General features: G+C 71.6%; 49 protein-coding genes (2 of these 49 only partly in view). 35 read left to right on the forward strand and 14 right to left on the reverse strand.

All coding sequences use genetic code 11. The features are described from left to right. Window positions 1-5,861, forward strand: partial view of a hybrid non-ribosomal peptide synthetase/type I polyketide synthase gene (locus MED15_RS15515; protein WP_167457655.1) — the 3' portion only. Its footprint begins 1,309 nt before the window's first position; only the last 5,861 of its 7,170 coding nucleotides appear in the window; the start codon falls outside the window, past its left edge; it ends in the stop codon at window positions 5,859-5,861. A 12-nt stretch (window positions 5,862-5,873) separates the two neighbouring features. Further along, on the forward strand, window positions 5,874-6,650 hold the full coding sequence (locus MED15_RS15520; protein WP_112735978.1) for a thioesterase II family protein: 777 nt from the start codon (window positions 5,874-5,876) through the stop codon (window positions 6,648-6,650). A 37-nt stretch (window positions 6,651-6,687) separates the two neighbouring features. On the opposite strand, the gene MED15_RS15525 is transcribed toward MED15_RS15520, so the two are convergent. Then, a complete protein-coding gene (locus MED15_RS15525; RefSeq protein ID WP_112725702.1) occupies window positions 6,688-7,359 on the reverse strand; it encodes a hypothetical protein in 672 nt (223 codons plus the stop codon). A gap of 23 nt (window positions 7,360-7,382) precedes the next feature. Between MED15_RS15525 and MED15_RS15530 the strand changes: the two genes are divergently transcribed. Further along, window positions 7,383-7,901 (forward strand): acyl-CoA thioesterase, encoded by a 519-nt coding sequence (locus MED15_RS15530; protein ID WP_091394150.1) that lies wholly within the window; start codon window positions 7,383-7,385, stop codon window positions 7,899-7,901. Window positions 7,902-8,044: 143 nt separating this feature from the next. After that, window positions 8,045-10,042, forward strand: a complete 1,998-nt coding sequence (locus tag MED15_RS15535; protein ID WP_112735980.1) for an acetoacetate--CoA ligase — start codon at window positions 8,045-8,047, stop codon at window positions 10,040-10,042. 113 nt (window positions 10,043-10,155) lie between these two features. On the opposite strand, the gene MED15_RS15540 is transcribed toward MED15_RS15535, so the two are convergent. Beyond that, a complete protein-coding gene (locus tag MED15_RS15540) occupies window positions 10,156-10,845 on the reverse strand; it encodes a TIGR03089 family protein (protein ID WP_112698492.1) in 690 nt (229 codons plus the stop codon). A 153-nt stretch (window positions 10,846-10,998) separates the two neighbouring features. Between MED15_RS15540 and MED15_RS15545 the strand changes: the two genes are divergently transcribed. Both MED15_RS15545 and MED15_RS15550 read left to right on the forward strand, forming a co-directional pair. Continuing rightward, window positions 10,999-12,144 carry a glycosyltransferase family 4 protein gene (locus MED15_RS15545; RefSeq protein ID WP_112582435.1) on the forward strand — a complete coding sequence of 382 codons (1,146 nt, stop codon included), beginning with the start codon at window positions 10,999-11,001 and terminating at the stop codon, window positions 12,142-12,144. A gap of 62 nt (window positions 12,145-12,206) precedes the next feature. Then, window positions 12,207-13,298, forward strand: coding sequence for a mannose-1-phosphate guanylyltransferase (locus MED15_RS15550; RefSeq protein WP_112582507.1), 1,092 nt, complete (start codon window positions 12,207-12,209; stop codon window positions 13,296-13,298). Here MED15_RS15550 and MED15_RS15555 read toward each other — a convergent pair. After that, window positions 13,267-13,884, reverse strand: a complete 618-nt coding sequence (locus MED15_RS15555; RefSeq protein ID WP_181518483.1) for an NUDIX hydrolase — start codon at window positions 13,882-13,884, stop codon at window positions 13,267-13,269. The two genes, MED15_RS15550 and MED15_RS15555, sit on opposite strands and share 32 nt — an antisense overlap. Window positions 13,885-13,923: 39 nt before the next feature. On the opposite strand from MED15_RS15555, the gene MED15_RS15560 reads away from it, so the two are divergent. Continuing rightward, window positions 13,924-14,970 (forward strand): hypothetical protein, encoded by a 1,047-nt coding sequence (locus tag MED15_RS15560; protein WP_112735982.1) that lies wholly within the window; start codon window positions 13,924-13,926, stop codon window positions 14,968-14,970. Window positions 14,971-15,248: 278 nt separating this feature from the next. Further along, a complete protein-coding gene (locus tag MED15_RS15565) occupies window positions 15,249-16,241 on the forward strand; it encodes a winged helix-turn-helix domain-containing protein (protein WP_112582433.1) in 993 nt (330 codons plus the stop codon). 37 nt (window positions 16,242-16,278) lie between these two features. On the opposite strand, the gene MED15_RS15570 is transcribed toward MED15_RS15565, so the two are convergent. Both MED15_RS15570 and cofD read right to left on the reverse strand, forming a co-directional pair. Continuing rightward, entirely contained in the window at window positions 16,279-17,364 is a 1,086-nt protein-coding gene (locus tag MED15_RS15570) for a coenzyme F420-0:L-glutamate ligase (protein ID WP_112735984.1), read from the reverse strand. Continuing rightward, complete coding sequence (gene cofD / locus MED15_RS15575) at window positions 17,361-18,308, reverse strand: 2-phospho-L-lactate transferase (RefSeq protein WP_112582431.1); 948 nt, start codon at window positions 18,306-18,308, stop codon at window positions 17,361-17,363. Before cofD ends, MED15_RS15570 begins: the two co-directional genes overlap by 4 nt. Window positions 18,309-18,406: 98 nt before the next feature. Here cofD and MED15_RS15580 point away from each other — a divergent pair, with 98 nt between their 5' ends. The 6 genes from MED15_RS15580 to MED15_RS15605 all read left to right on the forward strand — a co-directional run bounded on the left by MED15_RS15580 (window position 18,407) and on the right by MED15_RS15605 (window position 25,255). Then, window positions 18,407-19,429: a hypothetical protein gene (locus tag MED15_RS15580; RefSeq protein WP_112735986.1), complete on the forward strand. Its 1,023-nt coding sequence runs from the start codon at window positions 18,407-18,409 to the stop codon at window positions 19,427-19,429. Window positions 19,430-19,757: 328 nt separating this feature from the next. Further along, window positions 19,758-22,301 carry a bifunctional FO biosynthesis protein CofGH gene (locus tag MED15_RS15585; RefSeq protein WP_112725699.1) on the forward strand — a complete coding sequence of 848 codons (2,544 nt, stop codon included), beginning with the start codon at window positions 19,758-19,760 and terminating at the stop codon, window positions 22,299-22,301. A 162-nt stretch (window positions 22,302-22,463) separates the two neighbouring features. Then, window positions 22,464-22,742, forward strand: coding sequence for a hypothetical protein (locus MED15_RS15590; protein WP_030486799.1), 279 nt, complete (start codon window positions 22,464-22,466; stop codon window positions 22,740-22,742). Window positions 22,743-22,793: 51 nt separating this feature from the next. Continuing rightward, complete coding sequence (locus MED15_RS15595; RefSeq protein ID WP_112582428.1) at window positions 22,794-24,188, forward strand: DUF4331 domain-containing protein; 1,395 nt, start codon at window positions 22,794-22,796, stop codon at window positions 24,186-24,188. An 18-nt stretch (window positions 24,189-24,206) separates the two neighbouring features. Continuing rightward, on the forward strand, window positions 24,207-24,539 hold the full coding sequence (locus MED15_RS15600; RefSeq protein WP_112725698.1) for a phospholipase: 333 nt from the start codon (window positions 24,207-24,209) through the stop codon (window positions 24,537-24,539). Between the two features lie 458 nt (window positions 24,540-24,997). Further along, window positions 24,998-25,255, forward strand: a complete 258-nt coding sequence (locus MED15_RS15605) for a WhiB family transcriptional regulator (RefSeq protein WP_007455784.1) — start codon at window positions 24,998-25,000, stop codon at window positions 25,253-25,255. A 142-nt stretch (window positions 25,256-25,397) separates the two neighbouring features. On the opposite strand, the gene MED15_RS15610 is transcribed toward MED15_RS15605, so the two are convergent. Continuing rightward, window positions 25,398-25,847: a metallopeptidase family protein gene (locus tag MED15_RS15610; protein WP_074316962.1), complete on the reverse strand. Its 450-nt coding sequence runs from the start codon at window positions 25,845-25,847 to the stop codon at window positions 25,398-25,400. 153 nt (window positions 25,848-26,000) lie between these two features. On the opposite strand from MED15_RS15610, the gene MED15_RS15615 reads away from it, so the two are divergent. Next, window positions 26,001-26,369, forward strand: a complete 369-nt coding sequence (locus tag MED15_RS15615) for a DUF3499 domain-containing protein (RefSeq protein WP_091394110.1) — start codon at window positions 26,001-26,003, stop codon at window positions 26,367-26,369. 144 nt (window positions 26,370-26,513) lie between these two features. On the opposite strand, the gene MED15_RS15620 is transcribed toward MED15_RS15615, so the two are convergent. Continuing rightward, window positions 26,514-27,860 carry an aspartate aminotransferase family protein gene (locus MED15_RS15620; protein WP_112601888.1) on the reverse strand — a complete coding sequence of 449 codons (1,347 nt, stop codon included), beginning with the start codon at window positions 27,858-27,860 and terminating at the stop codon, window positions 26,514-26,516. Window positions 27,861-28,665: 805 nt separating this feature from the next. Here MED15_RS15620 and MED15_RS15625 point away from each other — a divergent pair. Next, window positions 28,666-29,436, forward strand: coding sequence for a helix-turn-helix domain-containing protein (locus MED15_RS15625; RefSeq protein ID WP_112601887.1), 771 nt, complete (start codon window positions 28,666-28,668; stop codon window positions 29,434-29,436). Further along, window positions 29,427-29,645, forward strand: a complete 219-nt coding sequence (locus tag MED15_RS15630) for a DUF397 domain-containing protein (protein ID WP_112582424.1) — start codon at window positions 29,427-29,429, stop codon at window positions 29,643-29,645. The genes MED15_RS15625 and MED15_RS15630 overlap by 10 nt, the downstream gene beginning before the upstream one ends. On the opposite strand, the gene MED15_RS15635 is transcribed toward MED15_RS15630, so the two are convergent. Continuing rightward, window positions 29,624-30,136, reverse strand: coding sequence for an Lrp/AsnC family transcriptional regulator (locus tag MED15_RS15635; RefSeq protein ID WP_091394101.1), 513 nt, complete (start codon window positions 30,134-30,136; stop codon window positions 29,624-29,626). The genes MED15_RS15630 and MED15_RS15635 overlap by 22 nt on opposite strands. Before the next feature lie 214 nt (window positions 30,137-30,350). Between MED15_RS15635 and MED15_RS15640 the strand changes: the two genes are divergently transcribed. The 7 genes from MED15_RS15640 to MED15_RS15670 all read left to right on the forward strand — a co-directional run bounded on the left by MED15_RS15640 (window position 30,351) and on the right by MED15_RS15670 (window position 38,199). Further along, the gene (locus tag MED15_RS15640) at window positions 30,351-31,535 is read left to right on the forward strand and encodes a polyamine ABC transporter substrate-binding protein (RefSeq protein WP_112735988.1); all 1,185 of its coding nucleotides are present in this window, start codon (window positions 30,351-30,353) and stop codon (window positions 31,533-31,535) included. 5 nt (window positions 31,536-31,540) lie between these two features. After that, window positions 31,541-32,692, forward strand: a complete 1,152-nt coding sequence (locus MED15_RS15645; RefSeq protein ID WP_112698499.1) for an ABC transporter ATP-binding protein — start codon at window positions 31,541-31,543, stop codon at window positions 32,690-32,692. Then, window positions 32,689-33,597: an ABC transporter permease gene (locus MED15_RS15650; RefSeq protein ID WP_112582421.1), complete on the forward strand. Its 909-nt coding sequence runs from the start codon at window positions 32,689-32,691 to the stop codon at window positions 33,595-33,597. Before MED15_RS15645 ends, MED15_RS15650 begins: the two co-directional genes overlap by 4 nt. Window positions 33,598-33,652: 55 nt before the next feature. Then, entirely contained in the window at window positions 33,653-34,489 is an 837-nt protein-coding gene (locus MED15_RS15655) for an ABC transporter permease (RefSeq protein WP_167457656.1), read from the forward strand. Between the two features lie 37 nt (window positions 34,490-34,526). Then, window positions 34,527-35,993: an NAD(P)/FAD-dependent oxidoreductase gene (locus tag MED15_RS15660; RefSeq protein WP_112735999.1), complete on the forward strand. Its 1,467-nt coding sequence runs from the start codon at window positions 34,527-34,529 to the stop codon at window positions 35,991-35,993. Next, window positions 35,993-37,174 carry a saccharopine dehydrogenase family protein gene (locus MED15_RS15665; protein ID WP_112601881.1) on the forward strand — a complete coding sequence of 394 codons (1,182 nt, stop codon included), beginning with the start codon at window positions 35,993-35,995 and terminating at the stop codon, window positions 37,172-37,174. The genes MED15_RS15660 and MED15_RS15665 overlap by 1 nt, the downstream gene beginning before the upstream one ends. Window positions 37,175-37,443: 269 nt before the next feature. Continuing rightward, window positions 37,444-38,199, forward strand: a complete 756-nt coding sequence (locus MED15_RS15670; RefSeq protein WP_244220489.1) for a G5 domain-containing protein — start codon at window positions 37,444-37,446, stop codon at window positions 38,197-38,199. Between the two features lie 163 nt (window positions 38,200-38,362). Here MED15_RS15670 and MED15_RS15675 read toward each other — a convergent pair whose 3' ends face one another. Genes MED15_RS15675 through MED15_RS15685 form a run of 3 tightly spaced genes read right to left on the reverse strand, consistent with a single transcriptional unit; the run spans window position 38,363 to window position 41,538 of the window. After that, on the reverse strand, window positions 38,363-38,707 hold the full coding sequence (locus tag MED15_RS15675; RefSeq protein WP_373861031.1) for a DUF779 domain-containing protein: 345 nt from the start codon (window positions 38,705-38,707) through the stop codon (window positions 38,363-38,365). After that, a complete protein-coding gene (gene adh, locus MED15_RS15680; protein ID WP_112736003.1) occupies window positions 38,707-40,212 on the reverse strand; it encodes an aldehyde dehydrogenase in 1,506 nt (501 codons plus the stop codon). The genes MED15_RS15675 and adh overlap by 1 nt, the downstream gene beginning before the upstream one ends. Window positions 40,213-40,260: 48 nt before the next feature. Further along, window positions 40,261-41,538, reverse strand: a complete 1,278-nt coding sequence (locus tag MED15_RS15685) for a GAF domain-containing protein (RefSeq protein WP_091394078.1) — start codon at window positions 41,536-41,538, stop codon at window positions 40,261-40,263. 239 nt (window positions 41,539-41,777) lie between these two features. Here MED15_RS15685 and MED15_RS15690 point away from each other — a divergent pair, with 239 nt between their 5' ends. The 6 genes from MED15_RS15690 (at window position 41,778) to MED15_RS15715 (ending at window position 47,121) form a co-directional block, all read left to right on the forward strand. After that, window positions 41,778-42,443, forward strand: coding sequence for a response regulator transcription factor (locus tag MED15_RS15690; RefSeq protein ID WP_091394074.1), 666 nt, complete (start codon window positions 41,778-41,780; stop codon window positions 42,441-42,443). Then, window positions 42,440-43,504 carry a sensor histidine kinase gene (locus MED15_RS15695; RefSeq protein WP_244220468.1) on the forward strand — a complete coding sequence of 355 codons (1,065 nt, stop codon included), beginning with the start codon at window positions 42,440-42,442 and terminating at the stop codon, window positions 43,502-43,504. Before MED15_RS15690 ends, MED15_RS15695 begins: the two co-directional genes overlap by 4 nt. Window positions 43,505-43,577: 73 nt before the next feature. Next, window positions 43,578-44,588, forward strand: coding sequence for a threonine ammonia-lyase (locus MED15_RS15700; protein WP_112582414.1), 1,011 nt, complete (start codon window positions 43,578-43,580; stop codon window positions 44,586-44,588). Further along, window positions 44,585-45,715, forward strand: coding sequence for a D-alanine--D-alanine ligase family protein (locus MED15_RS15705; protein WP_112698505.1), 1,131 nt, complete (start codon window positions 44,585-44,587; stop codon window positions 45,713-45,715). The genes MED15_RS15700 and MED15_RS15705 overlap by 4 nt, the downstream gene beginning before the upstream one ends. Beyond that, window positions 45,712-46,389: a M15 family metallopeptidase gene (locus tag MED15_RS15710; protein WP_112736004.1), complete on the forward strand. Its 678-nt coding sequence runs from the start codon at window positions 45,712-45,714 to the stop codon at window positions 46,387-46,389. Before MED15_RS15705 ends, MED15_RS15710 begins: the two co-directional genes overlap by 4 nt. Window positions 46,390-46,446: 57 nt before the next feature. Then, the gene (locus MED15_RS15715) at window positions 46,447-47,121 is read left to right on the forward strand and encodes an RlpA-like double-psi beta-barrel domain-containing protein (protein ID WP_112622053.1); all 675 of its coding nucleotides are present in this window, start codon (window positions 46,447-46,449) and stop codon (window positions 47,119-47,121) included. Window positions 47,122-47,169: 48 nt separating this feature from the next. Here the strand turns inward: MED15_RS15715 and gabT are convergent, their stop codons facing one another. Both gabT and MED15_RS15725 read right to left on the reverse strand, forming a co-directional pair. Beyond that, a complete protein-coding gene (gabT, locus tag MED15_RS15720; protein WP_112736005.1) occupies window positions 47,170-48,441 on the reverse strand; it encodes a 4-aminobutyrate--2-oxoglutarate transaminase in 1,272 nt (423 codons plus the stop codon). A 3-nt stretch (window positions 48,442-48,444) separates the two neighbouring features. Beyond that, window positions 48,445-49,881, reverse strand: a complete 1,437-nt coding sequence (locus MED15_RS15725; RefSeq protein WP_112601875.1) for a gamma-aminobutyraldehyde dehydrogenase — start codon at window positions 49,879-49,881, stop codon at window positions 48,445-48,447. A gap of 142 nt (window positions 49,882-50,023) precedes the next feature. Here MED15_RS15725 and MED15_RS15730 point away from each other — a divergent pair, with 142 nt between their 5' ends. Beyond that, a complete protein-coding gene (locus MED15_RS15730) occupies window positions 50,024-51,463 on the forward strand; it encodes an aldehyde dehydrogenase family protein (protein ID WP_112601874.1) in 1,440 nt (479 codons plus the stop codon). 18 nt (window positions 51,464-51,481) lie between these two features. Here MED15_RS15730 and MED15_RS15735 read toward each other — a convergent pair whose 3' ends face one another. Next, entirely contained in the window at window positions 51,482-52,723 is a 1,242-nt protein-coding gene (locus MED15_RS15735) for an SUKH-3 domain-containing protein (RefSeq protein ID WP_112700218.1), read from the reverse strand. Window positions 52,724-52,801: 78 nt separating this feature from the next. Here MED15_RS15735 and MED15_RS15740 point away from each other — a divergent pair, with 78 nt between their 5' ends. The 4 genes in view from MED15_RS15740 to MED15_RS15755 are tightly spaced (at most 58 nt apart) and all read left to right on the forward strand, a layout consistent with a single transcriptional unit that may run on beyond the window. Further along, window positions 52,802-53,224: a YbaB/EbfC family nucleoid-associated protein gene (locus tag MED15_RS15740; RefSeq protein ID WP_112582406.1), complete on the forward strand. Its 423-nt coding sequence runs from the start codon at window positions 52,802-52,804 to the stop codon at window positions 53,222-53,224. Beyond that, window positions 53,221-53,553, forward strand: coding sequence for a hypothetical protein (locus MED15_RS15745; protein ID WP_112601872.1), 333 nt, complete (start codon window positions 53,221-53,223; stop codon window positions 53,551-53,553). Before MED15_RS15740 ends, MED15_RS15745 begins: the two co-directional genes overlap by 4 nt. A 15-nt stretch (window positions 53,554-53,568) precedes the next feature. Continuing rightward, entirely contained in the window at window positions 53,569-57,555 is a 3,987-nt protein-coding gene (locus MED15_RS15750; protein ID WP_112736006.1) for a toxin glutamine deamidase domain-containing protein, read from the forward strand. 58 nt (window positions 57,556-57,613) lie between these two features. Then, window positions 57,614-57,671 carry the beginning of a hypothetical protein gene (locus MED15_RS15755; protein WP_112736007.1) on the forward strand. The gene runs 194 nt beyond the window's last position, so only the first 58 of its 252 coding nucleotides appear in the window; the start codon lies at window positions 57,614-57,616; its stop codon lies beyond the right edge, outside the window.

The following is a 57,671-nucleotide window of genomic DNA, read 5'->3' on the forward strand; positions in this document are numbered from 1 at the left end:
CAGGCCAGGAGAGCCGCCGGCGGCACCTGCTGCCCCTGTCCGCCGCCACACCCACCGCCCTCGACACGGCTGCCGACCGACTCGCCGCGCACCTGAGCGCCCACCCGGACACGCCGCTGGCCGAGGTGGCGTACACCCTGCAACGCGGCCGGCGGACCCTGCCGTACCGCCGGACGGTCGTCGGCGGCAGCCCCACCGAGGTGGTCGAGGCGTTGCGGCGACCGGCGGCCCGGTCGGCCGAGACCGCCACCGACCGCGCGGTGCTGTTCACCTTCCCCGGTCAGGGCGCGCAGCGCACCGGCATGGCGCACGCCCTCTACGTCGCTGAGCCGGTGTTCCGCTCCGAGGTGGACCGGGCCGCGGACCTCCTGACGCCGTTGCTCGACACGGACATCCGGGACCTGCTGTTCCCCGCCGACGACCAGCGGGAGACCGCTGCGGAACAGCTCCGGCAGACCCGGTACGCGCAGCCGGCGCTGTTCGTCGTCGAGTACGCGCTGGCGAAGCTCTGGGCGCACTGGGGCGTACGACCGGCGGGGCTGCTCGGGCACAGTGTGGGTGAGCTGGTGGCCGCCTGCCTGGCCGGGGTGTTCGCGCTGCCCGACGCGGTGCGCCTGGTCGCGGCACGCGGTCGGCTCATGCAGGCGGCGGAGCCGGGCGTGATGCTCGCGGTGCCGCTGGCCGAGGCCGAGCTGCTGCCGCTGCTCGACGATGTGCTGGACCTCGCCGCCGTCAACGGCCCCCGGCAGTGCACCGTCTCCGGGCCGCCCGAGGCCGTGGCGGCTCTCGAGGCCCGGCTGCGCGAGCGGGGGGTGGCCTCGACCCGGCTGGCCACCTCGCACGCGTTCCACTCCCGGGCCATGGCCGCCGCCGGGTCGGCGTTCGAGGCGGAGGTGACCCAGGTGCCGCGCTCGGCGCCGGAGATCCCCTTCGTGTCGAACGTGACAGGTGCCTGGATCACCGCCGAGTCGGCCACCAGCCCCGCGTACTGGTCCCGGCAACTGCGGTCGACCGTCCGCTTCGGCGACGGCCTGGCGGCGCTGCGCGACGCTGACGCCGACGCCGTGGTGCTGGAGATCGGCCCCGGGCGGGTGTTGACCCGCCTCGCCGGTGGGTCGGCCGCCCGCGCGGTGGCGTCGCTGCCGTCGGCCGGTCGGGACGCCGACGCCGAGACGGAGCTCCTCGCCGCCGCCGGTGCGCTGTGGCGGATGGGCGTCGCGATCGGGTGGGAGGCGCTGCACGGTGACGTGCCGCCCCGGCGGACCGTCCTGCCGGCCTACCCGTTCGAGCGGGAACGCTGCTGGGTCGATCCTCCCCGCGACGCGGTGACGAGCCGGGCGGGTGCCGACGGGCTCGTCGTGCGCGGCTACCGCCGGGCCGGCGGTGCCGGGCCGGCGACCACCGGGACCGGTGCCTGGCTGGCCTTCGACGCCGGTCTGCCGGACGGCGTCGTCGACGAGCTACGCGCGGCGGGGAGCCGGATGGTCGCCGCTGACCTCGATCCGGCGACCGGCGCGCTCCGCACGTCGCTGTCGCCGCAGGAGCGGATCAGCGGGGTGCTGCTGGCGGTTCCACAGGGCGACCCGGCACCTACGCTCGCGGCCCTTGGTGACGCGCTCACCAGGCGCGGCGACGAGTACGCCCGGGTGGTCGTCGTCACCGACGGCGCGCTCGACGTGACCGGCACCGAGACGCTGGTGCCGCCGCGCGGCGTGCTCGCCGGTTGGGCGACCGGCGGCGCGCCCGGCACCCGGACGCTGCTCGACGTGCTCCCGGCCACGACGCCGGTTGCCGCCCGCCGCCTCGCCGCCTCGGTGGTGCGGGAGGTCAGGTGCGCGCACCCCGAGCCGGTGGTGGCCCTGCGTGGCGGGCACCGCTTTCTGCCGCACGTCACCGCAGCTCCGGCTGCCGCCCCCGAGCGGCACACCGGCGCCCGATACCAGCTCGCCGGCGACACGGTGGTCGGTGCCGCGTTCCGGCGGGCCCTCACCACAGCCGGTGCGAGCGTCGACGACCCGGGGGTTGCCGGTCAGCCCGGTCCGGTGACCGTGCTGGTGCCGGTGGACGTCCGCACGTCCGCCGACGAGGCCCTGGCCACGCTGGCCGCCGTGGGCGTCGGCGCGCGGGAGCCGGTCACCGCCGTCGAGGTGCACCTGCTCGGCGGTACGCCGGACAACCCGCTCGCCGGCCGCCTCGTCGCGCAGGCGGCGGCGCTGGGCCGGGAGTCCGACGCGGAGTGGGTGACCTACGGGTGGCCGGTGGCGGACCTGTCGGCCGTCGAACGGACAGCCGCCCGGGTGGTGGGCGCGGCGGCCTCCACCGGGCACGTGTTGGTCACCGTGCTCGACGAGACCGAGGGCGGCGCGGCGGAGGACCCAGCCGAGGTCCACGCGGTCGAGGACCCCACCGAGCGCGAGGTGGCGGCGATCTTCGCCGACCTGCTCGGCGAACGGGACGTCGCGCCCACCGTCGGCTTCTTCGAGCTGGGTGGGCACTCCCTGCTCGCCGCTCAGCTCGTCGCCCAGGTCGGCCGGGTGTGCGAGGCGGACGTCCCGCTGCGCGCCTTCGTCGCCGACCCGACGGTCCGTGGTCTCGCCGCGGCGGTACGCGCGGCCCGCGCCGAGGCCGGTGTCAGCGGCCCCGAGCCGTTGCCGGCAGTCGTGCCGGACCCGGCGTCGGCGCACCTGCCGTTCCCGCTGACCGATGTGCAGCAGGCGTACTGGATCGGCCGCACCGGCGTGTTCGAGCTGGGCAACGTCGGCATGCACGGCTACGAGGAGTTCGACGTCCCCGAGCTGGACGTGGCGCGGTTGCAGCGGGCGCTGCGCCGGCTGATCCGGCGGCACGGGTCGCTGCGTACCGTCGTGCTGCCGCACGGCGAGCAGCAGGTCCTCGACGAGGTACCGGACTACGTCGTCGTCACCGAGGACGTGCGGGGTCGCCCGGCCGCCGAGGTGAACGCGAGCTTCGAGCGGACCCGCGCCGCCATGTCGCACCAGGTGTTCGTGCCGGACCGGTGGCCGCTGTTCGAACTGCGCGCCACACTGCTCGACGAGGGTCGGGGGCGGGTGCACTACAGCATCGACGGCCTGATCACCGACGCCTGGGCGTCGAGCATCGTGATGCGTGAGTTGACCCTGCTCTACCACGAGCCGGACGCGACCCTGCCCGAGCTGGAGTTGAGCTTCCGCGACTACGTGCTCGCCGCGCGGGCCGCGGAGTCGACCGAGCGGTACCAGCGCGCCGCCGCGTACTGGCAGGAGCGGGTGCCGACGCTGGCCCTCGCCCCGGAGTTGCCGCTGGCGGCCGACCCGCACACCATCGCCGCGCCCCGCTTCGCCCGGCTCACCGGGCAGGTGCCGGCGGACGAGTGGGACACCGTCAAGGCCGCCGCGTCCCGGCGCGGCCTCACTCCGACCGCGCTGCTGCTGGCCGCCTACGGCGAGGTGGTCGCCACCTGGTCGAAGAACCAGCGGTTCAGCCTCAACCTGCCCATGGCGCACCGGTTGCCGCTGCACCCGCAGGTCGACGCGATCCTGGGTGACTTCACCTCGGTGACGCTGTTGGAGATCGACGCGGGCGGTGCGGCGTCGTTCGAGAACCGCGCCCGGACGATCCGGGACCAACTCCTCGCCGACCTCGACCACGGACTGTTCAGCGGTGTGCGGGTCGCGCGGGAGCTGAAGCGGGTACGCGGTGACGCCGCCGCCGTCATGCCCGTCGTGTTCACCAGCCTGTTTGAGGGCATCGGCGGGCACCCGCAGATCGGCGAGGTGGTCTACTCCATCTCCCAGACACCGCAGATCTGGATCGACACCCAGGTGTACGAGATGAACGGTGCCCTGGTGCTGGACATCGACGCCGTCGAGGGTCTCTTCCCCGAGGGCATGGTCGCTGCCATGCACGCGGCGACGCTGTCGGTGCTGCACTGGCTCGCCGCCGACGAGGCGCACTGGGCCGACCCGGTGCCGTCGCTGGTGCCCCGCGCGGAGCTCGCCGCCCAGGCGGCGTACAACCGCACGGAGGCGCCGTTGCCGGTGGGCATGCTGCACGAGCCGTTCTTCGCCACCGCCGCCCGGGTGCCCGAGCGCCCGGCCGTGATCACGCCGACCCGGACGCTCACCTACGGCGAGCTGGCGGACCGCGCCCGCACGATCGCCGCCCACCTCGTCGGTTTGCGGGTACGCCCCGACGAGCTCGTCGCGGTGGTGATGGACAAGGGCTGGGAGCAGTGCGCCGCCGTCCTCGGTGTGCTCGCCGCCGGGGCCGCGTACCTGCCGATCGACCCGGACCTGCCGGACGAGCGGGTGCGTTTCCTGCTGACGCACGGCCGGGTGCGTGTGGTGCTGACCCAGGGGCGTCTGGCCGGTCCCGGGGCGCACCGGTTCGGCGACGTCGAGGTGTTGCGGGTGGACGAGCTGCGGGTCCTCCCGGCGGGCGCGCTGCCGGCGATCGACACCACGCCCCACAACCTCGCGTACGTCATCTTCACCTCCGGGTCCACCGGCCTGCCCAAGGGCGTGATGATCGAACACGAGGGTGCGTTGAACACCGTCGTCGACATCAACGAGCGCTTCCGGGTGGGCGAGGACGACCGGGTCCTGGCGCTGTCGTCGCTGAGCTTCGACCTGTCCGTGTACGACGTCTTCGGTCCGCTCGCCGTCGGCGGCGCGGTGGTGCTCCCGGAGGCGGCGGCACACCGTGATCCGGCCGCCTGGCTCGACCTGCTCACCAAGGCCAACGTGACGATCTGGAACTCGGTGCCGGCCCTCATGGAGCTGTTCGTCGAGCACCTCACCGTCCGGGAGGCCACCGGCGGCCTGCGACTGGTCATGCTCAGCGGTGACTGGATCCCGGTCGCCCTGCCGGACCGGATCCGGCAGACGCTCGACGGGCCCGAGGTGGTCAGCCTCGGTGGCGCGACGGAGGCGTCGATCTGGTCCATCCTCTACCCGATCGGGGCGGTCCCGGCGGAGTGGACGAGCATCCCGTACGGGCGGCCCATGGTGAACCAGACCTTTCACGTCCTCGACGACGCGTTGCGACCCCGACCCACCGGGGTTCCCGGGCACCTGCACATCGGTGGTGTCGGCCTGGCCCGCGGCTACCTGCACGACGAGGCGCGGACGACGGCGAGCTTCGTTGCGGACCCGGCCACCGGAACCCGTCTGTACCGCACCGGTGACCTCGGCCGGTTCCTGCCGAGCGGGGAGATCGAGTTCCTGGGCCGGGAGGACTTCCAGGTCAAGGTGCAGGGTTACCGCATCGAGCTGGGCGAGATCGAGACCGCCCTCGCCCAGCACCCCGAGGTGCGCGGCGCGGTGGTGGTGGCGCAGGGCGAGCCGCGTGGCGCGAAGCGTCTCGTCGCCTTCGTCGTCCCCCGGGTCGCCGGTTCCGTGCCGACGGACGTGCGCGAGTTCCTCGCGGGCAAGCTGCCGGGGTACATGGTGCCGGCGGCGTTCCACGAGATCGACGAGCTGCCGCTGACCGCCAACGGGAAGGTCGACAGGCGACCACTGGTGGAGTTGGCCGACGCGGTCGAGGCGGACGACGTGCCGTACGTGGCACCCCGCTCCACCCTGGAGGAGACCATCGCCGAGGTCTGGGCCGGCATCCTGCGGGTCGACCGGATCGGCGTGCACGACAACTTCTTCGCCCTCGGCGGAGACTCGTTGCTGGCGATGCGGGCGGTGGTGCACCTGCGCAAGGCGTTCGACGTGCAGGTGCCGATCCGGGTGCTGTTCGACAGCCCCACCCTGGAGGCCGCCGCGTTCGCCATCGAGGACCACCTGCTCAGTGAGCTGGAGGAGATGTCCGACGAGGAGGCCAGCGCCCTGCTGGCCGACGAGCCGACGTACTAGGAGAGCCGTTCCGTGAACCGCCTCACCACCCACCCGCCCGGCCGCGCCCAGGGCTGGCTGGCCGCCGGGCCGCGCCGCCGCGTCACCCCCGCCGTCCGACTGATCTGCCTGCCGTACGCCGGCGGTGGGTCCTCGGCGTACCACGGGTGGCAGGAGCTGCTCGGCGACGACGTCGAGGTCTGCCCCGTCGAGCTGCCCGGTCGGCAGTCCCGCTGGCGTGAGCCGGCGTACACCGGGGTGCGGCAGCTGGTGGAGGCCCTCGCCCCGGCGCTGGCACCCGAGCTGGGGGTGCCCTACGCCCTGTTCGGGCACAGTATGGGGGCGCTGGTCTCCTTTGAGCTGGCCCGCGAACTGCGCCGCCGCGCGGTGCCGCCGCCCCGGGTTCTCTTCGCCGCCGGTGGCCTCGCGCCGACGCTGCGGCGTACGTCGCCGAACATTCACGACCAACCGGACGCGGTGGTCGTCGAACGGCTGCGTGAGCTGGGCGGTCTGGACGAGGAGATCCTGACCGAACCCGAACTGCTCGACCTGCTCCTGCCCGCCATCCGCGCCGACTTCGCGGTCTGCGAGACCTACGAGTACCGGCCGGAGCCGCCGCTGAGCTGCCCGATCGTCGCCTTCGCGGGTGACCGGGACCGGGAGGTGCCGCCGGATCGGGTCGCGCCGTGGCGGGAGCAGACGTCGGCCGGGTCCACCCTGCACGTGCTGCCGGGCGGGCATTTCTTCCCGATGACGGCCCGGGACGCCCTGCTGGGCACCGTCCGGGCCACCCTGGCGGCGGGGAGTTAGACGGAGGGCGGGCCGGTCACCCGGCCCGCCCCGGCGATCAGCGGATCTCGGTGGTGTCCTCGGGGCGCGGTTGGCCGCGCGGTGGGGCGGACCAGGGTGATTCGCCACCCACCCGGCGGGGCAGCGGCTCGGTCGGTGTCGGTTCCGCCGGGTAACCCAGAGTGAGGGGCGCGGCTTCGCGCTCCGCGGGCGCGGGGGCCGGCCAGTCGGTCAGCGTGAAGTCGTCGTTGCGGGGGCCTCCGTCCGACGCGGGGGTGGGTGCCGCGGCCGGTTCGGTCGCCGGGCTCGGCCACTGCCGCCAACGCTGTTGGCTGAAGGTCGCCATCAGCAGCAGCAGGCCGAGCAGGAAGAGCGTGCCGTTCTCCACGGGCAGTCGCAGCGGCAGAGGATCGCCGAACACCTTCCACTCGTGCGGGATCGCGTCCCGCACCGAGAAGGGCGCCACGAACATCCCGATGTACGGGGTGACCAGCAGCGCACCGGCCACCAACGGGCCCAGTGGTGAGAAGCGCAGCGTGCCGAGCAGGCCCAGCAGGACACCGCCGACACCGAGGTACACGGCCGGCTCGATCAGGTTGGCGGTGTTGAACGTGCCGATCTCCACCCAGCGGTCGACCGTCCGGCTCGACCCGTCCTGCCCCAGTGTCACCAGCACCCAGGTGATGGGCGCCACCACCAGCCCGGCGAGGAAGCTCCAGAGATGTCGCATCCGCGCACCGTACCGTTTTCGACATGACTGAGCACCTCTCCGCCGCTCCAACCGGCAAGCCGACGTCGTACTCGCGCGTCACTCTCAGCAAGATCATGACCGCGGTGGACGTCAACCTCTACGGCACCGTGCACGGCGGGGTTCTGATGAAGTTCGTCGACGACGTGGCCGGGGCCGCTGCCGCCCGACACAGCGGCGGGACCGCGGTGACCGCGGCGATCGACGAGATCGTCTTCTCCGAGGCGGTCCGGGTCGGCGATCTGGTGCACGCGCACGCCCAGGTGAACTGGACCGGCCAGACCTCCATGGAGGTGGGCGTGCGGGTGGTCGCCGAACGGTGGGACTCGGCCGAGGACGCACCGGTCCGGGTGGCCACCGCGTACCTGGTGTTCGTCGGCGTGGACGTGGGTGGGGCGCCGCGGGCGGTCCGCCCGGTGCTGCCGGAGACGGCGGAGGACGAGCGCCGGTACAAGGAGGCGGAGATCCGCCGTGCGCACCGATTGGCCCGCCGCCGCGCCATCCAGGCCCACCGCGCCGGCTGACCCACATGAGGTGGCGGGTTGGAGTGTGGGACGGGCACGCGTCGGTTGGCCTACCCGGTGCGCAGAATGGCGCTTCGAGGTAGGGCAAGATGGCGCCACGGCCCAGTCACAGTGTCGTGTCGGGCCAGGGGGAGGGTGGAGCAGTGGGTGACATGCTGTGGACGCCGCCGGCGGACGTACGTGAGCGGTCCCGGATCGGCGCCTACCTGCGCTGGCTGCGGGAGCACCGCGGGTTGGACTTCGCCGACTACGACGCGCTGTGGCGCTGGTCCACCACCGATCTGGACGGGTTCTGGCGCTCGATCTGGGACCACTTCGAGGTGATCGCGCACACCCCGCCGACCGCCACCCTGGCCGAGCGGGGGATGCCCGGCGCCCGTTGGTTCCCCGACGCCACGCTCAACTACGCGGAGAACGTGCTGCGGATGCCGGGGCGGGCCGACGACGACCCGGTGGTGATCTCCCACGGGCAGACCCGCCCGCCTGTCACGTTGACCGCCGGTGAGCTGCGCGAGCAGGTCCGCCGGGTGTCGGCCGGGCTGCGCCGGCTCGGCGTCACCGCCGGTGACCGGGTGGCGGCGTACGCCCCGAACATCGCCGAGACGTACGTCCTGCTGCTGGCCACCGCCAGCCTGGGGGCGATCTTCTCGTCCTGCGCGCCCGAGTTCGGCACCCGCAGCGTCACCGACCGTTGGCAGCAGATCGAACCGACGGTGCTGGTCGCCGTGGACGGCTACCGGTACGGCGACAAGCCGGTGGACCGGCGTGCCGAGGTCGCGGCGATCCGGGCCGCCCTGCCGTCGCTGCGCCACACCGTCAGCATCGGCTACCTCGACCCGACGGGACCCGCCCCCGAGGGCGCGCTGGGCTGGGCCGAGCTGGCCGCACCCACCGACGAGCCGTTGACGTTCACGCCGGTGCCGTTCGACCACCCGCTCTACGTGCTGTACTCCTCGGGCACCACCGGGCTGCCGAAGCCGATCGTGCACGGCCACGGCGGCATCCTGCTGGAGCACCTGAAGATGCTCGCCCTGCACCACGATCTGGGCCCGGCCGACCGGTTCTTCTGGTTCACCACCACCGGCTGGATGATGTGGAACTTCCTGGTCTCCGGCCCGGCGGTGGGGGCGGCCATCGTCCTCTTCGACGGCAACCCCGGGGTCCGGGCGGAGCCCGGCCGGCCGGCTGAGCCTGACCTCGGCGGGCTGTGGCGGCTGGCGGCGGAGACCGGTACGACGTACTTCGGTACCTCCGCGCCGTATCTGCTGGCCTGCCGTAAGGCCGGGTTGGTCCCCCGGGAGGTCGCCGACCTGTCGGCGCTGCGCGGAGTGGGTTCCACCGGTGCGCCACTGCCCGCCGAGGGCTTCCGCTGGGTGTACGAGACCGTCGGCGACCACGTCCAGCTCCAGTCGCTCTCCGGTGGCACCGACGTGTGCACCGGTTTCGTCGGCGGGGTGCCGCTGCTGCCGGTGTACGCCGGTGAGATCGCCTGCCGGGCGTTGGGCGCCAAGGTGGAGGCCCGTTCCGCGGACGGCACGCCGGTCATCGGCGAGCTCGGCGAGCTGGTGATCACCGAACCGATGCCGAGCATGCCGGTGGGCTTCTGGAACGATCCGGACGGCACCCGTTACGCGGAGGCGTACTTCGACGTCTACCCGGGCGTCTGGCGGCACGGTGACTGGATCACCATCAACGAGCGGGGTGGCTGTGTGATCACCGGCCGCTCCGACGCCACCCTCAACCGCGGTGGGGTGCGCCTCGGCACCGCCGAGTTCTACTCGGTAGTGGAAGGGCTCGACGAGGTGCTCGACTCGGTCGTCGTGCACCTGGAGGACGACGAGGGCGGCGCAGGTGAGCTGCTGCTCTTCGTGGTGCTGGCCGAGGGCCTGGAGCTGAACGACCCGATGCGCGCGAAGATCTGCCGTGAACTGCGCACGGCGCTCTCACCCCGGCACGTGCCCGACGAGATCCACCAGGTGCGTTCGGTGCCCCGCACCCTCTCGGCGAAGAAGCTGGAGGTGCCGGTCAAGAAGATCCTCACCGGCACCCCGGTCGACCAGGCGGCGGCCAAGGGTGCCCTGGTCAACCCCGAGTCCCTCACCGCCTTCGCCGCCCTGGCCCAGTCCCGTACGACGTCCTGACCCCTTTCCCCGGCGATCTTGCACTTTCTGTCCCGACTTGAGGGGCATCCCACCCATTTCGACAACCGAAACTGCAAGATCGCCGGGGTGGGGCGGGGTGGAACGGCGGGTGGTTAGGGGAGGGAGTGCGTGACTCTCTCGGTGGCCAGCCTGTCGGCCAGGCGGGCGGGGTCCTGATTGGCGCAGAGGACCACGGTGGCGGCCCGGGTCAGCGGGGCCAGCAGCCAGTCGACCGGGTCGGGGTGCCGGGCGGCGTCGATGAGGACCCGAGCGCCGGGAAGGATGCCCAACTCGGTGGCGCGGGCCTCGGCGCGACCCAGCAGGTGCGCGTCGGTGGGGCCAGGGCCGGATTGCGGCGTGAAGTGGTCACCGTGTGCGCGTACCTCGACGACGTAGTCGGCGAACCCGGGCGGCACCTGCCGAAGCGGGGCGGCGAGCGGGGCCAGCCCGAGGGCGTACCGCTCGTCGGCGGACCAGGACTGCGCCTCGTCGAACTGGTCGACGGCGGCGAAGAGCACCCCCACGTCGCCCGGCGTGTCGACGACGCTCAGCTTGGCCGACCAGCAGGCCAGCAGCACCGCAGCGGTCTGCCAGTGTGGCGGCAGCAGCACGCCGGCCGGGGTGCCCGGCGCGAGGCCGACCTCGTCGACCAGGAGGTTGGCGGTCTTCGCCACCCAGTTCGCCAAGGTGACGCCGGAAAGTTCGGTGCGGTCGCCGGTGGCGTCGTCGTACCAGGTGAGCAGCGGTCGGGTCGGGTCGGTCGCGATCGCGTCGGCGAACACCCGGGCAATGTTGTCGGCCATCGGCGCGAACGATACGCCAGTGCGGGCCGTACTCGATGACGATGACAAGTCGGCGTACCGTCGGGTCGCAGTCAGCGTCGGCCCCGCGCCCCGGCGTAGGCTTTACCCCCGGAGTGTTGTTCCCCACAGCCCGCCAGTACAAGGAGTCGCCCCGTGACCGCCGGTCGCCCGCCCCGCGTGCTCATCGACGCCACGAGTGTCCCCACCGACCGTGGTGGTGTCGGTCGATACGTCGACGGTCTGCTCGGTGCCCTCGGCAAGGTGTGCGGGTCGGGGGTGGAACTGGCGGTGGTCAGTCTCCGCACCGATCTGGAGCGTTACACCCGCATGCTGCCCGGCGCGGAGATCATCCCGGCCCCGGCCGCCGTGGCGCACCGCCCGGCCCGGCTCGCCTGGGAGCAGACCGGCCTGCCGCTGCTCGCCCAGCAGGTGGGCGCAGAGGTGCTGCACTCGCCCTTCTACACCTGCCCGCTGCGGGCCGGGTGTCCGGTCACGGTCACCGTGCACGATGCGACGTTCTTCACCGAGCCGGAGCATTACGACAAGTCGCGCCGCACGTTCTTCCGCAGCGCCATCAAGACCTCGTTGCGCCGCGCCGACCGGGTGATCGTGCCGAGCAAGGCCACCCGGGACGAGCTGATCCGGCTGCTCGACGCCGACCCGACGCGGATCGACGTGGCCTACCACGGCGTCGACCAGGCTGCCTTCCACGCTCCCACCGAGGAGGAGAAGGCCCGGGTACGCGCCCGTCTGGGGCTGGGCAACAGCAGCTACGTCGCCTTCCTCGGCGCCAAGGAGCCCCGCAAGAACGTGCCCAACCTGATCCGTGGGTGGGCGCGGGCCGTGGCTGACCGGGTCGATCCGCCGGCCCTGGTGATCGCCGGTGGGCAGGGGCACGACGAAGACATCGACCGGGCGGTGGCCGAGGTGCCGTCGCACCTGCGTCTGCTGCGCCCCGGCTACCTGCGCTACGCCGACCTGCCGGGTTTCCTCGGCGGTGCCCTGGTCGCCGCGTACCCGTCCTACGGCGAGGGGTTCGGTCTGCCGATCCTGGAGGCGATGGCGTGCGCCGCCCCGGTGCTGACCACGCCCCGGCTCTCGCTGCCCGAGGTGGGCGGCGACGCGGTCGCGTACACCTCCGAGGACCCGGAGCAGATCGGCACCGACCTGGCCGCCCTGCTCGACGACGAGCAGCGGCGGCTCTCGCTGGCGAAGGCGGGGTTCGACCGGGCCAAGGAGTTCACCTGGGAGTCCAGCGCCGAGGTGCACATCGCGGCGTGGAGCCGCGCCCGTTCCTGATCCTCCACGCACTGCGGGTGACCCGTGCCACTTTGGGCAGGTACGTCGGGCATGATGTGCGGATGCTCTATGCGGTCATTCCGGCCGGTGGCAGTGGCACGAGGTTGTGGCCGTTGTCCCGCGCTGGCCATCCCAAGTTCCTCCACCCGCTGACCGGCACCAGCGCCTCGCTGCTGCAGGCGACCGTGGAACGGCTCGCGCCGCTGACCACACCGGATCGGACCCTTGTGGTCACCGGTGCCGCGCACGTCGCGGCGGTGGCACGGCAGCTGACCGTGCTGCCGGAGGAGAACATCCTGGTCGAGCCCTCCCCCCGGGATTCCTGCGCGGCGATCGCGTTGGCCGCCGCGGTGATCGCGACGCGTGACCCGAACGCGGTGATGGGCAGCTTCGCGGCCGACCACCTGATCCGCGACACGGACAGCTGGGTCTGCACGGTCCAGGAGGCGGTCCGCGGGGCCGAGCAGGGCCTGCTGATGACCGTCGGGATCACTCCGACCCGTGCGGAGACCGGCTACGGCTACCTGGAGACCGGCGATCCGACCGAGGGTGTGCCGTGGCGGCAGGTGGCCGAGTTCAAGGAGAAGCCGGCCGCCGAGGTCGCCGAGGCGTACGTCCGTTCGGGCCGGCACCTGTGGAACGCGAGCATGTTCGTGTGGCGGGTGGACGTCTTCCTCGCCGAGCTGGCCCGCCAGCAGCCGGCGCTGCACGCCGGCGTCGCCGCGATCGCCGCCGCCTGGGGCACCCCGGAGCAGGACGACGTCCTGGGCGCGATCTGGCCGACCCTGCCGAAGATCTCCGTCGACTACGCGGTGATGGAGGGCGCGGCCACGGCGGGTCGGGTCGCGACGGTGCCGGGCGACTTCGGCTGGAACGACGTCGGTGACTTCCACACCCTGGGCGATGTGCTGCCGACCGACGACGCCGGCAACGTGGTGCTCGGCACGGAGGCCAAGCCGGGCGTGCTGCTGCGGGACAGCAGCAATCTCGTGGTCGTGCCGCAGTCGGGTCGGTTGGTGGCCGTCCTCGGCCTGCGCGACCTGATCGTGGTGGACACCCCGGACGCGGTGCTGGTCTGCCCGCGCGACCGGGCGCAGGACGTCAAGACCCTGGTCGACGAGCTCAAGGAGCGAGGCGAAGAGGGCTACGTCTGAGGGCGGCCAGGGCCGGTGCGACCAGTTGGACGGTCCCGCCGGCCAGCGGCTCGGGCAGCTGGTCCGGTGGGAACCAGCCCAGCTCCTCGGCCTCGTCGCTGACCTGCTCCACCGCCGAGGGCGGGGCGATCACCGCGAACCGGACATCGTGGTGCGCCGAGCCGCCCTGACACTGCACCTGGTGCACGTCCACGTCGATCGGCACCGGGTCGATGCGCAGGCCGGCGATCCCGGACTCCTCGGTGGCCTCGCGCAGCGCGGCGGCGACCAGGGTCTGGTCGACCGGCTCGCAGTGCCCGCCGAGCTGCACCCAACGCCCGAACTTGACGTGCAGGCAGAGCAGCACCCGGGAGCCGGTGGAGTCCAGCACCAACGCGCTGGCCGTGACGTGCCCGGGCCGGTGCTGCCGGCTCATCGCGACCGGGCCGGCGGCGAGCAGCGCGAGTGTCCGGTCACGCGCGCTGGCCGCGTCCGGGCTGGTGGGCTGCCAGCCCTCCAGCAACGCGGTGGCGTCGGCGTGCAGCGCCTTGTACGTTTCGGGGTCGGTCGTCTGGGCGGTCGGGCCGGTAATCACGGTGTCGGGCACCCAGCCACTGTACGAGCGTGTGCTCCGTACGCTGGCTCGGTGACCCTGCGACTCGTCGAATTCGTGGTGGCCGGTAACGAGGCCAGCGATCTGTTGCCAATACGGTCGGCGGCGCTGCTGCGCGCGTACGGTGCCCGGCGAGGCTTCTGGACGGTGCTGGACGAGGGACCGGTGGAGCGCTGCCTCGCGCTGCTGCTGGAGCGCGACGACGGGGAGTGGACGGCAGTGCACGTGCTGGCGGATGCCGGTGTGGAGAACGGGCGAACCGAGGACGGTGAGGCGCTCGCCCACCACGACGGCTGGGTGTACGTCTTCGGCTCCCACTTCGGCTCGAAGACCGGCCCGCTGCGACCTCGGCGCGCCTTCGTGGCCCGCTTCCGCGAGGACGACGCGGCGGCCGGGCCGGTGCCGGTGCACGTGGTGCGCAACTCGTTTCGACTGCACCGGGCTGTGAACGATGCTCTCGCCGCGTCGCCGTTGACCCTCCTGCCGGCGGGGGAACGGGTGCGGGAACGGTTCATCGTGGAGACGCTGGCCCGGGGGACCATCCGGGAGAAGAGCTGGGTGAGCCGGTTGGCCCCGGACGACCTGCCGTTGAACGTGGAGGCGGCGGCGTTCACCCCGGCCGGGACGGTGCTGCTCGGGCTGCGTTTTCCGGTCACCGACGCCGGTGAGCCGATCCTGGTCGAGGTGGCCGGTGTGCCGGGCATGTTCAGCGCCGAGCGGGCGTGGCCGCGGGCGTTGGGCGCGTACGTGTTGACCGGGGTCACCCCGCCGGGGCAGCTGACCGGCTTCCGCGCGATCACCCCGACTGTGGACGGCGGGTACGCGGCCGTGATCGGCTCGATCGACGCGCTGGGCAAGGGGTCGGTCCTGCTCGACGACCATCCCGGTGGGGGTGAGGTCACCTCCCGGCACGTCCGCTTCCGGCTTGCCGGTGGCGGGGAGGGCGACGGGCGGCGGCTGGTGGGGGAGCAGGTGGCGGACCTGGCCCCGTTCCACCACGTCGAGGGGGTGGCGGAGCTGGACGGACTGTCGTTCTACGTCACGGACGAGGACCATCGGGTCGCGCTCTGGGTCGGCTGAGCCGGCGCGGGAGCGGGATGACCGGACGGCACCTCTGCGGAGCAAGGGCCGCAGACCCTCGTGGTGCCGTCCGATCACCGGGGCCTCCCCGGTCCCGGTGCCCCGGCAGCACGGGCGTCACTGACGCGCGGCGCCGTGTTCGGGCATGGGAAGCATGCCGAACCGGCCCCGGAGGCGTCGAGGTTTTTCAGTCCAGGCTTAAAGATGGAGATTACTGCCGGCCAGGTAGAGTCGAACGGTCATCCGGCATCCCCCTGCCGGCGACACAGGAGCGCTCCATGCTGAAGATCCACTTTTCTGGGGAGGACATCCTCCGGACCCGGGTGGCGCCGGCGGCGGACCCGGTCTGGGAGCTGGTCCTCAGCCTGCACGTGCTGCGCGGCCGCACCCGCGATCCGCTGACGGCCAACTGGCGGCGCAGCGTGGCCCGGGATCTGCGCCAGGACTCCGCCTCCGAGCAGCTCCGCCTGCTCTTCGCGTTGAACCCGCCGCGTGGCTACTTCCCCGACTTCCTCACCCCGTACGCCAGCGTCGAGGGCTTCGAGGCCGGGCTGGACGCGCTCCGCCGTACCCCGACCGAGTTGCTGCACCGGGACCTGAGCGTGCTGGCCGCCGAGAATCAGCTGCCCTCCTCGGCGGCCGCGCTCGCTCGGGGTGAGGTGTCGGCACTGCAGCACCTGGCCGAGTCGATGGAGCAGTACCGGTCGCTGGCGATCAGCCCGTACTGGAGCCGGATCCAGGCCGCGGTCGCGGCGGACCGCACGCGGCGGGCGCGGGCGCTGCTCGACGGCGGCGTCGAGGGCCTGCTCACCAGCCTCCGGCCAGCGATGCGCTGGGAGAGCGGGGTGCTGGAGGTCCGCAGCTACCCGCACAGCCGGGAGCTGCACCTGGACGGCCGAGGGCTGCTGCTGGTGCCGTCGTTCTTCTGCGCGGCCACCCCTGTCGCACTGCTCGACCCGGCGCTGCCACCGGTGCTGGTCTACCCGGTGGACCGGCTGGGGGCGCTGGTCTCCGCCGACGCCAACGCCGCGTCCGGTGCCGCGCGCGAATCACTCGCCGCGCTGCTGGGTCGCACCAGGGCGGCGGTGTTACAGGCCACCGACGAGGGCTGCACCACCGGCGAGGTCGCCCGCCAGCTCAACATCTCACCGGCGGCGGCGAGCCAGCACGCCACTGTGCTGCGCAAAGCTGGTCTGCTGGTCAGCCACCGCGAACGCAACAGCGTGCTGCACACGTTGACCCCGCTGGGCCGGGCCATGCTGGACGCGTGACCCGGCCGTTCGCCGGCACTACAGGCGGAGGACCGCGCTACAGGGCGAGAGCGGCGCTCGCCGGGCTGCCCGGCGGTGGCGGCAACAGTGTCGACCCGACGCCCTGGGCGGCCAGGGCGACACGCAGTCGGTGCAGGTCGGCGCCGAAGCGGACCAGACCCATCGGCTCGACCGGCGTCGGGGCCGAGCCGAGCAGCATGTCGGCGCCGTCCGGCCACCCGGGCATCTCGGCGACCAGGCCGGCGCGTACCTCGGCCTCGTCGACCACTGTGAAGACCGTGCCGGGGGCGACCACCCCGGCGACCGCGTCGATCGCCCGTCGCACCGCGGTCAGGTCTGCCGGTGTCGGGCCGGGACCGTCGGTCAGGGTGGCGGCGTCGGAGAGCCCTGCGGTGCGGGCCTCGGCGGTACCGAGCGAGAACAGGTCCTGTGTCGCATCGCGGATCAGCGCCCGCGCGCCACCGGCATCGTCCGGGTTGGTGGCGGGCAGGTAGCCCCGCACCACCGCGACGGGCACCTGATCGCACTTGCCCTTGATCAGTTCGCCGGCACCGGCCAGCTCGTCCACCACGGCCATCTGGGTCAACTGCAACTCATTGCCGTACGGGTCGACCTCGCCCCGGTGGTCGCGGATGGCCGGCATCCCGGCCACCCCGAGCGCCACGTCGGTGAGCCCGTTGCGCCAGGGCCGGCCCATCGTGTCGCTGATGATCACGGCCAGGTCCAGGTCGTAGCGCTCCCGCAGCGCGTCCCGCAGAGCCCGCGCCGAGGCGTCCGGGTCGACCGGCAGCAGCACCAGTTGGGTCTTGTCCACGTTCGACGCGTCGATCCCGGCCGAGGCCATGACGAAGCCGTGGTGGGTCTGCACGATCCGGGTCGCCCCCCGGCTGGCGACCACCCGGGCGGTCTCACCGGCCAGGACCTCGTCCCGGGCGGCCAGCCGTTCCGGTCCGTCCGCCGGCACGTCGACGAGCCGCCCCTCCGCCTTGGAAACGATCTTGCTGGTCACCACCAGCACGTCGCCGTTGCGCAGCCACGGCGCGGCGGTCGCGATCATCGCGGCCAGGTCGTCACCTTCGGTCACGTGGCCGATGCCGAGCACCGGCAGAATCTCCAGCCTCACGTCAACTCCACCGCGGCGCGGACCATGGCCGCCGTCGCCGCCTCGTCGGTCATCCGCAGCGGCACCGCGCGGACCGTCACCTCGGGCACCACAGTGCCCGCGTCCTCCTCGGCCACCAGCCAACCGTCGAGCAGGCCACCGCTCGCCCGGCCGCCGTAGAGCCGACCCACCCCCGCCGCGCTGCACTCCACACCGAGCACGGCCAGGCAACGGTCGGCCATTCCCCGCACCGGCGCGCCGCCGATGATCGGGGAGACACCCACCACCGGCGCCGGGCCGTCCGCCACCGCCGCACGCAGCCCGGGTACGGCCAGCACCGGCGCGACGCTCACCACCGGGTTGCTCGGCGCGATCAGCACCAGGTCGGCCGAGGCGATCGCGTCCAGCACCCCGGGGGCCGGCTTCGCCGTCTCCGCGCCGACGAACACGAAACGGTGCGTGAGGATGTCGGCGCGGTACCGCACCCACCACTCCTGGAAGTGGATCGCCCGCTGACCCTGGTCGTCCTCCACCACGGCATGGGTCTCCAGGCGGTCGTCCGTCGCAGGCAACAGGCGTACGCCCGGCTCCCAGCGGCTGGCCAGCGCCTCGGTGACCGCGCTCAACGGGTAACCGCCGTTGAGCATGGTGCTGCGGACCAGGTGGGTGGCGATGTCCTTGTCGCCGAGGCCGAACCAGGTCGGCTCCGCCCCGTACGCGGCCAACTCCTGTTTGACCGTCCAGCTCTCGCCGACCCGACCCCAGCCCCGTTCCGGGTCGGCGCCCCCGCCGAGGGTGTACATGACGCTGTCCAGGTCGGGGCAGATCTTCAACCCGTGTAACCACAGGTCGTCGCCGACGTTGACCACGGCGGTCACCTCCGCGCCGACGTCACGGGCGTACGCCCGGACCCCGAGCAGGAACCGGGCGCCGCCGATGCCGCCGGCCAGAACCACGATGCGCATGTCGACCATCCTCGCGCACGTGACGCCTCCGATCCGTCGGTGGCCCAGGAGACTAGGCTCACGTGCGCCCTGTCCGTTGATGCCCCGAGGGGGAGCTCGTGACCAGCCCCGCCGAGCCCGCGTCCGCCGACGCGACGCAGGCCCGCCAGCTGACCAAGCCGCTACGGGAGCTCGCCGCGCTCGCGCTGCTTGGCGCCAACGCCGTGTTCCTCTTCGTGGGCCTCCTCCGGCTCATCGCCCCGAACGACTACAGCTCCTTCACCGACCGCGCGGGCAGCGCCTTCTACGCGTTCGTCGGGGTGGAGGCGGTGGGCCTCCCGCTGCTGGCGGTGCTGCTGGCCACGCACATTTCGCCGGTGTTGGCGAAGGCGAAGCTGATCACGCAGGCAGCTGTCATCGAGTACGCGGTCAGCGCCCTGTTCGGCACGCTGACCATGCTGATCTGGACGGTGGGCCGGCTGGCCGAGGCTGAGGTGCTCGACGCGCTGCTCGGTGTGCTCACCCGGTTCGCCTGGATGGTGATCTTCGCGATCGCCGCCTGGGTGGTCTACACGATCTGGCGCGCCCACTACTACGTGCCGCGACCCAAGCCGCAGCCGGGCGTCTACGGCCAGCCCCAGCCGGGCTGGCCGCAGCAGCAGGGCGGTTGGCCGGCCCCGGGTCAGCCCGGCGGCCAGCCGCAGGGCGGATGGCCCGCTCCCGGCCAGCCCGGCGGTGGCTACCCGCAGGCCGGTCAGCCTGGTGGTTACCCGCAGGCGGGCCAGTACGGCCAGCAGTCGCCGCCGTTCCAGGCCCCGCAGTCGGCCCCGCCGTTCCCGCAGTCGGCCCCGCCGTTCCCGCAGTCCGCGCCGCCGCACCCGCAGTCCGGCCCGCAGCACCCGCAGTCGGCCCCGCCGTTCCAGGCCCCGCAGTCCGCGCCGCCGGCGAACCCCGCTCCCCAGTCGGCGCCGCCGTCCCCGGCCGCGCCGCCGCCGTTCGGGCAGCCGCCGTCGGCCGACCCCACTCAGGCGATCCCGCGCCAGTCCGCCGACCCGACCGAGGTCATTTCCCACCCCGCCGACCCGGACGCCGACCGCACCCAGCACATCAAGCCCAACGACCACCCCGACCAGCCCCGCTGAGTCCGCCACGACCAGCAGCCCGAGACGGCGCGGTGGGCGAGTGCCTTGCCTGGCCCGCCCGGGACGTGGGTGCCGCCCGTGCCGGCGAGCCGACAGCGTAGATCTTGGACACTTTCCGTTCCGTGCTGACGGAAAGTGTCCAAGATTGCCAGCTGTGGTGGGTGCGAACGGCCTGGGTCGGGTGGTTGACGGACGGCGGTTGCGTCTCACGGCAGCTGGTTGAGCTACTTCCCGTCTCGGGAGGCGCTGCCGTGATCGTCAAGTGCCGTTTCCCACGGTGCGGGCTGGGACTGGTTGGGTGGCGTCGGGCTGCGCATAGGGTGAGTGGATGGTTGATCGCACCCACTCCGGCCCGAGCGATGCGAGCGTGCGGCGGGCCCTGGGCCGGGCCGCGAACGGGCGGGCTCTGGATGTCGACGAGGCGACCGCGCTGCTGTCCGCTCGTGGCGACGCGCTCGACGAGCTCCTCCGGCTCGCCGGGGGGATCCGCGACGCGGGGCTGCGGGACGCCGGGCGGCCGGGTGTGGTCACGTACTCCAAGAAGGTCTTCATTCCGCTGACCCGGCTCTGCCGGGACCGCTGCCACTACTGCACCTTCGCGACAGTGCCGCACCGGCTACCGGCGCCGTTCCTGGACCGCGACGAGGTGCTGGCCATCGCTCGGGCCGGTGCCGCCCAGGGTTGCAAGGAGGCGCTGTTCACCCTGGGCGACCGGCCGGAGGAACGCTGGCCGGCGGCCCGGACCTGGTTGGACGAACGCGGTTACGACTCGACCCTTGACTACCTGCGCGCCTGTGCGGTGGCCGTGCTGGAGGAGACCGGCCTGCTGCCGCACCTCAACCCAGGGGTGCTGTCCTGGTCGGAGCTGCAACGGCTCAAGCCGGTCGCGCCGAGCATGGGAATGATGCTGGAGACGACAGCGACCCGGCTCTGGTCCGAGCCGGGTGGCCCGCACTTCGGCTCACCGGACAAGGAGCCGGCGGTCCGGTTGCGGGTGCTCGAGGACGCGGGGCGGGTCGGGGTGCCGTTCACCACCGGCATCCTGATCGGCATCGGGGAGACCCCGGCGGAGCGGGTGGACGCGCTCTTCGCGATCCGCCGCGCTCACCGGGAGTACGGGCACCTCCAGGAGGTGATCGTGCAGAACTTCCGCGCCAAGCCGGACACGGCGATGCGCGGCATGCCCGACGCGGAGCTGCACGACCTGGCCGCCACGGTGGCGGTGGCCCGGCTGCTGCTCGGTCCGAAGGCCCGGATCCAGGCCCCGCCGAACCTCATCGCCGGCGAGTACGACCTGCTGCTGCGCGCCGGCATCGACGACTGGGGTGGCGTCTCCCCGCTCACCCCCGACCACGTCAACCCGGAGCGCCCCTGGCCGCAGATCGATGAGCTGGCCCGGCACACCGAGCTGGCCGGGTTCACGTTGCGGGAGCGGTTGACGATCTACCCCGAGTACGTGCGCGCTGGTGACCCGTGGCTCGACCCACGGCTGCTGCCGCACGTCGGTGCCCTGGCTGATCCGTCGACGGGCATGGCGGTCGAGTCGGCGATGCCACAGGGACGACCGTGGCAGGAGCCGGAGGAGGTGTTCGGCGGGCGGGTCGACCTGCACGCCACCATCGACACCACCGGCCGCACCGACGACCGGCGCGGCGACTTCGACAGCGTCTACGGCGACTGGTCCGAGGTCGCTGGCAAGGTCACCCCGGAGGCGACCGCCCGCCGGGAGGGCGTACCCGTGGCACCGGCCGGAAGTGGTGCGGACCGTGACCTGGCGGCCGGCCTGCGGCTCGCCGCCGACGACCCGGCGGCGCTGCTCGACCCCCGGCACACCGATGCCGCGCTGGCGCTGTTCGGCGCGGACGGGCCGGCGCTCGACGAGCTGTGCCGCCTCGCCGACGACGTGCGCCGCTCGGCGGTCGGCGACGACGTCACCTACGTGGTCAACCGCAACATCAACTTCAGCAACGTCTGCTACGTGGGCTGCCGCTTCTGCGCGTTCGCGCAGCGTGAGCGGGACGCCGACGCGTACCGGCTCTCCGTCGAGCAGGTCGCGGACCGGGCCGAGCAGGCGTGGGCCCTCGGCGCCAGCGAGGTGTGCCTCCAGGGCGGCATCGACCCGAAGATGCCGGTCACCGGGTACGCCGACATCGTGCGCGCGATCAAGGCCCGGGTGCCCGAGATGCACGTGCACGCGTTCTCGCCCATGGAGATCGTCACTGCCGCCGCGAAGGCGGGGGTGCCGGTCCGTGAGTGGCTGCTCCAGCTGCGCGAGGCCGGGCTGGACACCATCCCGGGCACCGCCGCCGAGATCCTCGACGACGACGTGCGCTGGGTGCTGACCAAGGGCAAACTCCCGGCCGCCGCCTGGGTCGAGGTGGTCAGCACCGCCCACGAGCTGGGCATCCGGTCCAGCTCCACGATGATGTACGGCCACGTCGACCACCCCGGGCAGTGGCTGGCGCACTTCCGGGTGCTGGCCGGGGTGCAGGACCGCACCGGCGGGTTCACCGAGTTCGTGGCGCTGCCGTTCGTGCACACGAATGCTCCGATCTATCTGGCGGGTATCGCCCGACCCGGCCCGACCTGGCGGGAGAACCGGGTGGTGCACGCCATGTCCCGGCTGCTGCTGCACGGCCGGATCGACAACATCCAGTGCTCCTGGGTGAAGCTCGGTGACGAGGGCACTGTCGCGATGCTCCAGGGCGGCTGCAACGACCTCGGCGGCACGCTGATGGAGGAGACCATCTCCCGGATGGCCGGCTCCGACAACGGGTCGGCGCGTACCGAGGAGCAGTTGCGGGCCATCGCGAAGGCCGCCGGCCGTCCGGCGCGCAAGCGGTCGACTGCGTACGGTCACGCTCGGCCCTGACGTCGAACCTTTCCCCGCCACCGGCCGTACCACGCGATGCCGGTGGCGGTCGCGGCGAGGACCGCCGCCGGTGTCCCCTCAGGGGCCCGGCGGCGTCGCGAGACGGCACCGGACCCGTCCGTCTCCGCGGGCGCGCTCGCGCCACCGCCGGAAAGGTTGCCCATGACCAGTGATCAGCGGAAGCGGCAGTGGCCGCGACTGACTCGCAGGCAGACGTTGACCGCCGCGGCCAGCGCCACCCTCGGCGCCGCCGCGCTCACCGTGCCGGGTCTGTCGGCCGCGCAGAACGCCCCCGGCGCGGCCGGACGAGCCGACGAACCGATCGTGGTGCACCTGCGTGACGCCGCCTCCGGAACGATGGACGTCTTCGTCGGTGAGACGCGCATCGAGGTACGCGACCGCGGCCTGGCGGACCGGCTGCGGCGCGCCGCCCGGCGCTGACCCGACCCTCCGCCCCGCCATCCTGTCCCCGCCCAGTGAGGTTGGTCCGTCATGTCTTCCCACCGCGAGGCCCCGGAGATAGCCAAGGATCCGGTCGCCGACAGCTCCGACCTGTACGCGTTCGTCAGCCCCGACAAACGCGACACGGTCACGTTGATCGCCAACTACGTGCCGTTGCAGCTCCCCTCCGGGGGCCCGAACTTCTTCGAGTTCGGCGACGACGTGCGCTACGAGATCCATATCGACAACGACGGTGACGGTCGTCCGGATGTCACCTACCGGTTCGAATTCACCACCGAGATCACCAACCCGAACAGTTTTCTCTACAACACCGGTCCGATCGATTCGCTGGACAGCAAGAACTGGAACCGGCGGCAGTTCTACAGCCTGACCCGGGTGGCGGACGGCCGTGAGCACCGGCTGGCGCACAAGCTGCAGTGCCCGCCGTGCAACGTCGGCCCGCTGTCCACCCCGAAGTACGCCGACCTGGTGCGGCAGGCCACCTACTCGCTCTCGACGGGGGAGCGGGTCTTCGCCGGGCAGCGCGCCGACGGGTTCTTCGTCGACCTCGGGGCGATCTTCGACCTCGGCACGCTGCGGCCGTTCCAGCAGCTGCACGTGGCGGGGAAGAAGATCTTCAAGGCCGAGGGCGAGCCGGTCAACGCCACCGATCGGATGAACGTGCACAGCATCGCGGTGCAGGTGCCGCTGGAGCGGGTGCGTCGGCGCGCCAACCGGTACGGGCCCGCCGATCGGGCGTCGGTGATCGGGGTGTGGACATCGGCGTCGCGCCGGCAGGTGCGGGTGCTCGGCGACCGGGGAGGGGCGGACACCAGCACCGGCCCGTTCACCCAGGTCTCGCGGTTGGGCAATCCACTGTTCAACGAGGTCATCGTGCCGATGTCCAAGAAGGACCTGTGGAACTCGCTGCCGCCGTCGGAGGACAAGCGGTTCGCCCAGTTCGTCGAGCAGCCCGAGCTGGCCGCGTTGCTGCCGGCGCTCTACCCGGACGTCTTCCCCAACCTGGACAAGCTCACCAAGGCGAAGAAGGCCCGAGCCGACCTGGTGGCCATCCTGCTCACCGGCGTGCCGGCCGGGCTGATCGACGGCTTCACCAACACCACCGGTGAGGTGCAGGCCGACATGCTGCGGCTGAACACCGCGATCCCGCCGACCAGGCGTCCGGACCGGTTCGGGGTGCTCGGTGGCGACCTGGCCGGGTTCCCGAACGGGCGGCGGGTGGGCGACGACGTGGTCAGCATCGCGTTGCGGGCCATCGCCGGGGTCACCGTCCCGCTGGTGGACAAGACGTTCCAACCGGACGCTGCGGCCGCCGCGGTCACCCCGGGGCTGAGCGCCGCCGACGTGACCGCGCCGTTCCTCGGAAACTTCCCCTACCTGGGTACGCCGTACGACGGGTTCAACAACCCGCCGGCGGCGTCCTGATCGGGCGGGGGCGAGCGGATGCACGAGCACCACGCGTACGGGCCGTCGGAGACCGGGACCGTCGTCCTCGATCTGGGCGGCGACACCGGTGCCCTGATCATCTACACGGGTCGGGATCTGCACGGCCGGGAGATTGAGATCAGTCGCGACGACGAACGGCGGGTCCACTCGGCGGTACGTGAGCGTCGGGTGCGGGACGGCTCGTTCCACAGTGCGGTCTATCCCGATCTGCCGAGCGGAATTTATACCGTCTGGTGGGACGAGCGTACGCCCGCCGGCACGATTTCTGTCCATGGTGGAGAGATAGCCGAGTTTGCCTGGCCCAGCAGCGGTTTTGGGGCCGCCGGCTGACCTCGCCGCATCGGTTTCACCACCGCGCCCCGTCCACACTGTGGACGGGGCGCGAGTGCTGTCCGCAGCTCGACGGGCGGTCTGCGCCGCACCGCGTTAACCTGTCCCCCACCAAGATCAGCTTAGGGGTGGAGGTCTCTGGTGCCGTCCGTTCGACGACTCGTCGGAGAAGCGCCACGGCAGAAAAGTCGGGCAACTCGCCGGAGAGGGCGTTACTCGGCCGGGGTCTGAATCGATAGGGCAGGTTGCGAGGCTGGACGGCCCGAGTGGCCGACCGGGGGTGTCGGGAGGGCGACTCCATTATCAAGTTTGGCTTGACGGCGCACGCATTACACGCGTGTAATTTGAATGGGGTTGTTCGCACGGAACGCAACAAAACGGGACCGGACGGACAAGCACGCCTTTCGCGTGGGGGGTTGCAGCGGCGATGACGCCGGTGCGCGACAAGGAGGCATTTGATGGACGGCCAGCTTGAGGTGGCCGACCTGCTCGGAAACGCGCCGGAGTGGCAGGAGCGGGCGTTGTGCTCGCAGACCGACCCCGAGGCGTTCTTTCCCGAGAAGGGCGGCTCGACCCGCGAGGCGAAGCGGATCTGCTCGCGTTGCGAGGTCAAGACCGAGTGCCTCGAATACGCACTGGGTCACGACGAGCGGTTCGGCATCTGGGGTGGGCTCTCCGAGCGGGAGCGGCGCAAGTTGAAGCGGCGGGCCGCCTGAGCGGTGTGAGACCGGTGCGGTGGGCCGGCTGAGCGCTGCAGGTCTGGCCGGGGGGCCGGCTGAGCGGTGCAGGTCGGGGCTGCCTGAGCGGTGTGAGGTCGAGGCGGTGGGGGCCGCCCGACTCTCCGCTCGGGAGGTTGGCTCAGGCGAGCTCGTCCGGGTCCACCCCGAGAAGGTTCGCCACCTGTTCGATGATCACGTCGTGGACGAGATCGGCGAGGTCCTCACGGTCCATCGCCCGGAACTCCAGGGGCCGTCGGTACAGCACGATCCGCGGCGGCACCTCCTGCCGGCCAGGGCGGCCGGGCAGCAGTCGGGCCAGCGGGACCTCGCCGTCCTCCAGCACATCGGAGTCGTAGACGTTCAGGTCCGGCGGGACGTCCTCGACCGCGAACTCGACCCCGGCCAGCTCCTTGGCGAACCGACGCTCCAGCGTCTCGACGGTGTCCAGGACCAGGTCGTCGAAGACCTCGGCCTTGGTCCGGGCCAGCGGCACGGTGGCCGGAACCAGCCGTCCGCGCAGGCCGCGCCCGTGCCGGTCACGATGCGCACGCCGGCCAGAGCCGGGGCGGCGGTGTTCCGGGCTCGTCATGAGGCAAAGGGTAGCGCCCGCGTCGGGCTGGTCAGCGGCAGCGCCGCTCCCGTGGCGCGGCGCGCCCAGGACGGTCGACTGTGATCACCATGACGGGCGTGTCGCAACGCGAAGCGATGCGCCGGACCCGGTAATGGAGATACCCTGCCGCACGTGAGGTCACCACGGCGCTGCTCCCGTAACGGCTGCCCCCGGCAAGCGGTCGCCACATTGACCTATGTCTACAACGAGTCGACAGCGGTGGTGGGGCCGCTGGCGGCGTTCGCCGAGCCGCACACGTACGACCTGTGCGAGCCGCACGCCCGCAGCCTGACCGCGCCGCGGGGCTGGGACGTCGTCCGGCACGAGGGCGAGTTCGAGCCGCCGCCGCCCACCACTGACGACCTGGTCGCGCTGGCCGAAGCGGTCCGCGAAGCCGCCCGCCCGGCCCCCCGCCCCCCGGAGCCGGACCAGAACCGTCCCGAGAACCCCCACCAGACCGGCCGCCGAGGCCACCTCCGAGTAATCCCCCCCAACCACTAACCCCGCACCCGGCCCCCGGCCCCCGGCGTCCCGCCCTGGCCCGCCCCCTCCCCGGGGTTGATCAAGAGGTTTCGGTCATCGGCCAGCGCGTTTTGACGCAAACCTCTTGATCAACAGCGGTGGGTGGTGGGTGGGTGGGTGGGGTTAGAGCTTGGTCCAGGCCTCGGTTAGGACTGTGCGGAGGATCTGCTCGATCTCGTCGAAGTGTTGCTGCTCGGCGATCAGGGGTGGGGCCAACTGGATGACCGGGTCGCCCCGGTCGTCGGCCCGGCAGTAGAGGCCCGCCTGGAACAGGGCGGTCGAGAGGAAGCCGCGCAGCAGACGCTCCGACTCGGCCTCGGTGAAGGTCTCCCGGGTGGTCTTGTCCTTGACCAGTTCAATGCCGTAGAAGTAGCCGTCGCCGCGGACGTCGCCGACGATCGGCAGGTCGTACAGCTTCTCCAGGGTGGCCCGGAAGGCGTCCTCGTTGGCGCGTACGTGCCCGACCAGGTCCTCGCGGGCGAACACCTCCAGGTTGGCCAGGGCCACCGCGCAGGAGACCGGGTGGCCACCGAAGGTCACTCCGTGGGCGAACATGCCGGTCTCGGTGAGGAACGGCTCCATCAGCCGGTCGCTGGCGATCATCGCGCCGAGTGGGGCGTAGCCGGAGGTGATGCCCTTGGCAGTGGTGATGATGTCCGGCTGGTACCCGTAGCGCACCGCGCCGAAGTACTCGCCCAACCGCCCCCACGAGCAGATCACCTCGTCCGAGACGAGCAGCACGTCGTACGCGTCGCAGATCTCCCGTACCCGCTCGAAGTAGCCGGGCGGCGGGGGGAAGCACCCGCCGGAGTTCTGCACGGGCTCCAGGAAGACCGCAGCGACCGTGTCCGGCCCCTCGCGCTCGATGGCCCGACCGATCTCGTCGGCGGCCCAGCGGCCGAACGCCTCGGGGTCGTCGCCGTGCTCGGGTGCCCGGTAGAAGTTCGTGTTCGGCACCTTGATCGCGCCCGGCACCAGTGGCTCGAAGTCGCTCTTGATACCGGGCAGGCCGGTGATCGACAGGGCGCCCATGGAGGTGCCGTGGTAGGCGATGTACCGGCTGATCACCTTGTACTTGTTGGGCTTTCCGGTGCGCTTGAAGTAGGCGCGGGCCAGCTTCCACGCCGCCTCGACGGCCTCGGAGCCGCCGGTGGTGAAGAAGATCCGGTTGAGGTCGCCGGGGGTGAGCGCGGCGATCCTCTCGGCCAGCTCGATGGCCTTCGGGTGCGCGTACGACCAGAGCGGAAAGTAGGCAAGCTCGCCGGCCTGCTTGGCGGCGGCCTCGGCCAGCTCGGTGCGGCCGTGGCCGGCGTTGACCACGAAGAGCCCGGCGAGGCCGTCCAGGTAGCGGCGACCCTGCGCGTCCCACACGTACGCTCCCTCGCCGCGCACGATGGTCGGCACCTCACCGGCGGAGTAGCTCGCCATCCGGGTGAAGTGCATCCAGAGGTGGTCGGTGGCGTTGGCCATGTCAGCCCCATCGGTCGTCGGGCCGGTCAAAGGGGTGAGGCCGGCCGCTCTGCCAACGGTTATCGCACAGTCCCAACCTTCGATGCAAGTGTTATCGGCGGTATCACGGTCGGTTGGCGACGGATTTAGCGCAGAGGCGTCACGGATGCAACGGAATCCGCACCGCTGTTGGCCAGTTGATCGGCGGTCGGCAGGAGTCGGAGGTGTGCTGGTGACTGCCTTTGGAGCTGAATCGTTTGCGACATCACGGCTGCCCTGTGGGGCCGCGCCACGAGCCTTCCCGGATCCGCGCCTTGTCGTCGGCCGGGGCAGACCGGCTCGTCGCCGGATTCTGCCGTGCGCCGAATCGTCTGCGACATCAGCTCCAAAGGGCCCGCCCGGTGGTAGCGCCTCCATCGGCCGCCGGCTCGATCCACTCCGGTTCGCTGAAATCGCGGTGTCCGGGCGCGGTGGATACCGCGACTTTGGTGAAGTCGAGTGGATCAAGCGCGGGGGCGGGACGCGCGGGCCGGAGACCGGGGAGGGCGGTGCGGGGGCGGGACGCGCGGGCCGGGGACCGGAGAGGGCGGTCCAGGGTCGGGGAGGCGCGGGTCTTGGGACGCTGATGGGGCACTTCGGGGACGGTCAGGGGGCGTCCTCGTTGCGCGCCAACACGTCCCACCGCAACACGCCGGTAGGTCGCAGACGTGGACACGCAGCGTGGCTATCGTCCGCCGCAACGTGCATCGAGCGGCGTCGCAGCGCGCCTGCTGGGCGAACGATCCCGGATCGTCCGCCACGGCACGGAGGAGCGGCGGGAGGTCCGATGGCGAACGAGGCGTTGCGGGTGGCGATGGCCGAGGCGGGGGAGACGGTCGAGTCGTTGGCCGAGAAGGTCGGCGTCGACCCGAAGACGGCGGCGCGGTGGCTCGCTTCGGGGCGCATCCCGCATCCGCGTACCCGGGTGGCGGTGGCCGAGGTTCTGCGCCGGGACGCGGCCGATCTCTGGCCGGAGCCGTTCCGCCGTCGTGACCTGCCGTGGTTCCGGCCGTGGGCCGAACTGGAACAGGACGCCACGTCGCTCCGGTGGTACGAACCGCTGCTCGTGCCGGGTCTGCTCCAGACCGAGGGGTACGCCCGCGCGATCCTGGGCACCGGTGGGCTGGTCGCACCGTCCGAGGTGGACCAGATCGTGGCGGGCCGCCTCGAACGGCAGGCGGTCCTGTGCCGCGATGCTCCGCCGCAACTCGTGGCGGTGGTCGACGAGGTGGTGTTGCGTCGGCCGGTCGGTGACCGCGCGGTGATGGCCGGCCAGTTGGCTCACCTGGCGAGAGTGGCCGAGTGGGAGCACGTGCAGGTCAGGGTCATCCCGGCCGAGAGCCCGTGGCACACCGGGCTGGCCGGACCGTTCATTCTGGGGCGGCTGCCCGACGGGGCGGAATTGGCGTATCTCGACAATCAGCTCCGCGGTCAGGTCGTGACCGATCCCCTCGACGTCGCTAGCCTGGGACGCAGGTGGGAGAGCGTCACCGGTGAGGCGTTCCCCCAACGACGGTCGATCGAGCTGATCGGGGAAGTGGCCACGACATGGACATGACCGACGCCCGCTGGCGCACCGCGACCCGCAGCAGCAACAACGGTGGTGCCTGCGTTGAGGTGGCCGACAACCTGCCCGGCCGGGTGCTGGTGCGCGACAGCAAGGACCGCGACGGAGGCACCCTGACCTTCGCGCCGACCGCCTGGGCGTCGTTCGTTCAAGAGGTCCACACAACTTTCGGAGACCGTCAGGCCGTGCCCCAGGTGTAGGTCTGCTTGCGCAGCTTGAGATAGACGAACGCCTCGGTGGAGAGCACCCCGGGCACCGCCCGCAGCCGTTGCAGGATCTCCAGCAGGTGGTCGTCGTTGCGGCAGACCACCTCGGTGAGCAGGTCGAACGACCCAGCGGTGATCACCACGTAGTCGACCTCATCCAGCTCGGCCAGCCGGTCCGCGACCGCTTCCAGGTCGCCGTCGGTACGTAGGCCGATCATTGCCTGCCGGTTGAAGCCGAGCTGGAGCGGATCGGTCACCGCCACGATCTGCATCACGCCGGAGTCGAGCAGCCGCTGCACCCGCTGCCGGACCGCCGCCTCGGACAGCCCCACCGCCTTGCCGATCGTCGCGTACGGGCGGCGGCCGTCCTCCTGGAGCTGCTCGATGATCTGCTTGGCCACGTCATCCAGCAGAGCGTGATTGGCACCGTCACGGACAGCGACGCGTCGACCGCCATTGCTGTTCTCGTGCTGCCGGTTTGTCATTGCCCGCTCCCCATGTCCCGAATCGTGATGTCGCGCGTGTATCCCCGCGTAGTCTGGCGTATTTCGTCGTGCATCGCTATTCCCGCAACGGAATCCCTTGTAAGGGAGGTCACCTCATGTCAGGATCAGTCGTCCATGGCACTTGACCCTCCCGACATTCCCGCCGGCGTGCCTCCCCGTCCCGCCCGCCGACGATGACCCCCTAGGAGTCGTCATGCGTACTCCCCTCCGGCCCCTCTCCCGGCGTGGACTGCTCACCGGCACTCTCGGTTCGGCCGCCCTGCTCACCATGGGTGGCAGCCTCGCGGGCTGCGGCACCAAGGGCGCGCAGCAGACCGAAGCCGGCTGCGTCAGCGAGGACCTCTCCGGCACCGAGAAGAAACTTGCCTTCGCCAACTGGCCGCAGTACATGGACGTCGACGACACTGACGAGTCCAAGCGGCCGAGCCTCGACGAGTTCATCACGAAGACCGGCATTCAGGTGACCTACACCGAGGACATCAACGACAACAACGAATTCTTCGGCAAGGTGCAGAACCAGCTCGCCGCCTGCCAGAGCACCGACCGGGACATCATCGTGCTGACCGACTGGATGGCGGCCCGGATGATCCGGCTCGGCTGGATCCAGAAGCTGGACCCGGCGAAGATCCCGAACGTGCAGGCCAACCTGCTTCCGTCTTTGCTCAACCGCCCCTTCGACGCCGAGAACCGGATCTCCATTCCGTGGCAGTCCGGCCTCGCTGGCCTTGCCTACAACGGCAACGTCACCAAGGAACTGCGGACGGTCGACGAACTGCTCACCCGCCCCGACCTCAAGGGCAAGGTGACAGCGCTCAGCGAGATGCGCGACACCATGGGCCTGCTGCTCGGGTCGAACGGGCACGACCCGGCGAACTTCACCGCCGCCCAGTTCGACGACGCCCTGAACAAGCTCAAGAAGGCCGTCGACTTCGGGCAGATCCGCAAGTTCACCGGTAACGACTACGCGCCCGACCTGGCCAAGGGCGACATCGCCGCGTGCATCGGCTGGTCCGGCGACGTCATCCAACTGTCCGGTGAGGACGAGAAGGTGCGGTTCGTCGCGCCGGACTCGGGCGTGATGCTCTACAGCGACAACATGATGGTCCCCAACAAGGCCACCCACAAAGGCAACGCCGAAGCGCTGATCAACTACTACTACGAGCCGGCGGTCGCGGCGAAGTTGGCCGCGTACGTCAACTACATCTGCCCGGTCAAGGGCGCTCAGGCCGAGATGGAGAAGATCGACCCCGAGTTGGCCGCCAACCCGCTGATCTTCCCCGACGACGCGCTGCTGTCGAAGTCCAAGGTGTTCATGGCCCTGGACGAGAAGCAGGAGAAGGAGTACGAGGGCAAGTTCCAACAGGTCATCGGGGCGTGACGAGGATGGCGCGTGAGACACCCGCCGGCGACCTGCGCCTGGCCGACCTCACCAAACGGTTCGGCGTCTTCACAGCGGTCGACGACCTGAGCCTGACCGTCGAGCAGGGCTCGTTCTTCGCGCTGCTCGGCGCGTCCGGCTGCGGCAAGACCACCACGTTGCGGATGATCGCCGGCCTGGAGGAGCCGACCAGCGGCCAGGTGCTGCTCGGTGACCGGGACATCGCCCGGCTGCGGCCGTACAAGCGGCCGGTCAACACCGTCTTCCAGAGCTACGCGCTCTTCCCGCACCTCAACATCTTCGAGAACGTCGCCTTCGGGCTGCGCCGACGCGGCATCCGCTCGGTCGACGACGAGGTCACCAGGATGCTGTCGCTGGTGCAACTCGACGGGTACGGCAACCGCCGCCCCGCCCAGCTCTCCGGCGGTCAGCAGCAGCGGGTCGCGCTGGCCCGCGCCCTGATCAACCGGCCGCAGGTGCTGCTGCTCGACGAACCGCTGGGCGCACTCGACCTCAAGCTGCGCCGACAGATGCAGATCGAGCTGAAGCGCATCCAGACCGAGGTCGGCATCACCTTCGTGCACGTCACCCACGACCAGGAGGAGGCCATGACCATGGCCGACACCGTCGCGGTGATGAACGCCGGCCGGATCGAGCAGTTGGGTGCCCCGGCCGACATCTACGAGTTTCCCGCCACCGCCTTCGTGGCGAACTTCCTCGGCCAGTCCAACCTGCTCGCCGGCGAGGCCACCGGCGCCAGTGGCGGCGACGTCGCGGTGACGGCGCACGGCACGCGCTTCTCGGTGCCCGCCGGCCGGTCACGGGCCGACCACGGCCCGGTCCACCTGGGGGTACGCCCCGAGAAGCTGATTCTGGTCGGCTCCGCCGACCAGGTGCCCGCTGGGCATCAGCACGTCACCGGAGTGGTCACCGACGCCTCCTACGTGGGAGTCAGCACGCAGTACCTGCTGCGCACCGGCTGGGGCACCGAGTTGTCGGTCTTCGCCGCCAACAGCGGGACGTCGACGCCCGTCGCGGTCGGCGGCGAAGCCGTGGCGTACTGGGATCCGCGGCACGCGTTCCTGCTGCCCCGCGACGCCGCCGACAGCGACCGGACGTCGCCGGTGCTGGACGAGCCGGTGGGTGCGTCGTCGTGACCCTGCTGGCCCCCACCAGGGCGGGGCACCCGCCACCCGCGCCACCGGCAGCCCGGTCCGGGCGGCGCCGACTCCTGCCGTACCTCCTGCTGTTGCCCGGTGCGGCCTGGCTGCTCATCTTCTTCGGTGTGCCGCTGGTGCAGTTGGCGGCGGCCAGCCTGTACGACCCCAGTGGCTCGCTCTCCACCGGGTACGCGATGACCTGGGCGGTCAGCAACTACCCGGACGTGCTGCAGGCGTACTGGCCGCAGTTCCTGCGCTCGTTCGGCTACGCCGGGCTGGCCCTGGTGCTGGCGTTGCTGCTGGGCTACCCACTGGCGTACGCCATCGCGCAGAAGGCCGGCCGCTGGAAGAACCTGCTGCTGGTGTGCGTCGTCGCGCCGATGTTCACCAGCTTCCTGGTCCGCACGCTGGCCTGGAAGACGATCCTGTCGGACAACGGCGCGCTCGTCGGTCTGCTGCGCGACGTGCACCTGCTCGCCCCGGACGGTCGGCTGCTGGCCACCCCGTTCGCTGTGGTGCTCGGCCTGACGTACAACTTCCTGCCGTTCCTGGTGCTCCCGCTGTACGCGAGCCTGGAGCGGCTGGACCCGCGGTTGCTGGAGGCGGCCACTGACCTGTACGCGAGCCCGGTGCAGGCGTTCCGTCGGGTGACGCTGCCGCTGTCCATGCCCGGTCTGGTCGCCGGCACGCTGCTGTTCTTCATCCCGGCCAGCGGCGACTACATCAACGCCGAACTGCTCGGCACCCCGAACGAATACATGATCGGCAACGTCATCGACTCGGCGTTCCTGGTCCGACTGGACTACCCGCAGGGCGCCGCGCTGTCGTTCCTGCTGATGGCGGCGATCCTCGCGGTGGTCTTCGGCTACCTCCGTCGAGCCGGCACGGAGGAGGTCCTGTGAGCGCGAGGAGTGCAGCGCAGCGGAGCCCCGCAGTCGCGAACGAAAGGCGGCTCTGATGAGGGTTTCCCGTTGGCTCGCGGACCGCTGGGTGATGATCGTGGCGTTGCTGGTGCTCGGCTACCTGGCGCTGCCGATCCTGGTGGTGGCCGCGCTGTCGTTCAACAGGCCGTCGAGCCGACTGTCGTACGACTTCAACGAGTTCACACTGGACAACTGGCGGCAGCCGTGTGCCACCTCGGACATGTGTGACGCGGTGGTCCGCAGCGTGCAGATCGGCTTCATCGCCACGGTGGTCGCCACAGTGCTCGGCACCCTGATGGCGTTCGCGCTGGTCCGGCACCGCTTCCGTGGCCGATCCGGGATCAACGTGCTGATCTTCCTGCCGATGGCCACGCCGGAGCTGGTGATGGGCACATCGTTGCTGGCCCTGTTCGTGTCGGCGGGCGTACCGCAGGGTTTCTGGACCATCGTGATCGCGCACGTGATGTTCTGCGTGTCGTTCGTGGTGGTGACCGTGAAGGCGCGGCTCGCCGGGATGGACCGACGGCTGGAGGAAGCCGCCATGGACCTCTACGCCAACGAGTGGCAGACCTTCCGGCGGATCACCCTGCCGCTGGTGCTGCCCGGCATCGTGGCCGCCGCGTTGCTGGCCTTCTCGCTGAGCTTCGACGATTTCATCATCACGAACTTCAACGCCGGCACCACAGTCACGTTCCCGATGTACGTCTGGGGCGCTGCCCAGCGCGGCATCCCACCGCAGGTCAACGTGATCGGCACCGCGATGTTCGCGGTCGCGTTGCTGCTCGTGGGGCTCAGCTCGCTGCGCGGTCGGCGGGCCCGCCGCGCCAACCTGCTGGCCGGGCCGTCACATCAACTGCGTCGGTCGTCATGACCTTCCCGGATGCGGGTCTTCCGACCGGTGTGCGGTCATGACGCTCCCGCATACCGGCCGGGCGTTGGCCGACGCGGCACCCGTGCCGTACTGGCTCGATCGCCCGGACCGCCCCGACCCGCTACCGCCACTGAGCGGTCGCCACTCCGCCGACCTGCTGGTGATCGGCGGCGGTTACAGCGGACTGTGGGCCGCGCTGTTGGCGAAGCAGGCGGACCCGGGCCGGGACGTGCTGCTCGTCGACGCCGGGACCTGCGGTTGGGCCGCGTCCGGGCGCAACGGCGGGTTCTGCGCCGCCTCGCTGACCCACGGCCTCGCCAACGGCGTCGACCGGTTCCCCAACGAGGTCGGCGAGTTGGAACACCTCGGCCGGGACAACCTGGACGCCATCGCCGCCACCGTCGCGAAGTTCGACATCGACTGCGACTTCGAGCGCACCGGTGAGCTGGCCGTCGCCGTCGAGCCGTACCAACTCGACGGGCTGGCCGCCGACGCGGACCTGGCCAGCCGGTACGGCCACCGGGTGCGGTTGCTCGACCGGGACGAGGTGCGCGCCGAGGTGCACTCACCGACGTACCTGGGTGGGATGTTCGACGCCGACCGGGTGGCCATGGTGGACCCGGCGAAGCTGGCCTGGGGTCTGCGCCGCGCCTGCCTCGACCTCGGCGTACGCGTGCACGAACACACCCGCGTCACCGGCCTGCGCGCCGACAGTGCCGCGGTGCACGCCAGCACGCTGGGCACCGATCCCACCGCCCAGCCGACCGATTCTGGCCGGGCCGACACCCGGGCCGCCGGCCTGCCCGGCTCGATACGGGCGCGTCGGGTGGTGCTGGCCACCAACGCGTTCCCGCCGCTGCTGCGTCGGCTGCGGGCGTACCTGGTGCCGGTCTACGACCACGTGCTGATGACCGAGCCGCTCACCCCGGCCCAGCGTGACGCCATCGGTTGGCGCAACCGGCAGGGGCTCGCCGACACCGCCAACCAGTTCCACTACTACCGGATCACCGCCGACGGGCGGATCCTCTTCGGCGGCTACGACGCCGTCTACCACTACGGCAATCGGGTCGCGCCCGAGTTGGAGCAACGCCCGGCCACCTTCACCACCCTCGCCCGCCACTTCTTCACCACGTTCCCGCAGCTCGCCGACGTGCGGTTCAGCCACCGCTGGGGCGGGGTCATCGACACCTGCACCCGGTTCTGCCCGTTCTTCGGCACCGCCTACGGCGGTCGGCTGGCGTACGCGGCCGGCTACACCGGCCTCGGCGTCGGGGCCACCCGCTTCGGGGCCCGGGTGCTGCTCGACCTGCTCGACGGCGGGAACACCCCGCTGACCCGGCTCGACCTGGTTCGCCGTAAGCCACTGCCGTTCCCGCCGGAACCCGTCCGCGCGGTCGGCATCAATCTCACCCGCTGGTCACTGGCCCGCGCCGACGCGCGTGAGGGTCGGCGCGACCTCTGGCTCCGTACTCTCGATCGTTTCGGTTTGGGGTTTGATTCCTGATGCGTGTCCTCCTCGTCGGCGCCGGTGGCGTCGGCTCCGCCGCCGTAGCCATCGCCGCCCGACGGACCTTCTTCGAGACCATTGTGGTCGCCGACCATGACCCCGTTCGGGCCGAGCGAGCGGTCGCCGGGCATGGTGACCGGTTCGTCGCCGCCCAGGTGGACGCCGCCTCGGCCGATGCGGTCACCGCGCTGTGCCGGGAGCACCGGATCACGCACGTGCTCAACGCCGTCGACCCGCGGTTCGTCATGCCGATCTTCGAGGGCGCGTTCGCGGCCGGCGCGGACTACCTGGACATGGCGATGTCGCTGTCGCACGTCGAGACCGGCGTGAGGCTCGGCGACGAACAGTTCGCGCTGGCGGACACCTGGTCGGCGGCCGGTCGGTTGGCGCTGTGCGGCATCGGGGTCGAGCCCGGCCTCTCCGACGTGTTCGCCCGTTACGCCGCCGACGAACTGTTCAGTGAGATCGACGAGATCGGTGTCCGGGACGGGGCGAACCTCACCGTCGACGGGTACGACTTCGCGCCCTCGTTCTCCATCTGGACCACCATCGAGGAGTGCCTCAACCCGCCGGTCATCTGGGAGAGGGACCGGGGCTGGTTCACCACCGAACCGTTCTCGGAGCCGGAGGTCTTCCACTTTCCGGAGGGGATCGGGCCGGTCGAGTGCGTCAACGTCGAGCACGAGGAGGTGCTGCTCATCCCGCGCTGGGTCAAGGCCCGGCGGGTCACCTTCAAGTACGGCCTCGGCGACGAGTTCATCGAGGTGCTCAAGACGCTGCACAAGCTCGGTCTGGACGCGGTCTCCCCGGTGCGGGTACGTGGCGTCGAGGTCTCCCCGCGTGACGTGGTGGCCGCGAGCCTGCCCGACCCGGCCACGCTCGGTGCCCGGATGCGCGGCAAGACCTGCGCCGGCACCTGGGTACGCGGCCTCGGCCCGGACGGGCAAGCCCGCGAGGTCTACCTGTACCACGTGGTCGACAACGAGTGGTCGATGCGGGAGTACGGGCACCAGGCGGTGGTCTGGCAGACCGCCGTCAACCCGGTCGTCGCGTTGGAGTTGCTCGCCAGCGGTGCGTGGGCCGGTGTCGGGGTGCTCGGGCCCGAGGCGCTGCCCCCGATGCCCTTCCTCGACCTGCTGAACGGTTACGGGTCACCATGGGCGATGGAGGAGCGGTGAGCCTGCCCCGCTGACGGCATCGCGACAGTTTGCTGTCGCCGTTGGCCTCCGATCCCTTGTCGATTCGGTGCGTGGTGATCTGCGGCTTTTGTTGGTGCTGACACCCGCACGATCGGCCCTGCCCTGCCGACCTGGAGGTGTGCCGCACCTGCCGACTCGGCGCCCGCGAGCGCGCCCACCGATCTTTTCCGCGAAGCGAAAGGCGCAGGTGACGAACGCGACGGGGGATATTGCAGGCTGTGTTTGCGACGACACTCATCGCCGTGACGATGCAACCACCACAGAACCCGGGGCCGCCGTACCCGCCGTCGTTCGGCCAGACGCCCCGACCGAACTGGTTCCGCCGGGCCACTCCCGCCGGCCGGGTCGCCGTGATCCTCGGCTCGGTGACGCTGTCGCTTCTACTGCTTTGCTGCACCGGCACCGCCATCGTCGGCGCGTTGACCGGCGAACCGGAACCGACCAAGACCGGCACTGCCGCCGAGCAGCCGCAGCAGCCGATCCTGGCCGCACCCGGCGAGCCGACCGAAGAGGCCCCGGCCCAGGAGGAGTCGCCGATCGCCGGGCCCTCGTCGGCGCCCGCCACTGCGCCCTCGTCGGCGGCAGCCGTGCCGGTGGTGCAGGTGACGACAGTGACGGAGCAGGCCACCATCCGGTACGGCGAGCGGACCGTCAAGGACTCGTCACTGGCCGAGGGCAAGCGGGTCGTCCGGACCAAGGGTGTGAACGGCGTCCGGACCCTGACCTACGAGGTGACCACCACCGACGGCGTGCGGACGAACAAGAAGCTGGTCAAATCCGCCGTGACGAAGCAGCCGGTGACCCAGGTCGTGGCCGTCGGCACCAAGAAGCCGCAGTCGTCGAAGTGCGACCCGAACTACAGCGGCTGCGTCCCGATCGCCAGCGACGTCGACTGCGCGGGTGGCAGTGGCAACGGACCCGCCTACGTCAGCGGGCCGATCAGGGTGATCGGCGACGACATCTACGACCTGGACCGAGACGGCGACGGCATCGCCTGCGACTAACCCCCCGGTCATGGTCAACGGTCCCGCCCGGTCCCGCCCGGTCCCGCCACGGTCACGCCGTCCGACGGGAAACGCTGAAGAGCGGTATACCTCTGAGGAATAAATATGACTCAGAGGTATACCGCTCTTCTGGGCAGATGCCGCCGGACCTGGGGCGCCGGGCTCAGGGGGCTAGGTGGGAGCGAATGAGGAAGCGGACGCCTTCAGGGGCCTCCAGAGAGAAGCCGCTGCCTCTGCCGGGGACCACGTCGACGGTCAACGTGGTGTGTTTCCACAACTCCCACTGGGACTTCGACATCCAGAACTCGACCGGCTCGGTCACCCCGTCGACCGCGAGGGAGGCGAGCAGCACGTCGGACGAGCCGGTGCGGAACTCGCCCGCCGGGAAGCACATCGGGGCGCTGCCGTCGCAACAGCCGCCGGACTGGTGGAACATCAGCGGACCGTGCCGCCCCCGCAGCGACCGGATCAACTCGGCCGCGGCGGGGGTGACGGAGACGACCGGCATCAGAAGAAGCCGAGCTTCTTGGTCGAGTAGCTGACCAGGAGATTCTTGGTCTGCTGGTAGTGCTCCAGCATCATCTTGTGGTTCTCCCGACCGATGCCGGACTGCTTGTACCCGCCGAAAGCGGCGTGCGCCGGGTACGCGTGGTAGCAGTTGGTCCACACCCGCCCGGCCTGGATGGCCCGCCCGGCCCGGTACGCGGTGTTCATGTCCCGACTCCACACGCCCGCGCCCAGCCCGTACAGGGTGTCGTTGGCGATCTTCACGGCGTCGTCGAGGTCGGCGAAGGAGGTTACCGAGACGACCGGCCCGAAGATCTCCTCCTGGAAGATCCGCATCGAGTTGTCGCCCTCGAAGATGGTCGGCTCGACGTAGTACCCGCCCGACAGGTCGCCGCCCAGATCCGCGCGTGACCCTCCGGTGAGCACCTTGGCGCCCTCTTTCCGGCCGATGTCGAGATAGGACAGGATCTTCTCCAACTGGTCGTTGGAGGCCTGCGCCCCGATCATCGTGTCGGTGTCCAGGGGATGCCCCTGCACGATCTGCTCGGTGCGGGCGACCCCCGCGGCCAGGAAGTCGCTGTAGTGGCCCTGCTGGATCAGCGCCCGGGACGGGCAGGTGCAGACCTCGCCCTGGTTGAGCGCGAACATGGTGAAGCCTTCCAGGGCCTTGTCCAGGAAGTCGTCGGATGCGGCGCTGACGTCGTCGAAGAAAATGTTCGGGCTCTTGCCGCCCAGCTCCAGCGTGACGGGTTTGATGTTCTCACTGGCGTACTGCATGATCAGCCGCCCGGTGGTCGTCTCGCCGGTGAAGGCCACCTTCGCGACCCGGGCCGAGGACGCCAGCGGTTTGCCGGCCTCCACGCCGAAACCGTTGACGATGTTCAGCACTCCCGGCGGCAGCAGGTTCGCCACCAGCGACAGCCAGTAGTGGATGGACGCCGGTGTCTGCTCGGCGGGTTTGAGCACCACGGCGTTGCCGGCGGCCAGCGCGGGCGCGAGCTTCCAGGTCGCCATCAGGATCGGGAAGTTCCACGGGATGATCTGCCCGACCACGCCGAGCGGCTCGTGGAAGTGGTACGCCACTGTGTCGTCGTCGAGTTCGCCCAGGGAGCCCTCCTGGGCCCGGATCGCCCCGGCGAAGTAGCGGAAATGGTCGATGGCGAGCGGGATGTCGGCGGCCAGTGTCTCCCGGACCGGCTTGCCGTTCTCCCAGCTCTCGGCAATGGCCAGGGATTCCAGGTTCTCCTGCATCCGGTCGGCGATCCGGTTGAGGATCAGCGCCCGTTCGGCCACCGAGGTGCGGCCCCAGGCGTCGGCGGCGCCATGGGCGGCGTCGAGGGCCTTCTCCACGTCGGGTGCGGTGCCGCGGGCGACCTCGGTGAAGGTCTGCCCGGTGACCGGTGTCGGGTTCTCGAAGTAGGCGCCGCCCTGCGGCTTGACGTACTCGCCGCCGATGTAGTGGTCGTAACGGGACTGCCAGTGGGTGGGCGCGTCGTAGCGCGTCATGGTTACCTCCGCCGTCGTTGTGCGGGTGTGCCGACGGCGACGGTAGTTTCAGCGACGTTGCAGCCACGTTGCGCGCGGTAGGTCGTACTCACCGGCGAGCTGGTCGATGCGCGCGAGGGCGAGGGGCCGACGCGGCGCGCCCACCGGCAGCGCCCGTGCCAGGGCCTGCCAGGCGGCCAGGTCGTCGGCACCGGCCGGCGTCGCGGTCCAGGCCGCGAGCAGCGCCGGGTCCGCGGCGGCCAGCACGGCCGCGCGGAGGTGGCCGTCGATCAGCCGGCGCAGTCGCGCCACTCCCGGCGCGTCCGAGCCGGGCAGCAACGACCCGGGGTACGCGTCGAGCGCGCCCGCCGGATCGCCCTGGTCCAGCCGGTCGGCGACTGTGGTGAAGTCGGCGCGGACGGTCCCGCGTAGCCGGTACGGGCGGGAATCGAGCAGCTCTGGGCCGAGCACCCGGCGCAACCGGGACAGCTCGGCGCGCAGGGTGACCGGGTGCAGTCGGTCGTCGCCGTACAGGTCGAGGCCGAGCTGAACGCCGGTGCGCCCCTCGGGGTGCTGGAGCAGCAGCACCAGCAGTTCGCTGTGCCGTCGACCCAGCCGGATCCGTCGGCCCTCGAACCGCAGCTCCGCCTCGTCCCGGCCGAGCGCGGTCACTGTGGCGACGCCCGGTTCCGGCGGTCGGTCGGCGGCGAGCTGCGACTCGGCGGCCCGGGCGGTGGCCCGGACCAGCGCCAGGCTCTGCGGAGTCGCCAGATGGTCCCCGCCGGTGATGTCGATCGCGCCGAGCAGCCGCCCGGTGGCCGGGTCGTGGATCGGCGCGGCGGCGCAGGTCCACCGCTGGACCGGGCGGCTGAAGTGCTCGGTGGCGAAGATCTGCACGCTGTGGTCCACTGCCAGCGCGGTGCCGGGAGCGTTGGTGCCGGCGTGCGTCTCGTCCCAACGGGCGCCGGGCATGAAGTTCATCCGCTCGGCGTGCCGCAGCACGCCCGGATGCCCCTCGACCCAGAGCAGCCGCCCGTGCGCGTCGCAGACCGCCATCAGGTGCGCGCCGTCCTGCGCGATGCCGCCGAGCAGGTCCCGGAACAGCGGCAGGACCCGGGCCAACGGGTGAACCGCCCGGTACGCGGCCAGAACGTCGTCGGCCAGGTCGACCGGCGGGGTGGCCTCCGGGTCGAGCCGTGCCGAACGCTCCCAGGAGCGGCGGACCACCTCCCGCACCCGGTGCGGCGCCGCACCGGCGGTCAGGAAGGCCTCGTGGGCGGCACCGACCTGCGCGATCCGCTCCGCCGGATCGACGCCGAACTCCAGGGCGAGCCACGGGTCAGCCATCGGGCGACCTCCTCGGCCCCCATCGTGACGCAGCTCACCCCCGCACGCCAACCGCCGGGCCCTTCGGGGACGAACGACCCAGATGACGCGACACGGGCACCAAGTCGACCGGGACTGGCTTGCGGTGGTTTGCCCGCTGGACACCCGCGTGGAGGATGGCTGCGGCGGGTGCTTACAGAACCCTTAACCCGGGCCTGCGACGGTATGCGGGGCAAGCCGAACTGGGGGAGCGGAAAAACGTGCGGGTGCTGGTGGCGGACGACGAGCGGTTGTTGGCGGACACGGTGGCCGAAGGGCTGCGCCGCCTCTCGATGGCTGTCGACGTCTGCTACGACGGCGACGGTGCGCTGGAACGGGTCGGGGTGAACCGGTACGACGTCGCGGTGCTGGACCGGGACATGCCCGGACACACCGGCGACGAGGTGTGCCGCAGCATCGCCGACTCACAGGTCGGCACCCGGGTGCTGCTGCTCACGGCGGCGGCCGGCATCCGGGACCGGGTGGAGGGCCTCGGCCTCGGCGCGGACGACTACCTGACCAAGCCGTTCGCCTTCGCCGAGCTGGTGGCCCGGGTGCAGGCCCTCGGGCGACGGTCCACGCCGGCGCTGCCACCGGTGCTCGCCCAGGACGGCCTGGCGCTGGACGTGGGCCGACACCTGGCCACCCGGGACGGCCGCCCCCTCGCGTTGAGTCCCAAGGAGTTCGCGGTGCTGCACGTGCTGCTGCGCGCGGACGGCCAGGTGGTCAGCGCAGAGGAGTTGCTGGAGCAGGCCTGGGACGAGTTCGCCGATCCGTTCACCAACGCCGTACGGGTCACCGTGATGACCCTGCGCAAGAAGCTCGGCGATCCCGCGATCATCCACACCGTTCCGAAGGCCGGCTACCGCATCGGCGGCACGGCGTGAGCTGGACGCCCCGACGTCGGGTGCTGCTGGTGGGGCTGTTGGCGCTGCTGGCCGGCCCGATACTGCCGGCGATGGGCAAGTGGCTGTCGGCGGTGACCTGGACCTGGGGGCAGCAGTTCTGTGACGTGCCCATGCCCGGGTTGTCGACGGTGTGCCGCAACGTACGGCCGGGGGCGTTCATGCTGCCCCTGGTGGCCGTCCTGCTCGTGACAGTGGCCGTCCTGGTGGGGCTCTGGTTCGCCGCGGTGTGGTGCCTGCGCCCGGTCGCTGACCTGGCCGGGCCGATCGGGCACCTCGGCCCGCAGAACCTCGGTCACCGGATCCGGCCCCGGGGCAGCGACGAGTTGGCCCGGCTGTCCCGGGCGATCGACGAGATGATGGAACGCGTCTCCGCCGGGTACGAGGGGCAGCGGCGGTTCGCCGCCAACGCCTCGCACGAGCTGCGGACGCCCCTCGCCGTGCAGCGGACGCTCATCGAGGTCGGCATGGCCAGGACGCTCAGCGGCGAGCAGTTGGAGCTGCTGACCAGTCAGCTGCTGGAAACCAACGAGCGCAACGAACGACTGATCGAGGGCCTGCTCGCGCTCAGCGAGAGTGACCAGGGCCTCCGGTCGCGGATACCGCAGCGGCTGGACACGATCGTCGAGGCGGTGCTGGCCGGATACCTGGACCGGGCCCGGGAGGCCGGGGTGACAGTGGAGACCCATCTCGTACCCCGGGTAGTCGTCGGCGAGCGGGTGCTGCTGGAACGCCTGGTCACCAACCTGGTGGAGAACGGGATCAAGTACAACCGGCCGGGCGGCTCGCTGACCGTCGTGGTGAGCGGCGTGCCCGCGCTGTCCGTGGTGAACACCGGCCAGCCCGTGCCGGCCGAGGCGGTGGCCGGTCTGTTCGAGCCGTTCCGCCGGCTCGCCCGGGACCGGACCTCGCAGGGCGGCGGGGCCGGCCTGGGTCTGGCCATCGCCCGCTCGATCACCCAGGCCCACGACGGCATCATCGCGGCCCGGCCCGCCGAGTACGGCGGCCTACGGGTCGACGTCCAGCTACCGACCTTGAACTGACACTTCCACCCACCTTCACCGGGGTCCACGTACCGCTGGACCCCGCCTGTGGTGTGCCCGAAAAGGAGAGACGATGACACGCACCGTTGGCCAGGTCCGGGCCGATGTCGAGGAGGCCAGCCGCTGGCTTGCCGGCCGCGTGGTCCGTACCCCCGTGCTGCGCTCCCCGGTGATCGACGAGCTCGCCGGGGCACGGGTCCTGCTCAAGGCGGAGAACCTCCAGAACGGCGGCTCGTACAAGATGCGGGGCGCGCTGCGCGCGGTCGGCCGCCTCGCGATGGCCGGCCATACCGGAGTGATCGCGCAGAGCACCGGCAACCACGCGGTGGCGGTGGCGTTGGCGGCCCGGCAGCACGGGCTCGCGGCGACAGTGGTGCTGCCGGTCGACGCGGCATCGACGAAGGTCGACCGGGCGCGCGCGGCGGGAGCGCGGGTGGTGTTCGCCGGCACCGGCGTCGAGGAGCGGGTGGCGGTGGCCAACGGGCTCAGCGACGAGAGCGGTCACCCCGTCGTCGACGCGTACGACCACCCGGACGTGATCGCCGGGCAGGGCACCGCGAGCCTGGAGCTGATCGAGGACGCCGAGCGCGCGGGGACGCCGTTGGACGCGTTGGTCGTACCGGTGGGTGGTGGTGGCGGGGTGGCCGGCGCGTGCCTGGCCGCCGCCGGCTCCGACATCGAGGTGTACGGCGTGGAGCCGGTGGGCTGCGACTCGCTCGCCCGCAGCCTGGCAGCAGGTGTACGCGTGCCGGTCACGCCGGCGCCCACCATCGCGGACGGGCTGCGGCCGTCCTGCGTGGGGGAGCTGCCGTTCGCCATCGTGCGGAACACGCTGCGCGGCGTCGTCCGGGTCGACGACGACGAGATCGCGGCGGCGTTCCGGCTGATCCTGACCGAGCTCAAGGTGCTCGCCGAGCCCTCCGGGGCGGCGGGCCTGGCCGGCGCCCTCCGGCTTCCGCCGGACAGGGACCGGCAGCGGACGGTCGGCGTGGTGCTGACCGGCGGAAACGTGGAGGAGTCGCTGGTGGCCCGGTTGATGGCCCCGCGATCCGCCGACCTGGCTGAGGAAGGGGCGGCGGCGTGAGCGCGCCAGTCCGGATCGGAATCCTGTTCGGTGGACCGTCGGCGGAGCACGAGGTCTCCTGTGCCTCCGCGCTCGGGGTGGCCCGGGCGCTCGCCGGTGGCGGCTACCGCACTGTCGCCATCGGCGTCACCCGCAGCGGCGGGTTCCGGCTGATGCCCGACGCGCTGCTGGCCGAGCTGCGCGACCGACCGGCCGGCGAGCGGGCCATCGACGACCAGTTGGTGGTGACCGGGCCTGCCGTCGAGTTGCGGGCCGGTCCGCGTCCGGGTGTCGTGCAGGTGTCCGCCGGTAACGCCCCCGGCGCTGTGCACGCCGAGCTGGACGTGATCTTCCCGGTGCTGCACGGCCCGTACGGCGAGGACGGTGTGGTGCAGGGGCTGCTGGAGTCACTGAACGTGCCGTACGTCGGGTGCGGCATCCTCGCCTCGGCGGTCGGCATGAACAAGGTGGCGATGAAGCGGGCGCTGCGCGCCGAGGGCATCCCCGTCACCCCGTACGTGTCGTTCGACGCGCACACCTACCGGGCGGTCGACGACCCGGAGAAGTTGGTGACCGGGCTCAGCCGGCCACTCTTCGTCAAGCCGGCCAGCATGGGCTCGTCGATCGGCATCTCCCGCGTCGGCGAGGGTGACGACCTGGCCGCCGCCGTGGAGGAGGCGCTTCGCCACGACCAACTCGTCATGGTCGAACAGGGGGTCGCCGGCCGGGAGCTGGAGTGTGCGGTGCTCGGTGGCTGGCGTCCCGAGGCGTCGGCGGTGGGCGAGGTGCAGGTCAGCGGCGGCTGGTTCGACTACCAGCAGAAGTACTTCGGCGACGCCGACCCGATGATCGTCCCCGCCGCGCTGCCGGACGAGGTGACCGCGCGGGTCCGCGAGCTGTCGCTGCGCGCGTTCGCCGCGATCGGCGGTTGGGGTCTGGCCCGGGTCGACTTCTTCTACGACGAGACAGCCGGTGAGCTGTACGTCAACGAGCTGAACACGATGCCCGGCTTCACCGCGCACTCGATGTACCCGAAGGTGTGGGCCGCCGTCGGGGTCAGCTACCGGGAGGTGGTGGACCGACTCGTCGAGCTGGCCCGGCTCCGGCACGCGGAACGGCCCGCGAGCACGGCGGGGAGCATCCGATGATCCTGCTCTCCGACCCCCGGGTGGCGGCGGTGCCCAGCGCCGACGACGGCGAGGAGTTCGTGGACCTGCGTGAACTGTCGGAGCTGCGGCTCGACGACCGGGCCGTCGACCCGGCCGGGGCGTACGCCCGGTTGCGCGCCGGTGTCGTGGACCGCCTGCTGGCCGCGCAGCGTGCCCTGCCCGGTGGGCTGCGGCTGCTGGTGGTCGAGGGCTACCGGCCGTACCAGGCGCAACTGGCCATCTTCACCGGCTACCGCGACGAGTTGCGCCGACGGCACCCGGACTGGTCGCCGCAGCGGCTGCACCGGGAGACCACGAAGTTCGTCTCACCGGTCGAGGTGGCCCCGCACAGCACCGGCGGCGCGGTGGACCTGACGCTCTGCACCGACGACGGTGTGGAGCTGGACCTGGGCACGGCCATCGACGCCACCCCGGAGGACAGCGCGGACGCCTGCTTCACCGACGCGCCGGCGATCGGCGGCACCGCCCGTCGGCACCGGCAGATCATGGTGGACGCCCTCGGCGGCGCGGGGATGGTGAACTACCCGACCGAGTGGTGGCACTGGTCGTACGGCGACCGTTACTGGGCGCTGATCACCGGGGCCCCGCGCACCCGCTACGGGCCGGTGGACCTGGCCGCCGCACGATCGATACCCGTGCCGGCTGAACGGTAGGACGCTCCGGTCCGTACCGGTGGGTGAAGGACACCACCGAGGACGGGAGTGACGGCGATGAGGGTGCAGCGCAGGCACGTGCTGGCAGCGAGCGTGGCGGTGCTCGCCGCGGTGGGCGTGTCGGTGGGGACCAGCTTCGGGTTCGCCGACACGGCCCCGGCACGGTCGTCGGTCTGCTCCGGCTCGGTCACCTTCTCCGCGGAGGGCGGGGCGCCGGCGGCGACCAGCGACCGGTTCCCGGTGGGTACCCGGCTGCGGGTGACGAACCTGGACAACAACCGGGCGGCCACTGTGACGGTGACCGGCCCGTCGGGCAGTTGCGTGCTGCTCAACGCGGCGGCCATGGAGCTGGTCCGCGAGCCGGGGAAGAACGTGATCCGCCGCAACGTGGTGGAACGCGTCGACGGCGCGGCCCCGCCCGCCGGCGCTCCGGCCCCCGGCACCGTCCGCCCCGGCGCCGCTTCTCCCGGCGCGCCCGGCCCGGCGCCCCGGTCGGCGTGCTCCGGGGCGATCACCTTCTTCGAGGAGGCGGCCGGACCGGCGGCGACCAGTGGGCAGTTCCCGGTCGGGACCCGGCTGCGGGTGACCAACCTGGACAACAACCGGGCGACCACTGTGACGGTGACCGGCCCGTCGGGCAGTTGCGTGCTGCTCAACTCCGCCGCGATGGAGCAGATCCGCGAGCCGGGCAAGAACCTGGTGCGCCGCAACACTGTCGAGGTGCTTCGCTGACATCGGCGGAGGGGCCCGTGCACCGGGCCCCTCCGCCGCTCAGTCTGCTCAGCCGAAGGCGGCGTCGAGGAGGTCGGCACCCCGACCGAGGTGCCCGTCGGAGATCACCAGCGGGGGCAGGAAGCGCAGCACGTTTCCGTACGTGCCGCAGGTCAGGGTGAGCAGGCCGGCGGCGTGACAGGCCGCCGAGATCGCCGCGGTGGCGACCGGGTCGGGGGTGAGGGTGCCCGGCAGCACCAGCTCCACGGCGAGCATCGCCCCCCGGCCGCGTACCTCGGCGACCCGGGGATCCCGCTCGGCGACGGCCCGTAGCCGGGGGACCAGCACCGACTCGATCCGTCGGGCCGCAGCGGCCAGGTCCAGCTCGTGCATGGTCTCGATGGTGGCCAGCGCGGCGGCGCAGGCGATCGGGTTGCCGCCGTAGGTGCCGCCGAGCCCACCGACGTGCACCGCGTCCATCAACTCGGCCCGACCGGTCACCGCAGCCAACGGCAGGCCACCGGCGATGCCCTTGGCCACAGTCACCAGGTCGGGTTCGACGCCCTCGTGCTGACAGGCGAACCAGTCACCGGTACGGCAGAAACCGGTCTGGATCTCGTCGGCGACGAAGACCACCCCGGCCGCCGTCGCCCAGGCCCGCAGCGCGGGCAGGAAACCCGGCGCGGGTACGACGAAGCCACCCTCGCCCTGAATCGGCTCGATGAGCAGCGCGGCGACGTTCTCCGCGCCGACCTGCTTCTCGATCATCTCGACGGCCCGGGCCGCCGCCTCCGCGCCGGAGAGCCCGCCATCGCGCAGCGGGTACGACATCGGCACCCGGTAGATCTCCCCGGCGAACGGCCCGAACCGGTGCTTGTACGGCATGTTCTTCGCGGTCAACGCCATGGTCAGGTTGGTCCGGCCGTGGTACGCGTGGTCGAACACCACTACCGCCGGCCGCCCGGTGGCGTGCCGGGCGACCTTGACGGCGTTCTCCACCGCCTCCGCGCCGGAGTTGAACAACGCCGAGCGTTTTGCGAACCCGCCGGGCGTCAACGCGTTGAGCTGCTCGCACACCGCCACGTACGACTCGTAGGGCGCGACCATGAAGCAGGTGTGGGTGAACCTCTCCACCTGGGCCCGGACCGCCTCGACCACCTTGGGTGCGGAGTTGCCCACGCTGGTCACGGCGATGCCGGCGGCGAAGTCGATCCACTCCCGGCCGTCCACGTCGGTGATCGTCCCGCCGGACGCGCTGTCCACGTAGGACGGGATCACACTGCCGACACCCCGGGCCACGGCATCGCCGCGCCGCTTGTGCAGCTCCTCGCTCGACGGCACGGCTCAGCTCCCCAGGTTGTGCATGACGTGCTTGATCCGGGTGTAGTCCTCCAGGCTGTAGACCGAGAGGTCCTTGCCGTGCCCGGAGTGCTTGAAGCCACCGTGCGGCATCTCGGAGACGAACGGGATGTGCGTGTTGACCCAGACGCAGCCGAAGTCCAGTCGACGGGTCATCCGCATGGCCCGGCCGTGGTCCCGCGTCCAGACCGACGCGGACAGGCCGTAGTCGACGCCGTTGGCCCAGCGCACCGCCTCGTCCTCGTCGGAGAAGCGCTGCACGGTGATGACCGGCCCGAACACCTCGTCCTGGATGATCTCGTCGGCCTGACGCAGCCCGGAGACCACTGTCGGCGCGTAGAAGTAGCCGCGTTCGCCCTGCCGGGACCCGCCGGTCTGGATCGCCGCGTGATCCGGCAGGCGGTCCACGAAACCGCTGACCCGGGTGAGCTGGTTGGCGTTGTTCAGGGGCCCGTAGAGCACGTCGGCCTCGTCCGGGGCGCCGGTCTTCGTGTTGCGGGCCTGCTCGGCGAGCGCCGCCACGAAATCGTCGTGGACGCCGGGGCCGGCCAGCACCCGGGTGGCCGCCGTGCAGTCCTGCCCGGCGTTGAAGTAGCCGCCCAGCGCGATGGCCTCGGCGGCCGCCGCCACGTCCGCGTCGTCGAAGATCACCACCGGGGCCTTGCCGCCCAGCTCCAGGTGGGTGCGCTTCAGGTCGGGGGCCGCCGCGGCGGCTACCTCCATGCCCGCGCGGGTCGAGCCGGTGATCGACACCAGCTGCGGGGTCGGGTGCGACACGAGGGTACGACCGGTGTCCCGGTCGCCGCAGACCACGTTGAACACCCCCGGTGGGAAGAACTCGGCGGCGATCTCGGCGAGCAGCAGCGTCGACACCGGTGTGGTGTCCGACGGCTTGAGCACCACAGTGTTGCCGGCGGCGAGCGCGGGGGCGATCTTCCAGACCGCCATCATCAGCGGGTAGTTCCAGGGGGTGACCTGCGCGCAGACACCGATCGGCTCACGTCGCACGTAGGAGGTGTGCCCGGCCAGGTACTCCCCGGCGGACCGCCCCTCCAACATCCGGGCGGCACCGGCGAAGAACCGGAACTGGTCCACCGCCGGGGGAAGCTCCTCCTCGGCGGTGAGCTGGCGGGGCTTGCCGGTGTTGCGGACCTCGGCGTCGACCAGCTCGGCGGCGCGCGCCTCCACGGCGTCGGCGAGCTTGAGCAGTGCCCGCTGCCGCTCGGCGGGGGTGACCTCCCGCCAGCTCTCGAACGCGGTGGCGGCGGCGCTCATCGCCGCGTCCACGTCGGCGGCGCCGGAGACCGGGGCCTGGGCGAACACCTCACCCGTGCAGGGGTCGACCAGGTCGGCGTAACCGCCATCGGACGGGTCGACGTAGGAGCCGTTGACGAAGTTGCGCAGCTGCTGCTGGTCACTCATGAGGGATCACTCCGAGGGGGCCGGGGGCGCGGTTCTGCGGCGGTTATCGCAATCTCTCTGCCATCTTGGCTACCGAATTCGCGGCAGACAAGGGTTATCGCGACTGTTTCCGTCGACTGATCGCTCGGCTACGCTGCTCGGCGTGGAGCCCGCAGCCTTCTTCGTCGCCTCCCGCCCCGCCACCGGCGAGGGTGAGTTGACAGTCCACCACCCGTACGACGGTCGCCCGGTAGGGCGTACCACAGTCGCCACGCCCGCCCAGGTCGACGCCGCCGTCGCCGCGGCGGCCGGGGTGGCCGCGCAGGCCGCGGCCCTGCCCGCGCACGCCCGCGCGGCGGCCCTCGACCACGTGTCCCGGCGGCTCGCAGAGCGCGCGGGCGAGATCGCCGCCCTGATCACCGCGGAGAACGGCAAGCCGCTCAAGTGGGCCCGCGCCGAGGTCGGGCGTGCGGTGTCGACCTTCCGTTGGGCCGCCGAGGAGGCCCGCCGCTTCTCCGGCGAGTTGCAACGACTCGACACCGACCCGGCCGCCGGCGGGCGGATCGCACTGGTCCGCAGGGTGCCGCGCGGGCCGGTGCTGGGCATCACGCCGTTCAACTTTCCGCTCAACCTTGTCGCCCACAAGGTGGCCCCGGCCATCGCCGTCGGCGCGCCCATCATCGTCAAGCCCGCGCCAGCGACGCCGCTGACCGCGCTGCTGCTCGGTGAACTGCTGGCCGAGACCGACCTCCCGGCCGGGATGTTCTCGGTGCTGCCGCTGCCCAACGACCGCGCCGCCGAACTGGTCACCGACCCCCGACTACCGGTGGTGTCGTTCACCGGCTCCGGGCCGGTCGGCGCGGCCATCCGCAGCGCCGCGCCGGAGAAGCACGTGACGCTGGAGTTGGGCGGCAACGCCGCCGTGGTGCTCTGCGCGGACTGGACCACCGACGAGGACCTGGACTTCGCCGCACAGCGCATCGCGACGTTCGCCAACTACCAGGCCGGCCAGTCGTGCATCGCCGTCCAGCGGGTGTACGTGCACCACGCCCTGCACGCCGACTTCCTGCCCCGGCTGGTGGCGGCGGTGCGGGGGCTGCGGACCGGCGACCCCGCGTCCGAGCTGACCGACGTCGGGCCGATGGTGTCCGAGGACGCGGCCCGCCGGGTCGAGACATGGGTGGCCGAGGCCGTCGCCGCCGGCGGCACCGTCGAGGTGGGCGGCCTCCGCGACGGCGCGACCTACCCCCCGACCGTGCTCACCGGCGTGCCGGCGAACGCCAAGGTTGTGGCCGAGGAGGTGTTCGGGCCGGTGCTGGTGGTCGCCCCGGTCGCCGACGACCAGGCCGCGTTCACAGCGGTCAACGACTCGGCGTACGGCTTGCAGGCCGGCGTCTTCACCCGACGCCTGGACGTGGCCTTCGCCGCCGCCCGCGCGCTGGAGGTGGGCGGGGTGATCGTCGGTGACGTGCCGTCGTACCGCGCCGACCAGATGCCCTACGGCGGGGTGAAGGGCAGCGGCGTCGGCAGGGAGGGTCTGCGCAGCGCGATGGACGACTACACCGAGCCCCGGGTCATGGTGCTCACCGGCCTCACGCTCTAGGCCGGCAACACCGCCGGGTCAGTCGGCCTGCCAGGTGCCGTCGTCGCGGACCCGGGCGGGCGCGCGGCCGAGCAGCAGTGTGGTCAACGCGGCGTCGATGGTGTCGCCGAGGAACCACTCGCCGGCCTGGTCGAGCGCGAAGACCCGGCCACGCTCGTCCACCGCCAGGATGCTGTCCTGCTGCTCGGTGCCGATCGGAAAGAGGCGTACGCCGAGCACCGCGCCGAAGTCCGCGAGGGTGTCGGCGGTGTGCGCGATGGTGTGCGGGCGGATGTCGAAACGGGAGATCCACACCTGTTCGCCCCGGCCGCGCCGCGCACCGACCAGGCTGGGGAACGCGGTGAGTGCCTCCACGGCGGCAGGAAAGACCTCGTGTCGATGGTTGCGCCCCGGCACCGACGTGACGTCCCGTACGGCGGCGGCGGCCATGATCTGATCCCCGATGTGTGGCCGCCAACCGGCCGCGACCAGCGCGTTCGCGACCTCGGCCGGGAACCGCCCAGGATCGGGGTCGGGCGCCTCCGGCGCGTTCCAGGTCTCGGTGTAGGCGCGAGCCGACTCCGGCAGGACGTTCGCCCGCACCAGGAAGGCGATGCACGAGTCGCAGGGCCGCTCGGCAGGCCCACCAGCGGGATCGCCCGGCTCACGGATCCGGAAGATCTCGAAGCGGGCGCCCTCCAGCAGCGCCGCTGCCTCGGCCCGCCCCATCGGCGCGATGCCCTCGGCGGCGCGGCGGTGGTCGTACTCGTGCAGGACGTCGGAGACCACGATCAGCTCGGCGTGCGCCTCCCCGCCGCGAACCAGCTCGCCGGGCGGCAACTGGTCGAGATAGTCGCGGACCAGCGGGTGATGGTTGAGTGGCACGTCGGCCTTCGTGCCCTGGGCCGTCCAGATCCGTCCGTCGATGGTCAGGTGCGCGGCGGTGTTCGGGGTGGCACCCCGATGGATTTCCCGGACCAGCAGGCTCGACGGGTCGAGAGTGCGGGGAGCTGTCGGCCCCGCGGGCTGGCTACGCCGGTACAGCTCCGCCACCACAGTGCTCGGCACCCGGGGCCAGGTGGTGACCGTGCCGGTCTGCTTGTCGATGACTGTCGTCGGCAGGTCACCCGGCACCGTGCGCACCTCGGTGGGTACGACGGACGTGATGACCCACCCCAGGTCGAACTCGTCGACCATCGCGGTGCACTCGTGGCCGAGACGCTGCGAGTCACGGCGGGCCCAGGTGGCCGCGAGCTGCTCGGCCTGTTGACGGTCGATCACACATTGAAACTACCGGACTACACGGATCGATGGCGGCCGGTATTGTTTCGCTCTACCGACGGTGACGGGAGGGCGGCGGTGGACGAACAGGCGGACCGGGGCGTCAATCGCGAGCTACGGGCCCGATTCGACGACGTTTATGGGCAATACCAGCAGCTCAGATCCGGTTTGGACACCCTTCAGACGCGACTCGCCGCGCTGCGGGTGACCCGCCGGTCGGCCGACGGGCAGGTGACGGCGACAGTGGGTGCGCAGGGCCAGTTGATCGAGGTCGAGCTGACGCCGGCCATCTACCGGGACCGCGACGCTGACGTGCTCGGCCGAAAGGTCACCGAAACGATCCGGGCCGCCGCGACCGCCGCCGCCGACGCCACTCGCGACCTCGTCGCCGAGAGCATGCCGGCCGGCTCCGGGGCGACGGACTTCCTCAAGACCGGTGATTACTCCACGCTGCTCGGTCGGGCCGACGCCGTACTCGGCAAAGGTGAGGCGAAGCCGTGACCGACGGGCAGCTCTGGCTTGATCCGTCCCGGGCCCGCCGGGGCGGCGCCGACCTGGCGCTCGCCGGCGAGGCGGTGACGGCCCGTCGTGCGGCGGAGGGGGGCGCGATCGAGGCCACCAGCGGTGCCCGGCCCTGGGGTCGCGACGACATCGGCGCCGCCTTCGAACGCAACTACCGCGGGTTCGAGCAGACAGTGCTGCGGGCCTGGGCCGGCGTCGGGCACCGGCTCACCGAACTGGGCAGCGACGTGGTCGAGGCGGTCGACGCGAGCGTGCAGACCGACGGTGCCAGCGCCGCCCGGGTCGGTCGGGCCGCCGACCGGCGCTGACGGCCGACGATTCCGATGAGCGTGCTGCCGAGCCCCATCCCGCACCCCCTGGACTACGCGCCGTGGGACGTGCCCGGCTGGATCTACGAGGCCCTCGACTGGGTGGTCGGTGTGCAATGGCCGGCGGGCAACGAGCGGGCCGTCTGGGACGTGGCCGACCAGTGGTACGCGGTCGCCTCCGTGCTCGCCGGGCCGCACGCCGACGCCGCCGCGGCCGCCGTCGAGGTGCACAACGGGTACGGCGGCGTCGGGGCTGTCGACGCGGCGTTCGAGGCGGCCTGGCGGGGGATCGCCGAGGGCGCCGAGGCCCCGCTGCCCGTGCTGCTCGCAGTCACGGCCGACCTGGGCCGACTGGTCGAGGAGTGCGGTTGCGACATCGAGGGCGCCAAGCTCGAAGTCTGGATCGAGCTGGGCATCCTGGTCATCGAGCTGCTCACCGTGGCGGTGGCGGCGGTGTTGACCGCCGGTGCGGCAACTCCGGCCGCCGGGGCGGCGATCACCGCGACGCGGCTGCTGGTTCAACAGATCTTCAAGCGGCTGATGGGCCAACTGGCCAGCAAGTCCCTCAAGCACGGGCTCAAGGAGGCCGGCGAGCGGGCCGCCAAGGAGGTCGCCCGAGGTGGTGCGCGCGGGCTCGCCAAGCGGGTCGCCCGGGGAGGGCTGGAGGAGGCCACCGAGGAGGCCGGGGTCACCCTGGCCACCCAGGCGTACCAGAACTCCACCGGGCGGGCACACGGCCTGGACCTGACCGATCTCGGTGCTTCGGCGGTCGGCGGGCTGGCCGGCGGGGCGGTGGCGCCGCTGGCCGGCCTGGGCCGGCACGCGACCGGGCGAGCGGCGAAAGTCGGGGAGCACCTGGGGCGGGAGATGACCGGCGAGGTGCTCGCCGACAGCGCGGCGAGCCTGGCCACCGGTCAGGGCCTGACCTCGATGGAGGACGTGGCGCGCGCCGCCGCGTCCGGGGCCACCGGCTCGGCGACCGGGCAGACCGACCACGCGCTACGCGCCCGGCTCGACGCGCAGGCCAACGCCCTCGCCGGAGCATCGTTCACGGGTCCCTCCCTCCCGGCGGTGCTGCCTGTCGCGGGAGATGCGGCCTCTGCGGGAGCGTCTCCCTCAACGGTGGCCTCGGCCGCGGTGGGGGCTTCTTCTGCGGGGGCTGCCGGTGGTGTGGCTTCGGGTGGTCTGGTGACGACTGCCGGCATTCCGGTGCAGGCGACGGAGGGTGTTGCCACCACGCCGTCGAACCAGTTGGCTGCGACGACGTCACAGGCTGCCGACCAGTCACGGGGAGCGGGGCCGGCGTCCCCGGTCGCGCCCGACGCGCACACGTCGTCACCGATGCCGGTTGGCGTGCTGTCCGACGTGGACGTGTCGGACCGTTCGGTAGGCGCCTCCGAGGAGCGTGGGTCGTTCGGCGACAGAGCGGCCGTCCCGCACCCGGTCACGGCCGACCCCGTGCTCTCGGCGGTGACCACCGAGCCGGCCACGTCGGCCGTGGGTGCCGGCCCGGTCGCGTCGGAGTTGGGTGCCGATCCGGTCGCGTCGGCTTCGACTGCCGATCCGGCCACCTCGGCGGTGGCTGATCCGAGTCGGCCCGTGGTGGGTGCTGATCCGAGGCTTTCCTCGGCGTCCGCGCCCGTGGTCGGTCCCCTCGAATCGAGCAGCGGGCCGGCTGCCACCGGTGTGCCGCCAACCCACCCCGGCAGCTCGCCGCACCCCACCACCTCCGGACCGACCGCCTGGTCTCCGGCGACCGGCCCCTCCACACCGACGATCACCCCCGGCCCGTCGGCACCGATCACCTTCGGCGTCTCGACCACCACCAACGGGCCGCTGCCGGTCGCCTCCACCCCACCGGCGGTGGGTCGGTTCGCCGTGCCGTCGCGTGTCCCGACCCGGGAGACGCCCGCACCGGTGCGAGCGCCCGACCATCCCGCCCGGGGAAGGGCGTCGATCCCCGTCGACGTGGCCGCGTTCGGCGCCCCTTCGGTGCGCGAGCCCGAAACCAACGACGCGTACGCGGCGCAGTGGGCCGCAGCGGCGGAAGCCGCCGAGCGGCGGCGCTACCAGGACCACTACGAATCGCTGCGGATCGGGTTCGAGAACAACCGCCGGCAGGCCGAGGCCGCCCGACTGCGCACCCGTGCCGTGGAGCACGATCGCCGAGCCGTCGAGTACGCCACCTACGCCCGACAACTGCACCAGGCTGGCAACCGGCAGTGGGCCGACGGCTGGCAGCGCGTCGCGAACGAGGAAGCTCGCGCGTACGCCGAATGGCGTGACCTGGCAGACGCGGTGCTGGTCGGCACCACGGCCCCGCCGGTCGTGGACATCAGCGCCACATTCGAGCACGCCAACCGGGACGTGGGTGCTCTCGCGCTCGGCGCGGTGGAGACTGCCGGCCCGTCCAGGCTCACCGGCGACGACGATCCGCCGCCGATCGACGACTCCCGGCCGTACGGGCAGCCCGGGGGACTCCGGCCACCGCTCGCTCTGCACCAGGTCGACGTCGAACGACAGATGCCCCGCGATCCAGACGGCACCGTCACCCGCACCGCGGACCCGCGCCACGGCGGCTGGTTCGGGCTGCTCAACGACGGCGGTCCCGCGGCCGACGCCACCCGGGGCATCAACTGCCTGGACTGCACGCTGTCCCTGTTCGAGACGTGGGTGCACGGGCGCCCCCGCGTGTCGGCGCCCCGAACCTTCGACGGCTACCTCGACGGTGACATCCGGCGCCCCATCCGTGGCGAGGCAGGCGGCCCGGGCCGGGTGGAGGACGTGACCGGCGGGCGCTTCCAGCAACTCCTCGCCCCGGCGTCCGGTCAACGTACGGACGCCGCGCAGGCGCGGCAGGCCGCCGACCGGGGCTACCGCAACCTGCACGACCAACTGTTGCTGGGCGGCCACGGCAGCTACTCGTTCCTGGTCACCGAGTGGGCGCACGGCGGTTCGCACGCCTGGGTGGCGCTCAACCAGAACGGCACTGTGCTCTACGTGGACCCCCAGAACGGCGTGGTCCGGGACCGGCCGCTCTACCCCGACGTGGTCGGCATCGACGCGTTGGTGCTGAGCGGAGACGGCCGACCGATGCCGCTCGGCGGACTGCCCCGGGGCCGGTTCAGCGAACGTCCCGACCTGCCGGATCACCCGCCGACGCACGACGACGGCGGCCACGGCGACCCGTACATCAACCGGATGTACCTGCTCCTCGACGGCCCGGGCTCGGCCCCCGATGCCGGTAGCGGTCAGAACCGCGTCGAGACCGTGGAGGAGAGCGCAGCAGAAGAGCGGGGCGACCGCGGCTGGCAGGCTGCCAGTCCGCTGTTGCCCGCCGATGAATCTGGCCGCCAGCTGCACCCGAAGGATTGCGAATTCCTTGGCATTACACCCGATGCTGTCCTGGCCTGGGCCGACAGGTCGGCGCCTCTTGGAGCTACCCGAGAGCAGTTCGCACGGATGACGGCCGATCTCTTCGATGCATTGCGGGAGGATGGCCTGGACCTGTCAACTGTCGACATTCGGCTTCAGGGCTCATCGGCTCGCTTCTTCTCGGGTCCGCACAAGCAGATGCCGACGGAGTCCGAGTTGGAAGACAACCCGGAGGCGTTGGCGCGTCTGCAGGGCTGGTCGCGGGGAGCGCCGCTTCCACTGCGTAGGCCGTTCGACTCCATGTACCGGCTGGGCTTGGAAGAGCCGAGCGACTACGACTTTCAGATTTCCTCGGATGAGATGGTGGAGCGGGCTCGGCAACACGCGGCCGAGAAATATCCTGGCCTTCGTGTCGTCAACGCGAGGTACGGCTTTGTAACGAAAAAGGTGGCGCGAGAGTGCTTCCCAAACTTGTTTGATTGGGCTGAACGGCACGCCTGTGATTTGGGCCGCGACGTCGTGCCGGCGATTTTTCCTGGTTCCGGTCCGCCGGATCGAACCGGAACCGGAGTGTCGTCCCACTTCCGAGATTCGGACTGGATTGTTGGGGAAGCAGATGTCAGCTAGTTGGGTAATTGCTCTGGACGGGGACGTAGACCGAGCCACTTTGGGCCGTCTGCGGGCAGTGCTCGGCCTGAGTGAGGTCGGGCGGCTCGGCGACGACTGGGACGAGTTGTTCGGCG

The sequence above is a fragment of the Micromonospora noduli genome (assembly GCF_003264475.1).
GTDB lineage: Bacteria > Actinomycetota > Actinomycetes > Mycobacteriales > Micromonosporaceae > Micromonospora > Micromonospora noduli.

Coding starts and splice junctions, on each gene's coding strand:
- MED15_RS15525 (WP_112725702.1), bottom strand. CDS start 7,359: ATGCGACATCTCTGGAGCTTCCTCGCCGGGCTGGTGGTGGCGCCCATC.
- MED15_RS15530 (WP_091394150.1), top strand. CDS start 7,383: ATGACTGAGCACCTCTCCGCCGCTCCAACCGGCAAGCCGACGTCGTAC.
- MED15_RS15540 (WP_112698492.1), bottom strand. CDS start 10,845: ATGGCCGACAACATTGCCCGGGTGTTCGCCGACGCGATCGCGACCGAC.
- MED15_RS15550 (WP_112582507.1), top strand. CDS start 12,207: ATGCTCTATGCGGTCATTCCGGCCGGTGGCAGTGGCACGAGGTTGTGG.
- MED15_RS15565 (WP_112582433.1), top strand. CDS start 15,249: ATGCTGAAGATCCACTTTTCTGGGGAGGACATCCTCCGGACCCGGGTG.
- cofD (WP_112582431.1), bottom strand. CDS start 18,308: ATGCGCATCGTGGTTCTGGCCGGCGGCATCGGCGGCGCCCGGTTCCTG.
- MED15_RS15585 (WP_112725699.1), top strand. CDS start 19,758: ATGGTTGATCGCACCCACTCCGGCCCGAGCGATGCGAGCGTGCGGCGG.
- MED15_RS15590 (WP_030486799.1), top strand. CDS start 22,464: ATGACCAGTGATCAGCGGAAGCGGCAGTGGCCGCGACTGACTCGCAGG.
- MED15_RS15595 (WP_112582428.1), top strand. CDS start 22,794: ATGTCTTCCCACCGCGAGGCCCCGGAGATAGCCAAGGATCCGGTCGCC.
- MED15_RS15600 (WP_112725698.1), top strand. CDS start 24,207: ATGCACGAGCACCACGCGTACGGGCCGTCGGAGACCGGGACCGTCGTC.
- MED15_RS15605 (WP_007455784.1), top strand. CDS start 24,998: ATGGACGGCCAGCTTGAGGTGGCCGACCTGCTCGGAAACGCGCCGGAG.
- MED15_RS15610 (WP_074316962.1), bottom strand. CDS start 25,847: ATGACGAGCCCGGAACACCGCCGCCCCGGCTCTGGCCGGCGTGCGCAT.
- MED15_RS15620 (WP_112601888.1), bottom strand. CDS start 27,860: ATGGCCAACGCCACCGACCACCTCTGGATGCACTTCACCCGGATGGCG.
- MED15_RS15625 (WP_112601887.1), top strand. CDS start 28,666: ATGGCGAACGAGGCGTTGCGGGTGGCGATGGCCGAGGCGGGGGAGACG.
- MED15_RS15630 (WP_112582424.1), top strand. CDS start 29,427: ATGGACATGACCGACGCCCGCTGGCGCACCGCGACCCGCAGCAGCAAC.
- MED15_RS15635 (WP_091394101.1), bottom strand. CDS start 30,136: ATGACAAACCGGCAGCACGAGAACAGCAATGGCGGTCGACGCGTCGCT.
- MED15_RS15640 (WP_112735988.1), top strand. CDS start 30,351: ATGCGTACTCCCCTCCGGCCCCTCTCCCGGCGTGGACTGCTCACCGGC.
- MED15_RS15645 (WP_112698499.1), top strand. CDS start 31,541: ATGGCGCGTGAGACACCCGCCGGCGACCTGCGCCTGGCCGACCTCACC.
- MED15_RS15655 (WP_167457656.1), top strand. CDS start 33,653: ATGAGGGTTTCCCGTTGGCTCGCGGACCGCTGGGTGATGATCGTGGCG.
- MED15_RS15660 (WP_112735999.1), top strand. CDS start 34,527: ATGACGCTCCCGCATACCGGCCGGGCGTTGGCCGACGCGGCACCCGTG.
- MED15_RS15665 (WP_112601881.1), top strand. CDS start 35,993: ATGCGTGTCCTCCTCGTCGGCGCCGGTGGCGTCGGCTCCGCCGCCGTA.
- MED15_RS15670 (WP_244220489.1), top strand. CDS start 37,444: ATGCAACCACCACAGAACCCGGGGCCGCCGTACCCGCCGTCGTTCGGC.
- MED15_RS15675 (WP_373861031.1), bottom strand. CDS start 38,707: ATGCCGGTCGTCTCCGTCACCCCCGCCGCGGCCGAGTTGATCCGGTCG.
- adh (WP_112736003.1), bottom strand. CDS start 40,212: ATGACGCGCTACGACGCGCCCACCCACTGGCAGTCCCGTTACGACCAC.
- MED15_RS15685 (WP_091394078.1), bottom strand. CDS start 41,538: ATGGCTGACCCGTGGCTCGCCCTGGAGTTCGGCGTCGATCCGGCGGAG.
- MED15_RS15700 (WP_112582414.1), top strand. CDS start 43,578: ATGACACGCACCGTTGGCCAGGTCCGGGCCGATGTCGAGGAGGCCAGC.
- MED15_RS15710 (WP_112736004.1), top strand. CDS start 45,712: ATGATCCTGCTCTCCGACCCCCGGGTGGCGGCGGTGCCCAGCGCCGAC.
- MED15_RS15715 (WP_112622053.1), top strand. CDS start 46,447: ATGAGGGTGCAGCGCAGGCACGTGCTGGCAGCGAGCGTGGCGGTGCTC.
- MED15_RS15725 (WP_112601875.1), bottom strand. CDS start 49,881: ATGAGTGACCAGCAGCAGCTGCGCAACTTCGTCAACGGCTCCTACGTC.
- MED15_RS15750 (WP_112736006.1), top strand. CDS start 53,569: ATGAGCGTGCTGCCGAGCCCCATCCCGCACCCCCTGGACTACGCGCCG.